Source organism: uncultured Massilia sp. (genome assembly GCF_913773735.1).
Taxonomy (GTDB): Bacteria; Pseudomonadota; Gammaproteobacteria; order Burkholderiales; family Burkholderiaceae_D; genus Telluria.
On the sequence record NZ_CAJYEB010000023.1, the window covers coordinates 108957 to 165854 of the forward strand.

At 68.6% G+C, this 56898-nt stretch carries 52 protein-coding genes and 1 other RNA gene (2 of these 53 running past the window's edge); 32 read left to right on the forward strand and 21 right to left on the reverse strand.

All coding sequences use genetic code 11. From position 1 onward, the window contains the following. The 4 genes from ggt to QZ749_RS10260 form a co-directional block, all read right to left on the reverse strand. Positions 1 to 584 carry the 5' portion of a gamma-glutamyltransferase gene (ggt, locus tag QZ749_RS10245; protein WP_296946180.1) on the reverse strand. Its footprint begins 1180 nt before the window's first position, so the window shows 584 of its 1764 coding nt (coding positions 1-584); it begins with the start codon at positions 582 to 584; its stop codon lies beyond the left edge, outside the window. 37 nt (positions 585 to 621) lie between these two features. Further along, positions 622 to 1029 carry a hypothetical protein gene (locus QZ749_RS10250; RefSeq protein ID WP_296946182.1) on the reverse strand — a complete coding sequence of 136 codons (408 nt, stop codon included), beginning with the start codon at positions 1027 to 1029 and terminating at the stop codon, positions 622 to 624. 130 nt (positions 1030 to 1159) lie between these two features. Beyond that, the gene (locus tag QZ749_RS10255) at positions 1160 to 2650 is read right to left on the reverse strand and encodes an MDR family MFS transporter (RefSeq protein WP_296946186.1); all 1491 of its coding nucleotides are present in this window, start codon (positions 2648 to 2650) and stop codon (positions 1160 to 1162) included. Next, positions 2647 to 3102 (reverse strand): MarR family winged helix-turn-helix transcriptional regulator, encoded by a 456-nt coding sequence (locus QZ749_RS10260; RefSeq protein WP_296946191.1) that lies wholly within the window; start codon positions 3100 to 3102, stop codon positions 2647 to 2649. Before QZ749_RS10260 ends, QZ749_RS10255 begins: the two co-directional genes overlap by 4 nt. A 147-nt stretch (positions 3103 to 3249) precedes the next feature. Between QZ749_RS10260 and QZ749_RS10265 the strand changes: the two genes are divergently transcribed. Next, positions 3250 to 4134, forward strand: a complete 885-nt coding sequence (locus QZ749_RS10265; RefSeq protein WP_296946193.1) for a dienelactone hydrolase family protein — start codon at positions 3250 to 3252, stop codon at positions 4132 to 4134. A 75-nt stretch (positions 4135 to 4209) separates the two neighbouring features. On the opposite strand, the gene rpoH is transcribed toward QZ749_RS10265, so the two are convergent. The 4 genes from rpoH to ftsY form a co-directional block, all read right to left on the reverse strand. Continuing rightward, positions 4210 to 5100, reverse strand: a complete 891-nt coding sequence (gene rpoH, locus QZ749_RS10270; protein WP_296946195.1) for an RNA polymerase sigma factor RpoH — start codon at positions 5098 to 5100, stop codon at positions 4210 to 4212. 502 nt (positions 5101 to 5602) lie between these two features. Beyond that, positions 5603 to 6523 carry a permease-like cell division protein FtsX gene (gene ftsX, locus QZ749_RS10275; RefSeq protein ID WP_296946197.1) on the reverse strand — a complete coding sequence of 307 codons (921 nt, stop codon included), beginning with the start codon at positions 6521 to 6523 and terminating at the stop codon, positions 5603 to 5605. Beyond that, positions 6520 to 7206: a cell division ATP-binding protein FtsE gene (locus QZ749_RS10280; protein WP_296946200.1), complete on the reverse strand. Its 687-nt coding sequence runs from the start codon at positions 7204 to 7206 to the stop codon at positions 6520 to 6522. Before QZ749_RS10280 ends, ftsX begins: the two co-directional genes overlap by 4 nt. 6 nt (positions 7207 to 7212) lie before the next feature. Beyond that, positions 7213 to 8406 carry a signal recognition particle-docking protein FtsY gene (ftsY, locus tag QZ749_RS10285; protein WP_296946202.1) on the reverse strand — a complete coding sequence of 398 codons (1194 nt, stop codon included), beginning with the start codon at positions 8404 to 8406 and terminating at the stop codon, positions 7213 to 7215. A gap of 281 nt (positions 8407 to 8687) precedes the next feature. Between ftsY and QZ749_RS10290 the strand changes: the two genes are divergently transcribed. Continuing rightward, entirely contained in the window at positions 8688 to 8897 is a 210-nt protein-coding gene (locus QZ749_RS10290; protein WP_296946205.1) for a hypothetical protein, read from the forward strand. Positions 8898 to 8935: 38 nt separating this feature from the next. Here QZ749_RS10290 and QZ749_RS10295 read toward each other — a convergent pair whose 3' ends face one another. After that, positions 8936 to 10636: a thiamine pyrophosphate-binding protein gene (locus tag QZ749_RS10295; protein ID WP_296946207.1), complete on the reverse strand. Its 1701-nt coding sequence runs from the start codon at positions 10634 to 10636 to the stop codon at positions 8936 to 8938. 257 nt (positions 10637 to 10893) lie between these two features. Between QZ749_RS10295 and rnpB the strand changes: the two genes are divergently transcribed. Then, an RNA gene (gene rnpB, locus QZ749_RS10300) (RNase P RNA component class A) lies at positions 10894 to 11229 on the forward strand. 242 nt (positions 11230 to 11471) lie between these two features. On the opposite strand, the gene QZ749_RS10305 is transcribed toward rnpB, so the two are convergent. Beyond that, a complete protein-coding gene (locus QZ749_RS10305; RefSeq protein ID WP_296946210.1) occupies positions 11472 to 13067 on the reverse strand; it encodes a methyl-accepting chemotaxis protein in 1596 nt (531 codons plus the stop codon). A gap of 203 nt (positions 13068 to 13270) precedes the next feature. Here QZ749_RS10305 and glpK point away from each other — a divergent pair, with 203 nt between their 5' ends. Together glpK and QZ749_RS10315 are read left to right on the forward strand one after the other, a co-directional pair. Continuing rightward, positions 13271 to 14764 (forward strand): glycerol kinase GlpK, encoded by a 1494-nt coding sequence (gene glpK / locus QZ749_RS10310; protein ID WP_296946213.1) that lies wholly within the window; start codon positions 13271 to 13273, stop codon positions 14762 to 14764. A gap of 79 nt (positions 14765 to 14843) precedes the next feature. Next, positions 14844 to 15347 carry a hypothetical protein gene (locus QZ749_RS10315; RefSeq protein WP_296946215.1) on the forward strand — a complete coding sequence of 168 codons (504 nt, stop codon included), beginning with the start codon at positions 14844 to 14846 and terminating at the stop codon, positions 15345 to 15347. Here the strand turns inward: QZ749_RS10315 and QZ749_RS10320 are convergent. After that, positions 15331 to 16032 (reverse strand): hypothetical protein, encoded by a 702-nt coding sequence (locus QZ749_RS10320; protein ID WP_296946218.1) that lies wholly within the window; start codon positions 16030 to 16032, stop codon positions 15331 to 15333. The two genes, QZ749_RS10315 and QZ749_RS10320, sit on opposite strands and share 17 nt — an antisense overlap. Before the next feature lie 538 nt (positions 16033 to 16570). On the opposite strand from QZ749_RS10320, the gene mraZ reads away from it, so the two are divergent. From mraZ to lpxC, 19 genes are all read left to right on the forward strand, one after another. Further along, positions 16571 to 16999 (forward strand): division/cell wall cluster transcriptional repressor MraZ, encoded by a 429-nt coding sequence (gene mraZ / locus QZ749_RS10325; protein WP_296946222.1) that lies wholly within the window; start codon positions 16571 to 16573, stop codon positions 16997 to 16999. Positions 17000 to 17007: 8 nt separating this feature from the next. After that, positions 17008 to 17964 carry a 16S rRNA (cytosine(1402)-N(4))-methyltransferase RsmH gene (gene rsmH, locus QZ749_RS10330; protein ID WP_296946224.1) on the forward strand — a complete coding sequence of 319 codons (957 nt, stop codon included), beginning with the start codon at positions 17008 to 17010 and terminating at the stop codon, positions 17962 to 17964. Beyond that, positions 17961 to 18233 carry a cell division protein FtsL gene (ftsL, locus tag QZ749_RS10335; RefSeq protein WP_296946227.1) on the forward strand — a complete coding sequence of 91 codons (273 nt, stop codon included), beginning with the start codon at positions 17961 to 17963 and terminating at the stop codon, positions 18231 to 18233. Before rsmH ends, ftsL begins: the two co-directional genes overlap by 4 nt. Further along, positions 18230 to 19999, forward strand: a complete 1770-nt coding sequence (locus tag QZ749_RS10340; RefSeq protein WP_296946229.1) for a penicillin-binding protein 2 — start codon at positions 18230 to 18232, stop codon at positions 19997 to 19999. The genes ftsL and QZ749_RS10340 overlap by 4 nt, the downstream gene beginning before the upstream one ends. After that, positions 19999 to 21537: a UDP-N-acetylmuramoyl-L-alanyl-D-glutamate--2,6-diaminopimelate ligase gene (locus QZ749_RS10345; RefSeq protein ID WP_296946233.1), complete on the forward strand. Its 1539-nt coding sequence runs from the start codon at positions 19999 to 20001 to the stop codon at positions 21535 to 21537. Before QZ749_RS10340 ends, QZ749_RS10345 begins: the two co-directional genes overlap by 1 nt. Further along, complete coding sequence (gene murF / locus QZ749_RS10350; RefSeq protein ID WP_296946236.1) at positions 21537 to 23003, forward strand: UDP-N-acetylmuramoyl-tripeptide--D-alanyl-D-alanine ligase; 1467 nt, start codon at positions 21537 to 21539, stop codon at positions 23001 to 23003. Before QZ749_RS10345 ends, murF begins: the two co-directional genes overlap by 1 nt. A gap of 4 nt (positions 23004 to 23007) precedes the next feature. Then, positions 23008 to 24177, forward strand: a complete 1170-nt coding sequence (gene mraY / locus QZ749_RS10355; RefSeq protein WP_296946238.1) for a phospho-N-acetylmuramoyl-pentapeptide-transferase — start codon at positions 23008 to 23010, stop codon at positions 24175 to 24177. Between the two features lie 16 nt (positions 24178 to 24193). Next, complete coding sequence (gene murD, locus QZ749_RS10360; protein WP_296946240.1) at positions 24194 to 25699, forward strand: UDP-N-acetylmuramoyl-L-alanine--D-glutamate ligase; 1506 nt, start codon at positions 24194 to 24196, stop codon at positions 25697 to 25699. Then, positions 25699 to 26928: a putative lipid II flippase FtsW gene (gene ftsW / locus QZ749_RS10365; RefSeq protein ID WP_296946244.1), complete on the forward strand. Its 1230-nt coding sequence runs from the start codon at positions 25699 to 25701 to the stop codon at positions 26926 to 26928. The genes murD and ftsW overlap by 1 nt, the downstream gene beginning before the upstream one ends. Then, on the forward strand, positions 26925 to 28007 hold the full coding sequence (gene murG / locus QZ749_RS10370; protein WP_296946246.1) for an undecaprenyldiphospho-muramoylpentapeptide beta-N-acetylglucosaminyltransferase: 1083 nt from the start codon (positions 26925 to 26927) through the stop codon (positions 28005 to 28007). The genes ftsW and murG overlap by 4 nt, the downstream gene beginning before the upstream one ends. Further along, on the forward strand, positions 28004 to 29401 hold the full coding sequence (gene murC, locus QZ749_RS10375; protein WP_296946249.1) for a UDP-N-acetylmuramate--L-alanine ligase: 1398 nt from the start codon (positions 28004 to 28006) through the stop codon (positions 29399 to 29401). Before murG ends, murC begins: the two co-directional genes overlap by 4 nt. Then, entirely contained in the window at positions 29398 to 30378 is a 981-nt protein-coding gene (locus tag QZ749_RS10380; RefSeq protein ID WP_296946251.1) for a D-alanine--D-alanine ligase, read from the forward strand. The genes murC and QZ749_RS10380 overlap by 4 nt, the downstream gene beginning before the upstream one ends. A gap of 21 nt (positions 30379 to 30399) precedes the next feature. Then, positions 30400 to 31218: a cell division protein FtsQ/DivIB gene (locus tag QZ749_RS10385; RefSeq protein WP_296946254.1), complete on the forward strand. Its 819-nt coding sequence runs from the start codon at positions 30400 to 30402 to the stop codon at positions 31216 to 31218. A 22-nt stretch (positions 31219 to 31240) separates the two neighbouring features. Then, entirely contained in the window at positions 31241 to 32473 is a 1233-nt protein-coding gene (ftsA, locus tag QZ749_RS10390) for a cell division protein FtsA (RefSeq protein WP_296946256.1), read from the forward strand. A 225-nt stretch (positions 32474 to 32698) separates the two neighbouring features. Further along, the gene (ftsZ, locus tag QZ749_RS10395; RefSeq protein ID WP_296946258.1) at positions 32699 to 33895 is read left to right on the forward strand and encodes a cell division protein FtsZ; all 1197 of its coding nucleotides are present in this window, start codon (positions 32699 to 32701) and stop codon (positions 33893 to 33895) included. A gap of 252 nt (positions 33896 to 34147) precedes the next feature. Then, complete coding sequence (locus QZ749_RS10400) at positions 34148 to 34651, forward strand: peroxiredoxin (RefSeq protein WP_296946260.1); 504 nt, start codon at positions 34148 to 34150, stop codon at positions 34649 to 34651. A 75-nt stretch (positions 34652 to 34726) separates the two neighbouring features. Next, entirely contained in the window at positions 34727 to 35176 is a 450-nt protein-coding gene (locus tag QZ749_RS10405) for a GNAT family N-acetyltransferase (protein WP_296946263.1), read from the forward strand. Positions 35177 to 35217: 41 nt separating this feature from the next. Then, the gene (locus QZ749_RS10410) at positions 35218 to 36060 is read left to right on the forward strand and encodes a DMT family transporter (RefSeq protein ID WP_296947138.1); all 843 of its coding nucleotides are present in this window, start codon (positions 35218 to 35220) and stop codon (positions 36058 to 36060) included. A gap of 71 nt (positions 36061 to 36131) precedes the next feature. After that, positions 36132 to 37067, forward strand: a complete 936-nt coding sequence (lpxC, locus tag QZ749_RS10415; RefSeq protein ID WP_296946266.1) for a UDP-3-O-acyl-N-acetylglucosamine deacetylase — start codon at positions 36132 to 36134, stop codon at positions 37065 to 37067. A 111-nt stretch (positions 37068 to 37178) separates the two neighbouring features. Here lpxC and QZ749_RS10420 read toward each other — a convergent pair whose 3' ends face one another. After that, on the reverse strand, positions 37179 to 37685 hold the full coding sequence (locus QZ749_RS10420) for a DciA family protein (RefSeq protein ID WP_296946267.1): 507 nt from the start codon (positions 37683 to 37685) through the stop codon (positions 37179 to 37181). Positions 37686 to 37922: 237 nt separating this feature from the next. On the opposite strand from QZ749_RS10420, the gene secA reads away from it, so the two are divergent. Then, positions 37923 to 40706: a preprotein translocase subunit SecA gene (gene secA, locus QZ749_RS10425; protein WP_296946270.1), complete on the forward strand. Its 2784-nt coding sequence runs from the start codon at positions 37923 to 37925 to the stop codon at positions 40704 to 40706. A gap of 153 nt (positions 40707 to 40859) precedes the next feature. Here the strand turns inward: secA and QZ749_RS10430 are convergent, their stop codons facing one another. From QZ749_RS10430 to QZ749_RS10440, 3 genes are all read right to left on the reverse strand, one after another. Continuing rightward, the gene (locus QZ749_RS10430) at positions 40860 to 41864 is read right to left on the reverse strand and encodes a MerR family transcriptional regulator (RefSeq protein ID WP_296946272.1); all 1005 of its coding nucleotides are present in this window, start codon (positions 41862 to 41864) and stop codon (positions 40860 to 40862) included. A 155-nt stretch (positions 41865 to 42019) separates the two neighbouring features. Continuing rightward, positions 42020 to 43078, reverse strand: a complete 1059-nt coding sequence (locus tag QZ749_RS10435) for an AI-2E family transporter (RefSeq protein WP_296946275.1) — start codon at positions 43076 to 43078, stop codon at positions 42020 to 42022. 36 nt (positions 43079 to 43114) lie between these two features. Then, a complete protein-coding gene (locus QZ749_RS10440; RefSeq protein ID WP_296946276.1) occupies positions 43115 to 44755 on the reverse strand; it encodes a DUF945 family protein in 1641 nt (546 codons plus the stop codon). 173 nt (positions 44756 to 44928) lie between these two features. On the opposite strand from QZ749_RS10440, the gene argJ reads away from it, so the two are divergent. Genes argJ through QZ749_RS10455 form a run of 3 tightly spaced genes read left to right on the forward strand, consistent with a single transcriptional unit; the run spans position 44929 to position 47505 of the window. Continuing rightward, entirely contained in the window at positions 44929 to 46167 is a 1239-nt protein-coding gene (gene argJ / locus QZ749_RS10445) for a bifunctional glutamate N-acetyltransferase/amino-acid acetyltransferase ArgJ (RefSeq protein WP_296946279.1), read from the forward strand. 8 nt (positions 46168 to 46175) lie between these two features. After that, the gene (locus QZ749_RS10450; RefSeq protein ID WP_296946282.1) at positions 46176 to 47096 is read left to right on the forward strand and encodes an ATP-binding protein; all 921 of its coding nucleotides are present in this window, start codon (positions 46176 to 46178) and stop codon (positions 47094 to 47096) included. After that, a complete protein-coding gene (locus QZ749_RS10455; RefSeq protein ID WP_296946285.1) occupies positions 47089 to 47505 on the forward strand; it encodes an NUDIX domain-containing protein in 417 nt (138 codons plus the stop codon). The genes QZ749_RS10450 and QZ749_RS10455 overlap by 8 nt, the downstream gene beginning before the upstream one ends. 69 nt (positions 47506 to 47574) lie before the next feature. Here QZ749_RS10455 and yacG read toward each other — a convergent pair whose 3' ends face one another. The 4 genes from yacG to QZ749_RS10475 form a co-directional block, all read right to left on the reverse strand. Further along, positions 47575 to 47757, reverse strand: coding sequence for a DNA gyrase inhibitor YacG (gene yacG, locus QZ749_RS10460; RefSeq protein ID WP_296946289.1), 183 nt, complete (start codon positions 47755 to 47757; stop codon positions 47575 to 47577). Between the two features lie 37 nt (positions 47758 to 47794). Further along, positions 47795 to 48550 carry a cell division protein ZapD gene (gene zapD / locus QZ749_RS10465; RefSeq protein WP_296946292.1) on the reverse strand — a complete coding sequence of 252 codons (756 nt, stop codon included), beginning with the start codon at positions 48548 to 48550 and terminating at the stop codon, positions 47795 to 47797. Between the two features lie 91 nt (positions 48551 to 48641). Further along, a complete protein-coding gene (gene coaE / locus QZ749_RS10470) occupies positions 48642 to 49295 on the reverse strand; it encodes a dephospho-CoA kinase (RefSeq protein WP_296946293.1) in 654 nt (217 codons plus the stop codon). Positions 49296 to 49321: 26 nt separating this feature from the next. Further along, entirely contained in the window at positions 49322 to 50194 is an 873-nt protein-coding gene (locus QZ749_RS10475; protein ID WP_296946297.1) for an A24 family peptidase, read from the reverse strand. A 295-nt stretch (positions 50195 to 50489) separates the two neighbouring features. Here QZ749_RS10475 and QZ749_RS10480 point away from each other — a divergent pair, with 295 nt between their 5' ends. From QZ749_RS10480 to QZ749_RS10490, 3 genes are read left to right on the forward strand one after another with little or no spacing between them, the layout of a single operon-like run. Next, complete coding sequence (locus QZ749_RS10480; RefSeq protein WP_296946301.1) at positions 50490 to 51005, forward strand: 2Fe-2S iron-sulfur cluster-binding protein; 516 nt, start codon at positions 50490 to 50492, stop codon at positions 51003 to 51005. Next, positions 51002 to 52021, forward strand: a complete 1020-nt coding sequence (locus tag QZ749_RS10485) for a xanthine dehydrogenase family protein subunit M (protein ID WP_296946303.1) — start codon at positions 51002 to 51004, stop codon at positions 52019 to 52021. Before QZ749_RS10480 ends, QZ749_RS10485 begins: the two co-directional genes overlap by 4 nt. Continuing rightward, entirely contained in the window at positions 52018 to 54339 is a 2322-nt protein-coding gene (locus tag QZ749_RS10490; RefSeq protein WP_296946306.1) for a xanthine dehydrogenase family protein molybdopterin-binding subunit, read from the forward strand. Before QZ749_RS10485 ends, QZ749_RS10490 begins: the two co-directional genes overlap by 4 nt. Before the next feature lie 104 nt (positions 54340 to 54443). On the opposite strand, the gene QZ749_RS10495 is transcribed toward QZ749_RS10490, so the two are convergent. Both QZ749_RS10495 and QZ749_RS10500 read right to left on the reverse strand, forming a co-directional pair. After that, entirely contained in the window at positions 54444 to 55850 is a 1407-nt protein-coding gene (locus tag QZ749_RS10495; protein ID WP_296946307.1) for a hypothetical protein, read from the reverse strand. Beyond that, on the reverse strand, positions 55847 to 56266 hold the full coding sequence (locus tag QZ749_RS10500) for a DUF305 domain-containing protein (protein WP_373896811.1): 420 nt from the start codon (positions 56264 to 56266) through the stop codon (positions 55847 to 55849). Before QZ749_RS10500 ends, QZ749_RS10495 begins: the two co-directional genes overlap by 4 nt. A gap of 154 nt (positions 56267 to 56420) precedes the next feature. On the opposite strand from QZ749_RS10500, the gene QZ749_RS10505 reads away from it, so the two are divergent. Then, positions 56421 to 56898, forward strand: partial view of a heavy metal response regulator transcription factor gene (locus tag QZ749_RS10505; protein ID WP_296946310.1) — the 5' portion only. 194 nt of this gene lie beyond the right edge of the window; 478 of the gene's 672 nt are visible here — the first part of the coding sequence; the start codon lies at positions 56421 to 56423; the stop codon falls past the right edge of the window.

Sequence of the window (56898 nt, forward strand, 5' to 3'; positions counted from 1 at the left end):
TAGAGCCGGCTGGTGGTCGAGAAGAGTTGAAATTTTCTTTCATTTTCGGTCACTAATTTATTAAAAGTTTCACTGACCGGAAAGCCTTTCGTGGCGACGCCGATGGCCGGCGCCAGCACCTGCTTGAACGACATGGTGCCGTAGCGTTCCAGGGCCTCGTGCCAGCCGCGCACGGTGCCCGGCACGCCGACCGCGGCGCCGCTGGCGACGGCCGTGTCGAAGTCGACCGGCCGGCCGTTTTCCTGGAACACGGCCGGGCTGAACGAGGACGGCGCCGTCTCGCGGTGGTCGATGGTGATGACGCGCTTGTCCTTGGCGAGGTAGATCACCATGAAGCCGCCGCCGCCGATGCCGCAGCTGAACGGATCGGTCACGCCCAGCGTCGCGGCGGCGGCGACGGCCGCGTCGATGGCGTTGCCGCCCTTGTTGAGGATCGTCATCGCGGATTCGGACGCCTTCTCGCTGATGGTGGCGACGGCGCCGCCGGTGCCGGTGGCGACCGGGGTCTTGGCGAGCGCGAGCGGCGGCGCGAGGACGATGGACAGGATCAGCCCGCAGGTGAGGGCTCTGGCGGATGTGGTCATGGGGCGGGAGGCGTGGAAGTGGGAATCGGAACGAGGTTCATGGCGTGCGCACCATCAGCGTGACGGGGATGACGTCGCCGGGCCGCGCGTTGCCGGCGGCGCGCGCGGGCGGCAGCGCGGCCGGATCGAGCGCGATGCGGGCGCCGCGCAGCGCACGGGGCGCGGCCGAGGGCTGGTCCGGCCCCAGCGTGATCTCTTCCTGGCCGCCGGGACCGTCGACGAGGAACCGGAAGGCGAGGCGCCCGGCCCAGATGCACTGGACGTTCGGCGGGCAGCGGCTGTCGCTGAAGCTGTCGTAGGTGATCTTGACGTTGCGCGCCAGCGTCGCGCTCTGCTGCGGCCTGAGCGGATAGCTGCCGGGCTGGATCGGCGCGGCGACGCAGGCGGCAAGCAGCGCCGCCGCCAGGCATGCGAACAGGGAGGACAGGTACCGCGGCATTCCCATCGTGACGTCCGGTTATTTGCGTTAAGCCAATAATAACAAAACCGGGGTCAGAGCCGGGGTCAGAGCCGGATTTTTGGAAATTTCCTGAAATCGGGCTCTGACCCCGGCTCTGACCCCGGTTTGATGTGGGTCATTTGGCGGGCGGGGTGGCCGGCGTTGCGGCCAGCGAGACGTGCGGCAGGAACCACAGCACGGCGAGGGCGAGCAGTACGATGGCGGTGCCGGCGCCGAAGACGTTGGCGATGGCGTGGCGGTAGACGGCGCGCAGGGCCGGGTCCAGCACGGCGCCCGTGCCCGCGCTGGCCGCGGCGGCGACGCCGTGGGCGTGCAGCTGGTGCGCCAGGATCGCGCCCGAGCCCGTCACGCCCAGCAGGCCGCCGAGCGAGCGGAAGAAGGTCAGCATCGCCGTGCCCACGCCGCGCCGCGGCAGCGGCAGCGCGTGCTGCACGACGATGGTCATGTTCGGCATCACCAGGCCCAGGCCCGCGCCCAGCATGAAGATCGGCGGCTCGATGTACGGGTAGCCCAGGCCCCGGTCCATCGCCAGCGCCAGCGCGCCGAAGGACAGCACCGCCACCGCCAGGCCCAGCACCTGCGCCTGCTTGTATTTGCTGGTGCGCGCCATGATGCGGCCGTTGACGGTGGAGGCGATGATCATGCCGATCATCATCGGCACCGTCAGCATGCCCGAGTCCGCCGGGCTGCTGCCCATCACGAGCTGGAAGAACAGCGGGAAGAACACGCTGGCGCCCATCAGGCCCATGAAGGTCAGCGCCATCACGATGCTGGCGACGTTGAACACGCGGCTGTGGAACAGGTCCGGCGGCAGCACCGGCTCGGCGGCGCGGCGCAGGTGGAGCACCAGCCAGCCGCCCAGCACCACCGCCAGCGCGGCGCAGGCCTTGATCTGGGGGGCGTCCCACGCCCATTCGGTGCCGCCCAGGGCCAGGACCAGCAGCAGCGCCACGATGGCGCCCGTCAGCAGGACCGAGCCCAGGTAGTCGATGCGGTGCGCGTGCGTCACCACCGGCTTCTTCAGGGAGCGGGCGATCGCCCACAGGGCCAGCGCGCCGATCGGCAGGTTGATGTAGAAGATCCAGTGCCAGGACAGCCAGTCCGTCATCACGCCGCCCAGCACCGGGCCGAGCACGCTGGTGACCGCGAACACGATGGCGATCGAACCCTGGCGCCGCGCGCGTTCGCCCGGCGTCACCAGGTCGGCGATGATGATCTGGGCCAGCGGCATGAAGCCGCCCGAGCCCAGGCCCTGGATTGCGCGGAACACGATCAGCTGCGTCATGTCCTGCGCCAGGCCGCACAGCACGGAGCCGGCCAGGAAGGTGATCAGGGCCGTGAACACCATCGGCCGGCGGCCGTACTGGTCGGCCAGCTTGCCGTACAGCGGCATGGTGGCGGTGGAGGCGAGCACGTAGGCGGTGACGACCCAGGACAGGTGGGCCATGCCGCCCAGGTCGCCGACGATGCGCGGCAGGGCGGTGGCGACGATGCTCTGGTCGAGCGCGCCCAGGCCCAGCACGGCCATCAGCGCGAGGTAGACGGCGCGGATTTCGCTGGCGGAGGCCTGGGCCGGTATGTCCTGCGGTGGCTTGGTGTGGGTCATGGCCGGGCGATCAGGTTGAGCGGTTCGATGGCGGCCGACAGCTGGTCCATCTGCGCCGGGGTGAGGCGGGCGACGCGCTGCGCCAGCCAGTCGAGGCGGTGGGCGCGCAGGGCCTGCACGCGCGCCGTGCCGGCCTCGGTCAGGACCAGCCCGGTACGGCGGCGGTCGGCGGCATCGGGGGCCGCGCGCGCCACCAGGCCGGCGTCTACCAGCGCCTTGACCTGCGCGCTCATGGTCGGGCTGCGCACCTGCTGCATGCGCGCCAGCGCGGCCACGCCGATGCCCGGCCGCTCGCCGATGGCGGCCAGCAGCATGGTCTGCAGCATCGACAGGCCGGTGTCCTGGCGCTCGACGTCGCGGCGCATTTCGCGCACCAAGCGCTTGAAGGCATTGCGCAGGTCTTCCGACAGGGCGAGGGCGCGCGCCGTCGGGGGGGGATCGGGTCGGGTCATCGTCTTTGATATAGGTAGGCTACCTAATCATGTTACGCCGAACGGGACGTGAACGCAAACCCGTTTCCGTTGGCAAACCATCGAATCGCCGCAAGACGCGGTATGCTGGCGCGGCATGGCCCGATCCATCCCTGACGAGGCATACCGATGACACGCTTGCGCGCGGACGACTTCGATCCCGAAGTGCTGCAACTCTTCGACGGCTACGTGCATGGCCGCATCACCCGGCGCGACTTCCTGGCGCGCGCCGGCCGCTACGCCGCCGGCGGCGCCACCGCCGCCACGCTGCTGGCGCAGCTGTCGCCGTCGTTCGCCGCGCCGGTGGTGGCCCCGGGCGACGCCCGGCTCGAGACCGGCTACCGCGAATTCCCGTCGCCGCAGGGCCACGGCAAGCTGCGCGGCTACCTGGCGCGGCCGGCGCGCGCCGCGGGCGCGCTGCCGGCCATCCTGGTCGCGCACGAGAACCGCGGCCTGAATCCGCACATCGAGGACGTGGCGCGCCGCGTGGCGCTGGCCGGTTACGTCGCCTTCGCGCCGGACGCGCTGTTCCCGCTGGGCGGCTATCCCGGCGACGAGGACGAGGCGCGTGCGCTGTTCCTCCGGCTCGACCAGGTCCGCACGCGCGCCGACTTCCTCGCGGCCGCGCACCTGCTCGCCACGCTGCCGCAGGCGACGGGCAAGGTGGGCGTGGTCGGGTTCTGCTGGGGCGGCGGCATCGCCAACTACCTCGCCACGCAATGGCCGGACCTGGGCGCGGCGGTGCCGTTCTACGGCGCCCAGCCGCCGGCGGCCGAAGTCGCCACGATCCGCACGCCGCTGATGATCCACGACGCCGGCCGGGACGAGCGCATCCTGGCCGGCTGGCCGGCCTACGAGGAAGCGCTGAAGGCGCACCGGGTGCCGTACCGGCATGTCACCTATCCCGGCGTCGAGCATGGCTTCCACAACGACACGACGCCGCGCTACGACGAGGCGGCGGCCAGGCTGGCGTGGGAGAGGACGATGGCGTTCTTCAAGGAAAAGCTGGCCTGAGCACAGGGTCGAATTGCTCTGCGAAAAAACAAAAGGCACCCGCAGGTGCCTTTCGATACTGCCGCGACTGTCGACTTACACGTAAGCCGCCAGCGCCGTCTTCATTTTCTTGAGCGCGGCCGATTCGATCTGGCGGATGCGCTCGGCCGACACGCCGAATTCCTCGGCCAGCGTGTGCAGCGTGGCGCCCGAGCCGTCGTCGTTGGCCAGCCAGCGCGCTTCCACGATGCGGCGCGAGCGCGGGTCCAGCTTGCCCAGGGCCGTTTCCAGGCCCTCGGATTGCAGGCGCACCACTTCCTCGGCTTCCAGCACCTTGGTCGGCTCCTGCTGGTCGGACGACAGGTAGGCGATCGGCGAGAACTTGTCGTCTTCGTCGTCGGTCGGCGCTTCCAGCGCGATGTCGCGGCCCGACAGGCGGGTTTCCATCTCGATCACTTCTTCGCGCTTGACGTCGAGCATCTTGGCCAGGGCGTCGACCTGCTGCGGCGACATGGCGTCCAGGCCCTGCTTGTTGCTGCGCAGGTTGAAGAACAGCTTGCGCTGGGCCTTGGTCGTGGCGACCTTGACCAGACGCCAGTTCTTCAGGATGTATTCGTGCATCTCGGCCTTGACCCAGTGCATGGCGTAAGACACCAGGCGCACGCCCTGGTTCGGGTCGAAGCGCTTGACGGCCTTCATCAGGCCGATATTGCCTTCCTGGATCAGGTCGGCGTGCGGCAGGCCGTAGCCCAGGTAGCCGCGTGCGATCGATACGACCAGGCGCAGGTGCGACATCACCAGCTTTTGCGCGGCATCCAGGTCGTTATTGTCCCGCAGCCGCTTTGCCAGCGACACTTCTTCTTCGTGGGTCAGCATCGGCAGACGGTTGACCGCCGAGATATAGGCGTCGATATTGCCGATATTGCCGTTGAAACCGAGTCCCAGAGCACGACTGCCGGCCGGAACCAATGCGGATTGTGCGGACATAGTCAATTCCCTCGTAGTAAGCTGTACTGCATCGTCTCTGCCATTTCCGCTGCCCCGAAGGCACAGCGGTTGGCGATACGGGATGTGGACGGTGCTATCAAATACACTTCCCGCGATAGTCTGTCGTTATATTAGCACTCTCTTGTGGTGAGTGCTAGGCGCCACCATATCCCTGACGACCAGTTTAAGTTTCGTTAAAGTATTGCCCATGGGAATCGAAAAATGCGGTTCGATTCAACTGTAGAGCAGGTGCGAACGTCATGTTTGAGGCAACTCAAAAATGAGGCCCGCAACGATTGATATCTGTTAGAGACAGATTATGGGGAGAGTGTCTCAGGGTCTGTGAGATGGCGCACCTACCTTTGTAGGTGTAAACCCCGCCTGCGCCACCGGATTTGACTGGCACCCAGCGCAAGGGTTCAAAAGGGGATGTGGGGGCGTTTGGAGAAAAATCAATACCCGGGCAGCAAATATCAAGTAGATGCTGCCCGGGCAGGGACGATCATTTCAGCCGCGCCAGGTGCCGCTGCACCGACAGCATCGCCCCCGCCAGCCCGAGGCCGGCGCTGATCGCCAGCAGGGCCGCGACGCCCAGCGGCGGCAGGGCCGCGAGCTGGAATTCCGAGGCGTACAGGCGGGCGAACTCGGCGATCGCCGTGTTCAGCGGGCGCAGCGCCAGCGCCACCGCGCCCAGCGCCACCGCGCCGGCGCACAGGCCCAACAGGGCGCCCGTGTAGTAGAACGGGCGGTGGATGAAGTTGTCGGTCGCGCCGAGCAGCTTCGAGACGGCGATCTCTTCCTTCTGGGTCAGCACCTGCAGGCGGATGGTGTTGAACACCACCGCGATCACCACCACGCCCAGCGTGACCGCCAGCAGCAGCAGCGCCAGGCGCAGCACGCCCAGCAGCGCAGCCAGGCGTTTCACCCAGGCCGAGTCGACCTGCACGCTGTCCACGCCCGGCAGCAGGCGCATCTGTTCGGCGATGGCGTCCACGCGCACCGCGTCGGCGCTGCTGGCGAAGCCCTCCAGCTTCATCACGTAGCTGTCCGGCAGCGGATTGTCGCCCAGCGTCTCGATCACGTCGGCCAGGCCGCTGCGGTCCTTCAGGTTCGCCAGCGCCTGCTCGCGCGGCACGAAGTCCACGCGCGCGCGGCTGCCGTGCAGGATCTGGCGCAGCTGCGGCGCGAGCGCCTCGGCGTCCTCGCGCGGCGTGTCGGCCCTGAGGAACAGGCTGATTTCCGGGTCGACCGACAATTGCTCGGACATGGGCTTGACGTTGTCGAGCAGGGTCACGCCGGCGAAGGGCAGGGCCAGCGCCACCGCCACGACCAGCACGTTGAACAGGAAGCTGCCCGGCGCCTTGCGCACGTGGGCGAGCGCGGCGCCGAGGGCGAAGCGGTGCTGGCGGAACCAGATGTTCATTCGCCACCTCCGCTCGCATCGCGCGCGGCGGCGCCGTGCACCAGGCGGCCATGTTCGAGCCGGATCACGCGCGCGGCGCTGTCCAGGACCTGCTCGTCGTGGGTCGAGATCACGCAGGTCACGCCGACCGCGTGGAAGGCGTGCAGCGCGTCGATGACCCGGTCGGCCGCGGCGCGGTCGAGGTTGGCGGTCGGCTCGTCGGCCAGGATGATCTGCGGGCGGTTGACGATGGCGCGCGCGATCGCCACGCGCTGCTGCTCGCCGCCCGACAGTTCCATCGGATGCGCGCCGGCGCGTTCCAGCAGGCCGACCTTGTCGAGGGCGGCGCGGGCGCGCTGCTCGGCCTGGCCCCTGGGCGCGCCGGTGACGATCAGCGGCAGCATCACGTTGGCCAGGATGTGGCGGTCGTTCAGCAGGCGCTGGTGCTGGAAGATCAGGCCCAGGTTACGGCGCAGGAAGGGCACGCCGGCTTTCTTGAGCTTGCCGATGTCGTGGCCGCTGACGATCACGCGGCCCGACGTCGGGCGCTCGATCGCGGCGACCATTTTCATCAGCGTGGACTTGCCGGCGCCGGACGGCCCGGCCAGGTAGACCAGTTCGCCCCGGGCGATATGCAGGGAAACCTCGCTCAGGGCGGTGGCGTCGGCGGAATACCGCTTGGAGACGGACTGGAACTCGATCATCGAGGCTTATCCCAGCAGCGCTTCGGCGAATTCGTCGGCGCTGAAGGGCTGCAGGTCTTCCAGCTTCTCGCCCACGCCGATGAAGTACACGGGCACCGGGCGGGTGCGCGCGATCGCGGCCAGGATGCCGCCCTTGGCGGTGCCGTCCAGCTTGGTGATCACGAGGCCGGTCAGCGTCAGCGCGTCGTCGAAGGCCTTGACCTGCGCCAGCGCGTTCTGGCCGGTATTGCCGTCGATGACCAGCAGGACTTCGTGCGGCGCGCCGTCCATGCCCTTGCCGATCACGCGCTTGATCTTCTTGAGCTCTTCCATCAGGTGCAGCTGGGTCGGCAGGCGGCCGGCCGTGTCGACCATCACGACGTCGACGCCGCGCGCCTTGCCGGACTGGACCGCGTCGAACGCGACGGCGGCCGGGTCGCCCGACGCCTGCGAGATCACGGTGACGTTGTTGCGCTGGCCCCAGACCATCAATTGCTCGCGCGCGGCGGCGCGGAAGGTGTCGCCGGCGGCCAGCAGCACCGATTGCGCGTGGCGCTGCATGTGCTTGGCCAGCTTGCCGATGGTCGTGGTCTTGCCGGCGCCGTTGACGCCGGCGATCATCATCACCAGCGGCTCGTGGCGGCCCAGTTCCAGCGGCTTTTCCAGCGGACGCAGCATCTCGACCAGCAGGGTCTTCAGCGCGGCCTTGACGGCGGCGGCGTCGAGCAGCTTGTCTTCCTTGACCTTGCGTCGCAGGTTGTCGAGCAGGAATTGCGTGGCGTCCATGCCGGCATCCGACATCAGCAGCGCGGACTCGAGTTCCTCGTACAGGTCTTCGTCGATGCGCGCGCCGACGAACAGCAGGGACAGGTTGTTCGAGGTCTTGGCCAGGCCCGCCTTCAGGCGCTGCATCCAGGACGTCTTTTTCTCCGCCTCGCTGCCCGGACGCTCGGCCGTTTCCGGGAACAATTGTCCTTCATAGGTATTGGCCAGCAACGCGGCCTCTTCGGCGACTTTCGCCGCGACCGGGTCGATGTTGGTGGCGTCGCGCGCCGGCGGCGATGCCGGTTCGGCCGGCGCTGCCGGCGCCGGCGCGATCGCGTCGGGATCGGCGCCGAACAGGCGGCGCAGGAAGCCGGGCTGTTCGGCCTCGGGCGCTGCCTGTTCGGCCACCGCCGGCGTCTCTGCTTCAGGCTTTTTCTTTTTGAAGAAACTAAACATGGTGTCGTCGGGGAGGGTACGGCATGTCCATGCCCGTGGCGGGCATGTCGGAATGGGTCGCGGGTATTCTACCAGAGCAAGGCCGGGTTTCCCCGTGTCGGCCGGCTGCGGAGCGGGGCGTCCGGCACGCGTGTCGGTGCGCTGGCGTGCGTCAACTCAGCCATATTGTGGCTAGAATACCGCTCAGCAGTATTCGGGCGTGCCGGTTTCCTGGCAAATCGCCAGCGGCTGGTATAGATTGTGACCATCCACAATAAGATACCCTCGCAAAGGGGAACATCGTGAGCGTTTCCAACTTCTTCAAGCGCCTCCTGTCCGGAGACCATGCCCTGAGCGGCGCGGCAGCCTCGCTGCGCAACGTCGTCGTCTGGGTCTTCATCGCCCTCGTCGCCGCCTTCCTGACGCACCCGTCGGACGGCCCCGCCAGCGCCTTCGACGCGCCGGTGCCGTGGCCGGCCGAACTCGGGGTGGACGGCAATCTCGGCATGTGAAGCGCGGCGACGTTCCCGCCTGCGCGGGAACGTCGCCGTCAGGGCTGAGTGGCCGCCTGCGCCGCCTTGCGGATCGTCTCCAGCGTCGCATTCGGTGTGATCAGGTTGCCGTCGTAGCGCAGCTCGATCAGCGCCGGCAGCCGCCTGTCGTTCGCGAACGCCAGCGCGCGCGCCAGCGCCGGGCCGAACGCCGCCGTCGTCTCCACCACCTCGCCGTAGCCGCCATAGGCCGTGGCCAGCGCCGCGAAGTCCGGATTGTGCAGGCGGGTGCCGGACACCCGGCCCGGGTAGGCGCGCTCCTGGTGCATGCGGATCGTGCCGAACATGCCGTTGTTGAAGACCAGGAAGATCACGCCGGCGTTGTACTGCACGGCGGTCGCCAGCTCCTGTCCCGTCATCATGAATTCGCCGTCGCCGGCGAACGTGACCACGCTGCGCTGCGGGTGCACGATCTTGGCGGCCACGCCGGCCGGCACGCCGTAGCCCATCGCGCCGCTGGTCGGCGCCAGCTGCGTGCGCATCGCGCCGTAGCGCCAGAAGCGGTGCGCCCAGGTCGCGTAGTTGCCGGCGCCGTTCGTGACGATGGTGTCGCGCGGCAGCGCGGCCTGCAGGTCCTGCACCAGTTGCCACAGGTCGAGCGGGGCGGCGCCGTCCTGGAAGATGGGCGGCCGTTCCTGCCAGGCGGCCAGTTCGGCCTTCGCCTCGGCCACCGTGTGGCGCCAGGCGCCGGCATCGACCGGCGCCATCGCCGCCAGCATCGCGGCCGCCTGCGGGGCGCCGCTCGCGATCATCAGCTCGGCCTGGTAGACGCTGCCCAGTTCCTGCGGGTCCGGATGGATGTGCACCAGGCGCTGCTTCGGCACGGGCGAGTCCAGCAGCGTGTAGCCGCCGGTCGTCATCTCGCCCAGGCGCGGGCCGAAGGCGATCAGGAGGTCGGCCTCGCGCACGCGCGCGGCCAGCTTCGGGTTGATGCCGATGCCGACGTCGCCGGCGTAGTGCGGATGGTCGTTGTCCAGCAGGTCCTGGAAACGGAAGGCGCAGGCGACCGGCAGGGCATTCGCCTCGGCGAAGCGGACCACGTCGGCGCAGGCCTGCTCGGTCCAGGTGCCGCCGCCCAGCAGCAGCAGGGGTTTCTTCGCCTGCGCCAGCATGGCGCGCAACTGGTCGACCTGGGCCGCCGAAGGCGACGCCTGCACCGGCTGGTAGGCGCGCGTGTCGGCGGCGTCGGTGCGCGCCACTAGCATGTCCTCGGGCAGCGCCAGCACCACCGGGCCGGGGCGGCCGCTGGTGGCGACCTGGAAGGCGCGCGCGACGTATTCCGGGATGCGGTCCGCGCGGTCGATCTGCGCGACCCACTTGGCCATCTGGCCGTACATGCGGCGGTAGTCGATTTCCTGGAACGCTTCGCGGTCCATGAAGTCGGTGCCGACCTGGCCGATGAACAGGATCATCGGCGTGGAATCCTGGTAGGCCGTGTGCACGCCGATCGACGCGTTGGTGGCGCCCGGGCCGCGCGTGACGAAGCAGATGCCGGGCTTGCCGGTCAGCTTGCCGTAGGCCTCGGCCATGAACGCCGCGCCTCCCTCCTGGCGGTTGATCACGAAGCGGATGTGCGAATCGTGCAGCGCGTCCAGCACGTCGAGATAGCTTTCGCCGGGCACGCCGAAGGCGGTGTCCACGCCGTGGACCTGGAGCGCGTCGACCAGGACCTGGCCGCCGCTGCGGGAGGGGTGCGTCATGTGTTCATCCTTATCGAAGAGGCATCGGGGCATTCTAGGGGAGGCGCGCCGCGCTGGCTTTTCAAATAACGACACGAAATGTCGAAAATGGAAGACGCGGGGCGGGTAGCGCCGTGTCAGGCATGGCGATGGGCCATCCGCCCATGCCTTCGCCGCCTGCGCCGGCGCGGCCGCAGTCTTGCGCACGCAACGCCGGCGGGCGCCAGGCAGGCATCGATGGCCGGCGCGGGCCCGCCATCGGTTACAATAGCGCCCGTGAAGCAGGCCAGGCAGCCGCTGGTCCACGCCGCAAGGTCGTGGGCGGGAGGAAGGTCCGGACTCCACAGAGCGGGGTGACGGTTAACGGCCGTCCGTCGAAAGCCAGGCGCAAGCCGGGTATAAGGCGAGGAATAGGGCCACAGAGACGAGCGTATTCAGTTACGGTGAAACGCGGTAACCTCCACCTGGAGCAATTCCAAATAGGCACGCGTTGAGGTTGCTCGCGGAGCGTGCGGGTAGGAAGCTTGAGCGCCGGAGTAATTCGGCGCCTAGAGGAATGGCTGTCATAGTGGGCAACCACTACACAGAATCCGGCCTATCGGCCTGCTTTACACTGGATTCGACGGGCACCGGGGACGGTGCCCTCTTCAATGTGCGGCGACGCATGCTTGTGGCGGGCACGTTGCATTCGCGGCCCCCGGCCTCGAATGTCCGCCCTGCGCCCCGATGTCACGCGTTCCGTCGTCCTTCGCTGTGCCGTGCGATGGGCCGCCGTCGCGTATCGCCGCGTGGACGGGAGACCCGTCCACCCTACGATTGGGCGCAGGGCGGGGTACCCCCCGCTTGCGCCACCAGCTTACGCCACCAGCAACGGTTCCTTGCGCCGCCGCACGACGCCCGCCGCGACGTCGTCCTCGTCGAGCTTGAACCGCGCCACCATCGCCTCCAGCTCCTGCGCCTGTTCCTGCATGGCCGCCGCCGCCGCCGTCGCCTGCTCGACCAGTGCCGCGTTCTGCTGCGTCACGCTGTCCATGTCGGCGATCGCGCGGTTGACCTGCTCGATGCCGCTGCTCTGTTCCACGCTGGCCGTGGTGATCTCGCCCATGATGTCGGTCACGCGGTGGATGCTGTCGACCACCTCGGCCATCGTCATGCCGGCCTGCTGCACCAGCCTGCTGCCGGCGTCGACCTTGCCCACCGAATCGCCGATCAGTTCCTTGATTTCCTTGGCCGCGGTGGCGGAACGCTGCGCCAGCGTGCGCACCTCGCCGGCCACGACCGCGAAGCCTCGCCCCTGTTCGCCCGCGCGCGCCGCTTCCACGGCCGCGTTCAGCGCCAGGATATTGGTCTGGAACGCGATGCCGTCGATGACGGCGATGATGTCGACGATCTTGCGCGCCGATGCGTTGATCTGTTCCATCGTGTCGACCACCTGGCCGACCACTTCGCCGCCGCGCACCGCCACCGCCGACGCGCTCGCGGCCAGCTGGTTCGCCTGGCGCGCATTGTCGGCGTTCTGCTTGACGGTGGACGTCAGCTCTTCCATCGATGCCGCCGTTTCTTCCAGGCTGCTGGCCTGCTGTTCGGTGCGCGCCGACAGGTCGAGGTTGCCGGCGGCGATCTCCCCGGAGGCGCCGGCGATCTGGTGGGTGCCGTCGCGCACCTGGCCGACGATGCGCGCCAGGCCCGCGTTCATGGTCTTCAGCGCGGCCAGCAGGCGGCCGGTCTCGTCGCTGCCGGTGACCTCGATGTCGCTGCGCAGGTCGTTGTTGGCGACGCTGCAGGCGATCTGCACGGCGCGGTTCAGCGGCACCACGATCCCGCGCGTCAGCCACCAGGCGCACAGGGCGCCGACGACCAGCACGAGCACGCCGAAGCCGATCAGCACGTCGCGGTTGGCGCGGAACAGCACGTCGATGGCGCCGGCGCGGCGGTCGATCTCGGCGCGCTGCAGTTGCTGGAAGTCGGCCAGGGCGCCCAGGTAGGCCTGGGCGGCCGGCTGGAATTGCGCGGACAGCATCTGCGCCGCCTCGTCCATCCTGCCGTCCTTCTTCAGCGCCGTGATCGCGTCGCGGAACTTCAGGTAGGGCTGGCGCGCCGTGCCGATGCGCGCCAGCGCCGCCTTCTCCTGCTCGCTGTCGACCAGCGCCTCGATGCTCTTCTGCAGCGCGTTGATTTCCTTCGTCGAGGCGGCGACGTCCTCGGCGAAGAAGGCGCCCAGCGAGGGATCGGTGCTCTTCGAGATGGCCGAGGTGCGGCGCACGCTCGTGTGGATCAGGCGGTACCAGTCGGAGACGAAGCGCTCCTTGGCGAGCGGATCCTTCATGACGGCATGGGTGGCGTCCGCCACCGAATGCATCTGGTAGACGCCGACGGCGGTCATCAGGGTCGTGAAGGCCAGCACCAGGCCGAAGCCCAGCGCCAGGCGGGCACCGATGTTCAAATTCTTCATGGAAGTGGTCCGGAGGGGTGTCGATATCGCGGCAATTTTAGCAGTAAGATGATTTCCGCAATGCAATCCGACCCCTGCGCTGTGGCGGATTTGCCATACCAGCCTTTACATTGAGACAGCGACCGCCGCTGCCCGGCCGGACGCGAAACGCGGCACAATGGCCGCATCGGCGCCTGCCGGCGGCCGCATGCGAAGGAGACATCTTGACCAGCTACATCCTCGCCCTGGACCAGGGCACCACCAGTTCGCGCGCCATCCTGTTCGACCGCGCGGGGCAGGTCGTCGCCGGCGCCCAGCAGGAATTCCCCCAGCATTTCCCGCAGCCGGGCTGGGTCGAGCACGACCCGCTCGACATCTGGGACAGCCAGCTCGCCGTCGCGCGCCAGGTGCTGCGCGACGGCGGCGTGGCGGCCGCCGACGTGGCCGCCATCGGCATCGCCAACCAGCGCGAGACGACGGTCGTGTGGGACCGCCGTACCGGCGCGCCGCTGTGCCACGCCATCGTCTGGCAGGACCGCCGCACGGCCGGCCTGTGCGACGCGCTGCGCGAGGCCGGCAAGGCGCCGCTGATCCAGCGCAAGACCGGGCTGGAGCTGGACGCCTATTTTTCCGCCACCAAGCTGCAGTGGCTGCTGACCCAGGTGCCGGGCGCGCGCGTTCGCGCCGAGCGCGGCGAACTCGCGTTCGGCACCGTCGACAGCTGGCTCGTGTACAAGCTGACCGGGCGCCACGTCACCGACCCCGGCAACGCCGCGCGCACGATGCTCTTCAATATCAACAGCCTGCGCTGGGATCCGGAACTGCTGGCGCTGTTCGGGGTGCCGGCGGCGATGCTGCCGGAAGTGGTGCCGAGCGCCGGGACGGTCGGCGTCGCCGCCGAGGAGTGGTTCGGCCGCGCGATCCCGATCGCCGGCATCGCCGGCGACCAGCAGGCCGCGACCTTCGGCCAGGCCTGCCACCGGCGCGGCATGGTCAAGAATACCTACGGCACCGGCTGCTTCATGCTGATGCATGCGGGCGACGCGCCGCCGCAGTCGTACAACCGCCTGCTGGCGACGGTGGGCTGGACCGTCGACGGCCGTACCGACTACCTGCTCGAGGGCAGCGTGTTCATGGGCGGCGCCACCGTGCAGTGGCTGCGCGACGGCCTGGGCATCATCCGGGCCTCGTCCGACGTCGAGGCGCTGGCCCAGTCCGTGCCCGACAGCGGCGGCACGATGCTGGTGCCCGCGTTCACGGGCCTGGGCGCGCCGCACTGGGATGCGTATGCGCGCGGCACCATCGTCGGCATGACGCGCGGGACGACGGCGGCCCATATCGCCCGCGCCGCCATCGAGGCGATCGCCTTCCAGAGCGCGGAACTGCTGGCCGCGATGCAGAAGGACGTCGACTGCGCCGTGCACGAGGTGCGCGCCGACGGCGGCGCCGCGCGCAACGACCTGCTGATGCAGTTCCAGGCCGACCTGCTCGGCCTGCCCGTGATCCGCCCGCAGGTGACCGAGACGACCGCGCTGGGCGCGGCGTATCTGGCCGGCCTGGCGGTCGGCTTCTGGGCCTCGCGCGACGAGATCGGCGCGCAATGGCGCGTCGAGCGCCGCTTCGAGCCGGCCATGCCGCGCGCGCGGCGCGAGGAACTGATGGCGCGCTGGGCGCGCGCGGTGGCCCATGCGCGGGCCTGGGAGGCGCCGGGGCACTGACGCCAGCCGTGTGGGCATGCCGAAGGACGATCGGGCACAATCCGTCAATATTATCAATATATTATTGACTGGAGCCGCCTTGACCTTCCTGAACCGTTTCTTCGGATTCGCCCACGGCGTGATGTCGCTGCTGTTCATCGCCGTCTCGGTCCTGCTGACCTGGCTGGCGATCAAGACCTGCCTGGAGGGCGTCGGCGGCGCGACGTCCGAGAGCGCCAACCAGGCGATCGAGGCGATCGGCCTGCTGGCCATCGCGGTCGTGTCGCTGCAGATCGCCCAGACCATCAACGAGGAAGAGGTGGTGCGCGACGCCCACATCAGCGCGCCGACGCGGGTGCGCCGCTACCTGTCGCGCTTCATGGTCGTCGTCGTCGTCGCGCTGTCGATCGAGGGCCTGGTCGGCATCTTCAAGGCCCTGCACGAGGAACCGGAACTGCTGCCGCACGCGGCCTCGGTGCTGGTCGCGGCGGGCATCCTGATGGCCGGCTGGGGCGTGTTCATCCGCTTCAACAAGGAAGCCGAGGTGCTCGAGCCGGAAGCGATGGAAGAGGCCAAGAGCGAGGACGTCAAGCTGGAGGAGTAGCGGCGGCGGCCGCGCCGGACCGGTGCGCCAGCGCGAACCTGCGCAGCATCCGCTGCTGTTCCTGGTCCATGCAGCGCAGCGGCAGCGGCAGCGGCAGCGCGCCCCGGGCGAACATCAGCAGGTAGCCGCGGCGGTAGCGCCGCACCATCCGCACCTCGTCCCAGGAGCGCACCAGCGTGGCGCCGGCGCCGCCAGCCGTGCCGCAGTGGCTGCGCGCGATGCCGTGCGCGTCGATGCGCACGGCGTACCGCGGCATGCGGTGTCGCTTGTACAGGAACAGCGGCGTGCCCAGCAACAGCACCCAGAACCCGGCCGCGAACGGCAGGCTGCCCAGCGCCACGACGCCCGCCAGCGCCAGCGTCGCGCCGGGCCAGCCCGGTCCTGCCAGCCAGGCCGCCACGGCGGCGGCCATGCCGAGCGCCAGCGGGACCGCGATGGCGCGCCGGCGCCGCGCGGGCGGGGCGCGGCGCAGGACGAACGCCACGTGCTCGCGCAGCATGGACAGGTAGTCCGCCAGGGTGCAGGCCACGTCGAGCCGGATCGCCTGCGCCGGCGGCGGCGCCGCCGCCACGCCGTCCGGCAGGTCCACGGCCAGCGTCGTGTCGAACGCGCGCTGCCGCTGTTGCACGACCTGCATCGCCACTTCCTTGCGCTGGGGCGGGCGCGGATGGGCATTGCCGAACATATTGCCTCCTAATAATAAACAGTGTGCCGCACATGGTGCCGTCCGGTGCCATTGCAATATTCAAAAGCATAAATATCAACACTGTTCAATATCATTCTCTTATTTGTCTTGTCCAACGCACAAAAAGTCACTGACCGATACCGGCCGCTGCCTTGTGTCCGTGCCAGCGATCTCGCATCCGCCCACGATTTCCGCCATACGGCGTCTTATCTTATCCACAGTGCATTACCAATAGTCAACATTTGCGCGCGATCAAACATGAAACACATGTGTGTAGATGAGGTAGCACATGCATTGTTTAGCCTAAGTGCCTAATTTTGCTCAACATTTTTTCTTGAGCTTGCGTCAACTAAGTGCGCTAAGTCATTGGTTTCATTGGCAATTTCCGCGTTTTCCAAACGTGAATTCGCTTGACCACGGACAACGCTTCCTCTAAAGTGGGAAATGGTGGCAAAAAGTGCAGTTTTGTGGGAGACCGATGAGGTTTCCCGGCGCCCAAAAATAATCAGATTGATAACTCTCCAAACTAGGTAAATACGTGTTTCAGGGCGCGTCAGCGATCAATCTCGATGCGAAAGGCCGGATGTCGATACCGGCCAGGCATCGGGACGCCTTGATGCAGCAGTGTGAAGGCCGTATGACGCTCACGAAACACCCGCATGGTTGCCTGTTGTTTTTCCCGCGCCCCGTGTGGGAAGAACATCGCGAACAGATCGCCGCCTGGCCGATGTCGGCGCGGGCGTGGCAGCGCATCTTCCTGGGAAATGCGTGCGATGTCGAGATGGACGGGACGGGCCGCGTGCTCGTGTCGCCCGAATTGCGCAAGGCCGTCGGACTGGAGAAGGAAGTGATGATGCTCGGGATGGGAACCCATTTCGAGATTTGGGACGCCGCCAAGCTGGCAGAAAACGAGGCCGAAGCCGTCGCGGGTGGCATGCCCGATGTCCTTTCCAATTTCTCCTTTTAAGGCCCTGCATGGATCCGATTCAGGTGCCTGATTTGCAGCATCGTACGGTGCTGCTCGATGAAGCAGTCGATGCGCTCTCGCTGGAGGGCGCACGCGCTGCCGGTACGTATATAGATGGCACGTTCGGCCGCGGCGGCCATAGCCGGCTGATCCTGTCGAAGCTGGCGCCCGGGGGGCGCCTGATCGCCTTCGACAAGGACCCGCAGGCGATCGCCACGGCGCAGCAGGTCGGCGACCCGCGCTTTTCGATCGTGCACGACAGTTTCGCGACGATGCGCGACGCGCTGGCGGCGCGGGGCATCGCCCAGGTCGACGGCATCCTGCTCGACCTGGGCATTTCGTCCCCGCAGGTCGACGATGCGCGGCGCGGCTTCAGCTTCCGCAACGACGGTCCCCTGGACATGCGGATGGATACGACCCGGGGCATGTCGGCCGCCGAATGGCTGGCCGAGGTGCCGGAACGACAACTGGAAAAGGTGATTCGCGATTATGGGGAAGAACGGTTTGCTTTTCAGATTGCAAAGGCGATTGTTGCTCGCCGGGCAATCGAGCCAATTTCAAGCACACGACAGCTTGCCGCAATCGTGGCAGACGCGGTCAAAACCCGGGAGAAAGGCAAGGATCCGGCAACCCGCACCTTTCAGGCTATCCGGATTTTCGTCAATCAAGAGCTTGAGGACCTTGAAGCAGGTCTGAGCGCCGCCTTTGCCCTGCTGGCGCCGGGCGCGCGCCTGTCCGTGATCAGCTTCCACTCGCTGGAAGACCGCATGGTCAAGCAGTTCCTGGCGTCCAAGGCCAAGGTCGCGCAACCGGACCGCCGGCTGCCGATCCGCGCCGTCGACCTGCCGCAGCCCTTGATGAAGCTGATCGGCAAGACCAAGCCCTCGGATGCCGAAGTGGGCGCCAACCCGCGTGCCCGCTCGGCCGTGCTGCGCGTGGCCGAACGCCTGGAGACGCCGGCATGAGCGGCAAGCTCAACGTCGTGCTGACGGCGCTGCTGGTCGGCTGCGCGCTGTCGGTCGTCAACGCGCGCTTCCAGGCGCGCCACCTGTTCATCGACCTCGAACGCTCGCAGCAGCAGCAGCGCCAGCTCGAGATCGACTGGACTCAGCTCCAGCTCGACCAGTCCACCCTGGGCAAGAACGAACGCATCGAGCAGATCGCGCGCTCCGAGCTGAACATGGCGCCGCTGAGCCCGGCCCGCACCCAGTACCTGACGGAAGGCGGCAAATGAAGACCGGTACCCAGGGCGCGCGCGTCGCGGCCGGCAAGGGCGTGGCGTTCACCAAGAGCCCCGTGCTGGCCGTGCGCCTGCCGGACTGGCGCTCGCGCGTCGTCCTGTTCGTGTTGTTCGCGGCGTTCGCCGCGCTGGCCTGCCGCGCGCTGTGGCTGCAGGGCGTGTCCGACCAGTTCCTGCAGAAGCAGGGCGCCAGCCGCTACATGCGCACCCAGGAACTGCCGGCCACGCGCGGCAAGATCTTCGACCGCAACGGCACCGTGCTGGCCTCGTCGCTGCCGGTCAAGTCGGTGTCGGCGTTCACCGAGGACATCAAGGGCACGCCGCCGGAAAAGCTGCACGAGCTGGCGACCCTGCTCGACCTGCCCGAGGCCGAGCTGCTGCGCAAGCTGGCCTCGGACCGTAGCTACGTCTACCTGAAGCGCCAGGTCGAGATGGACGTCATCGCCAAGATCGAGAAGCTCGGCATCGACGGCCTCGACATGCGCAAGGAATACAAGCGCTTCTATCCGCAGGGCGAGGTGATGGCGCACATGGTCGGCTTCACCAACGTCGAGGACGTGGGCCAGGAAGCGATGGAACTGGCGCAGCAGAAGAGCCTCGTCGGCCAGCCGGGCAGCCGGCGCGTGATCAAGGACCGCCTCGGCCGCATCGTCGAGGACGTGGGCCTGTCGCGCGAGCCGCACGACGGCAAGGACCTGCACCTGGCGGTCGACAGCAAGCTGCAGTACATCGCCTTCAACAGCATCAAGGAAGCCGTCGAGAAGTTCCACGCCAAGGCCGGCGCCGCCGTGGTGCTCGACGTGCACACGGGCGAGGTGCTGGCGCTGACCAACTGGCCGACCTACAACCCGAACGACCGCTCGCGCCTGACCGGCGAGCAGCTGCGCAACCGCGTCATCACCGATACCTTCGAGCCGGGTTCGACCCTGAAGCCCTTCACCGTGGCGCTGGCGCTGGACAAGGGCCTGATCAAGCCGAGCACCCTGATCGACACCGGCAACGGCCGCTATTTCACCGGCGGCCACCCGATCCGCGATACGCATCCGCACGGCGTCATCGACATCGGCACCATCATCCAGAAGTCGTCCAACATCGGCACGACCAAGGTCTCGGAAATGCTGTCGGCGCAGGAGATGTGGGAGATGTTCACCAAGGTCGGCTTCGGCCAGGCCCCGCGCTTCGGCTTCCCCGGCGCCGCCGCCGGCCGCGTGCGGCCGTACAAGTCGTGGCGCATCGTCGAGAAGGCCAATATGTCGTTCGGCCAGGGCATCTCGATGTCGCTGCTGCAGCTGGCGCACGCCTGGCTGATCTTCGCGCGCGAAGGCGACATCATCCCGCTGTCGTTCCAGAAGACCACCGAGAAGCCGGTCGGCCAGCAGATCATCTCGCCCAAGACGGCGGCCCAGATGCGCACCATGGTCGAATCCGTGGTGGGCCCGGGCGGCACGGCGTCGCTGGCCCAAGTGGCCGGCTACCGCGTGGGCGGCAAGACCGGCACCGCGCAGAAGGTCATCAACGGCCGCTATTCGCAGACGCGCTACGTCGGCAACTTCGTCGGCATCGCGCCGATGTCCAACCCGCGCTTCGTGATCGCCGTGATGATCGACGACCCGAGCGGCCCCCTGCACACCGGCGGCAGCGTGGCGGCGCCGACCTTCGCCAAGCTGGCCGCGAACGCGCTGCGGGCGGACAACATACCGCCCGACTCGACGGTCACCGACATCATCATTCCGGAACATCCTCTCGAGGAGAGCAATTGATGGCTGAGAAGCCGAACGACATCCGCCAGTGGATCGAGGCCGCCGCACCGGGCGGCCGCCTCGTTTCCGACTCGCGCCGCGTGCAGCGGGGCGACGTCTTCCTCGCCTATCCGGGCGCGGCCGCCGACGGCCGCCGCTTCATCGCCGCCGCCGTCGCGAACGGCGCCGCCGCGGTCGTGTACGACGGCGCCGGCTTCGCCTGGGACGACGCGCTGGCGGTGCCGCACCTGGCCGTGGCCGACCTGAAGGCGAACGCCGGCGCGATCGCCCACGCCTTCTACCGGCAGCCGGACGCCGCCATGTTCACGGTGGGCGTGACCGGCACCAACGGCAAGACCTCGTGCGCGCTCTGGACCGCGCAGGCGCTGGCCCGGCTGGGCGGCACCGCGGGCGTGATCGGCACGCTGGGCGTGGGCCTCGTGCGCGGCGCCGACGCCGACGCCGCGCAATTCGACCCCACCGGCTACACCACGCCGGACGCCGTGCTGCTGGCGTCCGAGCTGGACAAGCTGCGCGCGGCCGGCGCCGACGCGCTGGCGATCGAGGTGTCGTCGATCGGCCTGGTGGAAAACCGCACGGCTGGCATGCACTTCGACGTCGCCGTCTTCACCAACCTGACGCGCGACCACCTCGACTACCACGGCGACATGGCCGCCTACGAAGCCGCCAAGCTGCGGCTGTTCGCCTGGCCCGGCCTGAAGACCGCGGTGGTCAACCTGGACGACGCGGCCGGCGTGCGCGTCGCCCGCCATGTGCGCGCCAACTTCCCGCAGGTGGCCGTGACCGGCTACACGCTGCGCTCCGCGGCCGAGGCGCCGGACATCGACGGCGTGGCCGTGCTGCGCGCCTCGCAGCTGCGCAGCCGTCCGGCCGGCACCGAATTCCAGCTCGACTCGCCGTTCGGCAGCGCACTGGCACGCACGCGCCTGGTCGGCCACTTCAATGCCAGCAACGCGCTGGCGGTGCTCGGCGCCCTGCTGGCCAAGGGCGTCGCGCTGCGCGCCGCGCTGGACGCCATCGAGACCCTGCAGCCGGCCCCGGGCCGCATGCAGCAGGTCGGCGGCCAGGACGCGCCGATGGTCGTGATCGACTACGCGCACACGCCGGACGCGCTGGACAAGACGCTCGAGGCGCTGCGCCCGGTGGCGCGCGAGCGCGGCGGCCAGCTGTGGTGCGTGTTCGGCTGCGGCGGCGACCGCGACCCGGGCAAGCGTCCGCAGATGGGCCGCATCGCCCAGGCGGCCGACCACGTGGTGGTTACCAGCGACAATCCGCGCAGCGAAGAGCCGCGCGCGATCATCGACCAGATCGTGGCGGGGATGGACGCCGCGCTGCCTGCGCGCGTGCAGGCGATCGAGGACCGCGCGACGGCGATCCTGGTCGCCGTCAAGAACGCCGGCAAGCCGGACGTGATCCTGCTGGCGGGGAAGGGCCATGAGCCCTACCAGGAAATCAAGGGCCGCAGGATCCCGTTCTCCGACGCCGACCACGCCGCGCTGGCCCTGAGCGCGCGGCTCACGATGATGAGGGCCGGCTGATGCGCGGCACGCTCGCACGACTGGCCCCGGCGATCGCCGGCGCGCGCCTGGCCGGCGCCGGAGCGCCGGACGTCGCCTTCGAGGGCGTCTCGACCGACAGCCGCACGGTGGCGCAGGGCGCCCTGTTCGTCGCGCTGCGCGGCGAGATCTTCGACGCCCACGACTTCCTCGACCAGGTCGCCGCGCGTGGCGTGGCCGCGGTGGTGGCCGAACGCCTGCCGGACGGTTTCCCGCTGCCGGCGCTGCTGGTGCCGGACACGCTGGCCGCGCTGGGCCGCATCGGCAACGCCTGGCGCCGGGACTTCGCCATCCCCGTCATCGGCGTCACCGGCAGCAACGGCAAGACGACGGTCAAGGAAATGATCGCGTCGATCCTGGCGGCGGCCTTCGGCACGGAGGCGCGCCTGGCCACGCAGGGCAACCTGAACAACGAGATCGGCGTGCCGCTGACCGTGATGCGCCTCACCGGAGCGCACCGGGCGGCCGTGGTCGAACTGGGCATGAACCACCCGGGCGAGATCGCGCGCCTGGCGGCCATCGCGCAACCGACCGTGGCGCTGGTGAACAACGCCCAGCGCGAGCACCAGGAATTCATGCACACGGTGGAAGCGGTGGCGCGCGAGAACGGTGCCGTGCTGGCGGCCCTGCCGGCGGACGGCGTGGCCGTGTTCCCGGGCGACGACGCATACACGGACCTGTGGCGCGGATTGGCGGGGGAGCGTGCCGTGCTGACGTTCGGCCTGTCGGATGCCTGCGACGTGCGCGCGACGTACGTGCCGAACAGCTTCGGCAACGACCTGACCGTGAGCGTTTCGTCGTCGCCCCGGCGCAGGCCCGGGCCCAATGTCACCGACGTTGCCGCTGGGGCGAACCAGGATCCCGGCCTGCGCCGGGACGACGGTTTGACGTTCAGCGTCAAGCTGTCCGCCGCCGGCACCCACAACGTGCGCAACGCCCTGGCCGCCGCCGCCTGCGCCCTGGCCGCCGGCATCGAGGTCGACGCCATCGTGCGCGGCCTGGAAGCGTTCGCGCCCGTCAGCGGCCGCTTGCAGCGCAAGCAGGCCGCCTGCGGCGCCACCGTGATCGACGACACCTACAACGCCAACCCGGATTCCGTGCGCGCCGCCATCGACGTGCTGGCGCAGGCCCCGTCGCCGCGCATCCTGGTGCTGGGCGACATGGGCGAGGTCGGCACGCAGGGACCGGAGTTTCACCGGGAAATCGGCGCCTATGCCCGCCACAAGGGCATCGACGCCGTGCTCGCGACCGGCGTGCTGGCACGCCACATGGCCGGATCGGGAGCGCAACACTACGAGCAGTTCGACGAATTATTGGCAGCACTGGATCAAAGACTGGGCAGCAAATCTGACGCAACTGTGTTGGTGAAGGGCTCGCGCTTCATGAAGATGGAGCGCGTGGTCCTGCACCTGACCGCATCAACAAACACTGGCAAGGACGCCCACTAAGACTATGCTGCTTTGGCTCGCACAATACTTCCAGGACTACATCGGTCCGCTCCGCGTTTTCAGCTACATCACCTTCCGGGCGGTGTTCGCGACCATTACCGCGATCACCATCGGCCTGCTGTGCGGCCCGGCCGTGATCCGTAAGCTGACCGACCTGAAGGTCGGCCAGGCCGTGCGCACCTACGGCCCGCAGACCCACCTGCAGAAGCACGGCACCCCGACCATGGGCGGCGTGCTGGTCCTGATTTCCATCGCCGTCTCCACGCTGCTGTGGTGCGACCTGTCGAACCGCCTGATCTGGCCGGTGCTGGTCGTCACGCTCGGCTTCGGCGCGATCGGCTGGGTCGACGACTACCGCAAGGTGGTCTACAAGGACCCGGAAGGCATGCGCTCGGGCGAGAAGTATTTCTGGATGTCGCTGATCGGCATCACCTCCTCGCTGTACCTGGCGTTCTCGGTGTCGGCCGCCACCCCGTGGGAAGTGTGGAAGCTGTTCCTGGCCTGGGTGCAGTCGGGCTTCTCGATGGAGCTGCCGCCCAAGTCCGACCTGATCGTCCCGTTCTTCAAGAGCATCAGCTACCCGCTGGGCGTGTGGGGCTTCATCGCGCTGACCTATTGCGTGATCGTGGGCGCCTCCAACGCCGTCAACTTCACCGACGGCCTGGACGGCCTGGCGATCATGCCGACCGTGATGGTGGGCGGCGCCCTGGGCCTGTTCGCCTACCTGACCGGCAGCGCCACCTATTCGCGCTACCTGTTCATCCCGCACATCCCGGGCGCCGGCGAGCTGCTGATCTTCTGCGGCGCGATGGCGGGCGCGGGCCTGGCCTTCCTGTGGTTCAACGCGCATCCGGCCCAGATGTTCATGGGCGACGTCGGCGCGCTGGCGCTGGGCGGCGCGCTCGGCACCATCGCCGTCATCGTGCGCCAGGAAATCGTCCTGTTCATCATGGGCGGCGTGTTCGTGGCCGAGACCCTGTCCGTGATCATCCAGGTCGCCTGGTTCAAGTACACCAAGAAGCGCTACGGCGCCGGGCGGCGCGTGTTCCTGATGGCGCCGCTGCACCACCATTTCGAACAGAAGGGCTGGAAGGAAACCAAGGTCGTGGTGCGCTTCTGGATCGTGACCATGGTGCTGGTGCTGATCGGCCTGTCCACCCTGAAACTGCGCTGAACGAGGCGACGCGACGATGAACTACGACGGCAAGACCGCACTGGTACTGGGGCTCGGCGAATCGGGCCTGGCGATGGCGCAATGGCTCGCGCGCCGCGGCGCGCGCGTGCGCGTGGCCGACACGCGCGCCGAGCCGGCGCGCCTGCCGGCATTGCGCGCGGCCGTGCCGGACGCGCAGTTCGTCGCCGGCGCGTTCGACGCGGCGCTGCTGGAGGACGCCGAGGGCATCGACTTCGTCGCCGTCAGCCCGGGCCTGGCGCCGCAGCGCGAACTGGCCGCCATCGCGCCGGCCGCCGCCGCGCGCGGCATCCCGCTGTGGGGCGAAATCGAACTGTTCGCCCAGGCGCTGGCCGCGCTGAAGCAGGAGCGCGGCTACGCGCCGAAGGTCATCGCGATCACGGGCACCAACGGCAAGACCACCGTCACCAGCATCACCGGCCTGCTGTGCCGCCGCGCCGGCCTCACGACGCAGGTCGCCGGCAACATCAGCCCGGCCGCGCTGGACGTGCTACGCGAGGTGCTGGACAAGGACGCGCTGCCGCAGGCCTGGGTGCTGGAACTGTCCAGCTTCCAGCTGCATACCACCTCCAGCCTCGACGCGGATGCCGCGACGGTGCTGAACCTGACCCAGGACCACCTGGACTGGCACGGCAGCATGGCCGCCTACGCCGCCGACAAGGCGCGCATCTTCGGCCCGCGCACCGTGCGCGTGCTGAACCGCGACGACGACCTCGTCATGGGCATGGCGGCGCCCGAGGCGCAGGTGGTCACCTTCGGCACCGGCGAGCCGGATGCGCCGGGCAGCTTCGGCCTCGTGAACGAACGCGGCGTGCTGTGGCTGGCGAACGCCAGCCCGGCCGAGGAACCCGAGAAGAAGCGCAAAAAGAATGAGGTGGCCGAACCGGTCGACCTGTTCGTCAACCGCATGATGCCGGCCGACGCGCTGCGCATCCGCGGCCTGCACAACGCGGCCAACGCGCTGGCCGCGCTTGCGCTGTGCCGCGCCGTCGGCCTGCCGCTGGCGCCGCTGCTGCACGGCCTGCGCGACTACGCGGGCGAGCCGCACCGCGTCGAACTGGTGACCAGCATCGACGGCGTCGAGTACTACGACGATTCCAAGGGCACCAACGTCGGCGCCACCGTCGCCGCGCTGGAAGGCCTGGGCAAGACCTTCGGCGAGTCGGACCGCCAGATCCTCCTGATCGCGGGCGGCGACGGCAAGGGCCAGGACTTCGCGCCGCTGGCCGGCCCGTGCTCGCGCTACGTGAAGGCGGTGCTCCTGATCGGCCGCGACGCCGCGGCGATCCGCGCCGCCATCGCGCCGAGCGGCGTGCCGTGCTTCGACCTGGACGACCTGCCGCAGGCGGTGCGGCGCGGCGCCGGCCTGGCGAAATCCGGTGACGTGGTGCTGTTGTCGCCGGCCTGCGCCAGCCTGGACATGTTCACCAACTACGCGCATCGCGCCCAGGTGTTCGTGGACGCCGTGCGCGACATCGCGCTCGAGAAGGGACAGGACCTCTGATGGCCTTCCAGATCCCCTTCAAGTTCGGCAGCGGCGCGGGCGATGCGACCATCGCGACGCGCGCGCGGCCGTCGCGCATGATGGAATACGACCAGCCGCTGGTGTGGGTCGTGCTGCTGCTCATGCTGTTCGGGATGGTGATGGTGTACTCGGCCTCGATCGCGCTGCCGGACTCGCCCAAGTTCGCCTACCTGGCCGGCAAGAACAATTACTTCCTGCTGCGCCAGGCCATGTTCATCGCCGTCTCGCTGGTGGCCGGCCTGTTCGTGTTCCGCATCCCGGTCGCCACCTGGCAGCGCTTCGCGCCGCTGATGTTCGTCGGCACCCTGGTCCTGCTGGCCCTGGTGCTGGTGCCGGGCGTGGGCGTCTCGGTCAACGGCGCGCGCCGCTGGCTGCCGCTGAAGATCATGCAGATGCAGCCGTCCGAGATCATGAAGGTGGTCGCGGTGCTGTACGCGGCCGACTTCACCGTGCGCAAGCAGCAGTACATGCACAAGCTGACCAAGGGCTTCATGCCGATGGCCGCCGCGATGGCGCTGGTCGGCGGCCTGCTGATGCTCGAGCCCGACCTGGGCGCGTTCGGCGTGGTGGTCTGCATCTCGATGGGCATCCTGTTCCTGGGCGGCTTCAACATGATCTGGTTCGGCGGCATCGGCGCCATCCTGGTGCTGGTGTTCTCGACCATCATCGCGCTGTCGCCGTTCCGCCGCGCGCGCATGTTCGCCTACATGAACCCGTGGGAAGAGGGCAATGCGCTGGACAAGGCCTACCAGCTGACGCACTCGCTGATCGCCTTCGGCCGCGGCGAGTTCTTCGGCGTGGGCCTGGGCGGCAGCGTGGAAAAGCTGCACTACCTGCCGGAGGCGCATACCGACTTCATCATGGCCGTGATCGGCGAGGAACTGGGCCTGGCCGGCGTGCTGGTCGTGATCGGCCTGTTCTACTGGCTGGTCAAGCGCGCCTTCGACATCGGCCGCCAGGCGATCGCGCTGGAGCAGCATTTCGCCGGCCTGGCCGCCAAGGGCATCGGCATCTGGCTGGGCGTGCAGGTGTTCATCAACATGGGCGTGAACCTCGGCCTGCTGCCGACCAAGGGCCTGACGCTGCCGCTGATGAGCTACGGCGGCTCGGGCATCCTGTTCAACTGCGTCGGCCTGGCGATCCTGCTGCGCATCGATTACGAGAACCGCGTGCGCATGCGCGGCGGGCGCCAGGGAGCCCCCAAATGAGCAAGAAACTGATGATCATGGCGGCCGGCACCGGCGGCCACATTTTCCCCGGCATCGCGATCGCGCAGGAGATGCGCGCGCGCGGCTGGGACGTCTCGTGGCTGGGCACCGCCCACGGCATGGAAGGCGAGATCGTGCCAAAGCACGGCATCCCGATGGACCGCATCGACTTCGCCGGCATGCGCGGCAAGGGCCTGGGCCACACGGTGCGCGGCGCGTTCAAGCTGCTCGCCAGCTTCGGCGCCGTGCGCCGCTACCTGGCCGCGCGCAAGCCCGACGTGGTGCTGGGCATGGGCGGCTACGTGACGGTGCCGGGGGGCCTGATGGCGCGGTCGCGCGACCTGCCGCTGGCGCTGGTGAACGCCGACGCCGCGCTGCTGTTGTCGAACAAGACCCTGGCGCCGCTGGCCGACCGCGTGCTGTTCGGCTTCCCGGCCGACTTCGGCAAGGCCGCGCACAAGGCGGTCGTCACCGGCAACCCGGTGCGCAAGGAAATCCTCGACATGCTGCCCCCGGGCCGCCGCTTCGCCAACCGCACCGGCCCGCTGAACGTGCTGGTCGTGGGCGGCAGCCTGGGCGCCAGGGTGCTCAACGACAGCGTGCCGGCCGCGCTGGCGCTGATCCCCGAGGGCCTGCGCCCGGTCGTCACGCACCAGTCGGGCAAGAAGAACATCGACGCGCTGCGCGCCGCCTACGCCGGCGCCGGCGTGCAGGCCAACGTGGTCGACTTCATCGACGACATGGCGGCCGAATACGCGAACGCCGACCTGGTGATCTGCCGCGCCGGCGCCATCACGGTGTCGGAGCTGACGGCGGCCGGCGTGGCCAGCGTGCTGGTGCCGTTCGTGGCCAGCACCACCAGCCACCAGCGCGACAACGCGACCTGGATGGACGGGCAGAAGGCGGCGGTGCACCTGCCCCAGGGCGAATTGACCCCGCAGCGGCTGGCCCAGCTGCTGCAGGTAACCAGCCGCGACGACTGCCTGGCGATGGCCGAGGCGGCGCAGGCGGTGGGCAGGCGCGACGCCAACGCGGCGATCGCGAACGTATTGGAAGAACTGGCGACGAAGCGACAATGAAGCATAAAATCAAACACATCCATTTCGTCGGCATCGGCGGCAGCGGCATGAGCGGCATCGCCGAGGTGCTGCTCAACCTCGGCTACAAGGTGTCGGGCTCGGACCTGGCGGCGAACGCGGCCAGCCAGCGCCTGCAGGAACTGGGCGCCAGCGTCAGCATCGGCCATGCGGCCGAGCACATCCTGGGCGCCGACGCCGTCGTGACCTCGACGGCGGTGAACGAGGCGAATCCGGAAGTGGTGGCGGCGCGCGCCGCCAAGATCCCCATCGTGCCGCGCGCGATCATGCTGGGCGAACTGATGCGCCTGAAGCGCGGCATCGCCATCGCCGGCACCCACGGCAAGACCACCACCACCAGCCTGGTGGCGTCGGTGCTGGCCCAGGGCGGCCTGGACCCGACCTTCGTCATCGGCGGGCGCCTGAACAGCGCCGGCGCCAACGCCAAGCTGGGCACCGGCGACTACATCGTGGCCGAGGCCGACGAGTCGGACGCGTCGTTCCTGAACCTGTCGCCGATGATCGAGGTGATCACCAACATCGACGCCGACCACATGGACACCTACGAGCACGACTTCGAGAAGCTCAAGGGCGCGTTCGTCAACTTCACGCACCGCCTGCCGTTCTACGGCCGCGCCATGATGTGCATCGACGACGCCACCGTGCGCGCCATCCTGCCGCAGGTGACCAAGCCGGTGACGACCTACGGCTTCTCGGAAGACGCCGAGGTGCGCGCGCTGAACGCCCACGCCGAGGGCGTCAGGATGCACTTCACCGTGCGCCAGGAAGGCTATCCGGACACCGCCTTCGTGCTGAACCAGCCGGGCATGCACAACGTCCTGAACGCCTGCTCGGCGATCGCGATCGCGCGCGAGATCGGCGTGCCGGACGAAGCCACGGCCCAGGGCCTGGCCGAGTTCCGCGGCGTCGGCCGGCGCTTCACGCGCTGGGGCGAGGTCGACCTGCCGGGCGGCGGCAGCTTCACGCTGGTGGACGACTACGGCCACCACCCGGTCGAGGCCCAGGTGACCGTGGCCGCGGCGCGCGCCGCCTACCCGGGCCGGCGCCTGGTGCTGGCCTTCCAGCCGCACCGCTACACCCGCACGCGCGACCTGTTCGAGGATTTCGTCAAGGTGCTGGGCGCGCCCGACGTGCTGCTGCTGGCCGAGGTGTACGCGGCCGGCGAGAGCCCGATCGTGGCCGCCGACGGCCGCGCCCTGGCGCGCGCGCTGCGCGCCGGCGGCAAGGTCGAGCCGGTCTTCGTCGAATCGATCGCCGACATGCCGGCGACCATCCTCGACATCGCGCGCGACGGCGACGTCGTGCTGACCATGGGCGCGGGCTCGATCGGCGGCGTTCCCCAACAACTGACTTCGCATCAAAAGGTGGCATCGTGAGCACTACTACCCCCTCCGACATCGAGGGCCTGGGCAAGGTCGGCGTCCTGCTGGGCGGCCGTTCCGCCGAGCGCGAGATTTCCCTCATTTCCGGCAACGGCGTGCTGCAGGCGCTGCGCAGCAAGGGCATCGATGCCCATCCGTTCGATCCGGCCGAACGCTCGCTGGCCGAGCTGGCCGCGGAAAAATTCGACCGCGTGTTCATCGCGCTGCACGGCCGCTACGGCGAGGACGGCACCCTGCAGGGCGCGCTCGAGCTGCTCGGCATCCCGTACACCGGCAGCGGCGTGATGGCGTCGTCGGTCGGCATGGACAAGATCGCCACCAAGATCATCTGGCTGGCGCACGGCGTGCCGACGCCGAAGTACGCCACCATCGGCCCGGACACGGACCTGGACGCCGTGGCGGCCGAACTGGGCCTGCCGCTCATCGTCAAGCCGCCGCTCGAAGGCTCCACCATCGGCATCACCAAGGTGACCGAGGCGGCGCAGCTGCGCGCGGCGGTGGACCTGGCGCGCCAGTTCGACAAGGTGGTGCTGGCCGAGCAGTTCATCCAGGGCCGCGAGTTCTCGGTGCCGGTGCTGGGCACGGGCGCGCAGGCGCGCGCGCTGCCGGTCATCGAGATCGTGGCGCCGGAAGGCAACTACGACTACCAGAACAAGTACTTCACGGACGACACCAAGTACCATTGCCCGGCGCCGCTGGACGAGGCGACCACGCGGGCGATCCAGGCCCACGTGGAGAACGCCTACCGCGCGCTCGGCTGCGAAGGCTGGAGCCGCATCGACGTGCTGCTGCGCGCGTCGGACAACGCGCCGTTCCTGCTGGAGGTGAACACCTCGCCGGGCATGACCACGCACTCGCTGGTGCCGATGGCCGCGCGCGCCGAAGGGACCAGCTACGAGGACCTGTGCGTGCAGATCCTGCGTTCGGCCAGCCTGAAGACCGGCCAGGCCAACCCGGCCGCCAGGGCCTGACGGGGAAGCGAAGGAAGAACGATGTGGCAAGACGTGCGAGCCCTGAACGCAACCGCCAGCGCGATCACCGCGCTGACGCTGCTCGCGGGCGTGGCATCCGGCGTGTGGTGGCTGTCGCAGCGCCCGATGTTCACCCTGCGCGCGGTGCGTGTCGAGAGCATGTACGGGCTGGACCTGCAGCACGTGAACGAACTGACGGTGCGCAACGGCGTGCTGGGGAAGATCCGCGGGAACTTCTTCACGACCGACCTGGAGCAGGTGCGCACGACCTTCGAGGCGGTGCCGTGGGTGCGCAAGGCAACCGTGCGCCGCGAATGGCCGAACCAGTTGATCGTGGCCGTCGAGGAGCACGAGGCGCTCGGCACCTGGGGCGAGGACGGACGCCTGCTGTCGGTGAAGGGCGACGTGTTCACCGCCAACCTGGCCGAGGCCGACGACGACCACGAACTGCCTGCGTTCGATGGTCCGGAGGGCAGCGAGAAGGAAGTGCTGGCGCGCTTCGCGGAACTGCGCGGCTGGTTCGCGCCGATCCGCCTGGTGCCGGCGTCGATCAGCCTGTCGAACCGCTACGCCTGGACGGTCAGGCTGGACAACGGCATGAGCGTGGAGCTGGGGCGCGAGAAGGACAAGAACACGCTCAAGGGCCGCGTGCAGCGCCTGGTGAGCATCTACCCCCAGCTGACCGCGCGCCTGCAGGAAGGACGGATCGACACGATCGACATGCGTTATCCGAACGGGCTGGCGCTGTCGTCGGCGGCGCTGAGCGTGCCGGCCGACGCCACCAAGCCGGTCAAGGCGGCAAAGAAAAAAGCAGTCAACAAAACAACAAAACAAACCTAATTCTTAGCAGGCGACAGCAAACATGACCAAAGACGCAAAGAACCTGATCGTCGGCCTCGACATCGGCACCTCGAAGGTGGTGGCGGTGGTGGCCGAGGTGATGGCCGATGGGCGCCACGAAGTGATCGGACTCGGCCAGCACGAGTCCAAGGGCCTGAAGAAAGGCGTCGTCGTGAACATCGAGGCGACCGTCGAGTCGATCCAGCGCGCGCTCGAGGAAGCGGAGCTGATGGCCGACTGCAAGATCCGCAACGTCTACGCGGGCATCGCCGGCAGCCATATCCGCTCGTTCAACTCGAGCGGCATGGTCGCGATCAAGGACAAGGAGGTCACGTCCGCCGACGTGGCGCGCGTGATCGAGACGGCCAAGGCGGTGAACATCGCCACCGACCAGCAGTTGCTGCACACGGTGCCGCAGGAATTCATCGTCGACAACCAGGAGGACGTGCGCGAGCCGATCGGGATGAGCGGCATCCGCCTGGAAGTGCGCGTGCACATTGTTACAGGTGCGGTGTCGGCCGTGCAAAATATTGTAAAGTGCGTGCGCCGTTGCGGTCTCGAGGTCTCGGACCTGATCCTGCAGCCGATGGCGTCGGCCGATTCGGTCCTGACGGGCGACGAGAAAGAGCTGGGCGTGGTACTCATTGACATCGGCGGCGGCACCACCGACATCGCGGTGTTCTCGGACGGCGCGATCCGCCACACCGCCGTGATCCCGATCGCCGGCGACCAGATCACCAGCGACATCGCGATGGCACTGCGCACGCCGACCGGCGAGGCCGAGGAGATCAAGATCCGCTACGGCGTGGCCAAGCAGGTGCTGGCCGATCCGGGCGAGACGCTCGAAGTGCCGGGGCTGGGCGACCGCGGTCCGCGTTCGCTGTCGCGCCAGGCGCTGGCGGCCGTGATCGAGCCGCGCGTCGAGGAACTGTTCGCGATGGCGCACCAGGTCGTGCGCGAATCCGGCTACGAAGGCGTGCTGTCGTCAGGGATCGTGCTGACGGGCGGCTCCTCGATCATGCCGGGCATGATCGAGATGGCCGAGGACATCTTTTTGAAACCGGCGCGCCTGGGCACGCCGGAGTACCGCGGCCAGCTGGCCGACGTGGTGCGCAGTCCGCGCTACGCGACCGTGCTTGGCCTGCTGCTGGAAGCGAAGAAGCAGTACCTGCGTGGCCACATCGTCACGCGCCAGGATGGATCGGTGAAGGCGGTGTGGCAGCGCATGAAGGAGTGGTTCCTGGGGAATTTCTGAAGCGAGACCCCGAAGGACCGGCACAGGCGGCGGCAATTCGCGGCTGGGGTGCATCGATTGCAACGCGTGGCAGGTTTTTCGCGGTTTCGGATACACGTGGTAACGGTTTTTCTTGGTAGCGCATCGTAAATATTTTTAAAATACAGGCGCGTTTCCAATCTCGAGGGCTGACGACGTCGCGTGAGCGCTGGGGCTTGGAAACGGTCTCTGAATTAGGAGTTCATCATGGAGTTCGATATGGTCGATAACGCAGCACTGGGCACGGTCATCAAGGTCGTCGGCGTTGGCGGCGCGGGTGGCAATGCGGTCCAGCATATGATCAACAAGGGCATGTCGGGCGTCGAGTTCATCGCCGCGAACACCGACTCCCAGGCGCTGGCTGCGTCCAGCGCCCACAACATCATCCAGATCGGCGATTCCGGCCTGGGCGCAGGCATGCGCCCGGACGTCGGCCGCCAGCTGGCCGAGCAATCGCGCTCGCGCATCGAGGATGCGCTGCGCGGCGCGCACATGGTCTTCATCGCGGCCGGCATGGGCGGCGGCACCGGCACCGGCGCCGCCCCGATCGTGGCCGAAGTGGCCAAGACCATGGGCGCGCTCACGGTCGCCGTCGTGTCCAAGCCGTTCTCCTACGAAGGCCGCAAGTGCATGGACGTGGCCGAGCTGGGCCTGGAAGAGCTGAGCAAGCACGTCGACTCGCTGATCGTGATCCTGAACGAGAAGCTGGAAGAGATCTACGAGGACGACTCGATGCTGGAGTGGATGAAGCATGCGGACGACGTGCTGAACAACGCCGTCGCCGGTATTGCCGAGATCATCAACGTCCCGGGCCACATCAACGTCGACTTCAACGACGTCAAGACCATCATGAGCGAGCAGGGCAAGGCCATGATGGGCACCGCCACCGCCGCCGGCGTGGACCGCGCACGCATCGCCGCCGAGCAGGCCGTCGCTTCGCCGCTGCTGGACGGCATCGACCTGTCGGGCGCTCGCGGCGTGCTGGTGAACGTGACCGCCTCGCGCGGCCTGAAGGGCAAGGAAATCAAGGAAGTCATGGCCGCCGTGCGCGCCTTCGCCGCCGAGGACGCGGCGATCGCCCAGGGCATCGCCTACGACGACGCGATGGGCGACGAACTGCGCGTGACCGTGGTGGCGACGGGCCTGGGCCGCAACAAGGCCGCCATCTCCCTGGTCCAGCCGCAGCAGGTGCTGCGCACCGGCACCTACAACACGCCGGTGATGGGCGCCTCGACCGTGCCGACCGCCGGCATGGGCATGGGCGCGATCCCGGGCACCGCCGAGGGCCTGAAGCAGCCGGCCGTATGGCGCCGCGAACAGGCATCCGAGCAGGTGCGCGCGATGCAGAACAACGGCGTCGAAACCTACGACATCCCGGCCTTCCTGCGCAAGCAGGCCGACTGAGCTCCCAGCCAACCAAGAAAAAACCAGCCGGCTGACCACCGGCACTCCATGATGCGAGGCCAGCACCGCCCAGGCGGTCCTGGCCTTTCGTTTATCCCACCTCAAACCGGGGTCAGAGCCCGGGTCAGAGCCCGAATTTTGGAAACTAACTCGGTGCAATTGCCAAAAACCGGGCTCTGACCCCGGCTCTGACCCCGGTTTGTTGGGGATCAGGCATACTTGCGGGTTCTGATAACGAGATTGAGGATTTCCATGACCATCCAGATCGGCGACCACCTGCCAGACGGCACCCTGGCCGAATTCATCGAGACCGAGACCGAGGGCTGCGCGCTCGGCCCGAACACCTTCCAGGTCGCGGACCTCGTGCGCGGCAAGACCATCGCCATCCTCGGCCTGCCGGGCGCGTTCACGCCGACCTGCTCGAACCAGCACCTGCCGGGCTACATCCGCCTGGCCGACGCGTTCAAGGCCAAGGGTGTCGACGAGATCTGGTGCGTGTCCGTCAACGACGCCTTCGTGATGGGCGCCTGGGGCCGCGACCAGAAAGCCACCGGCATCGTGCGCATGATGGCCGACGGCAGCGCCACCTTCACCAAGGCCCTCGGCCTGGAATTCGACCTGGTCGCCAAGGGCATGGGCGTGCGCTCCAAGCGCTATTCGATGCTGGTGCAGGACGGCGTGGTCAAGCAGCTGAACGTCGAGACGGCTGGCTTCGACGTCTCGTCGGCCGAGAAGCTGCTCGAGCAACTCGGTTAAACCGGACGCCGTCCACCCGACGGCGCGGCGCGCCTGCCGCGCCGTTTTTCGTCGCCACCGCAGCCAGCCCCGACCATGATCATCAATGCCGAAACCCCGAACCAGCCCGACGTCCTGTCCATGCTCGCGCGCCTGGACGCCTACTGCGCGGCCCTGTACCCGGCCGAGAGCAACCACCTGCTGGACGTCGATGCCCTGATGCGGGACGACGTGCTGTTCCTGGTCGCGCGTGGCGTCGACGGCGCGGCGGTCGGCTGCGCCGCGCTGGTCAACCGCGCCGGCTACGGCGAACTGAAACGCATGTTCGTCGACGAGACCCTGCGCGGCCGCGGCACGGGGCGCCAGCTGCTCGAGCACATCGCCATGTTCGCGCGGATGGCCGGCCTGCAGGTGCTGCGCCTGGAAACCGGCATCCACCAGCCCGAGGCCATCGCCCTGTACGAGCGCTTCGGCTTCGTGCGCATCGCGCCGTTCGGCGACTACCGCCCGGACCCGCTGTCGCTCTTCATGGAGATGCGGCTGTGAAGACGGCGGGCATCAGCGGCAACCTGCGCAGCATCTATGCGATGCTGGCCGCGGTCGTGTTCTTCTCGATGATGGACACGTGCATGAAGCTGCTGTCCCAGCACTATCCGGCGATGCAGGTGGCGGCGCTGCGCTCGCTGTCCTCGCTGCCGCTGGTGTGCGCCTACCTGGCCTGGCGCGGCGCGTACCGCGCGCTCTTCGCCGTGCGCTGGTCGCTGCACCTGCTGCGCGCCGTCATCGGCATCGCCATGCTGGCACTGTTTGCCTACGGCGTGCGCACGCTGTCGCTGGCCGAGGCGTATTCGATCTTCTTCATCGGCCCGATCCTGATCACGGCGCTGTCGGTGTTCGTGCTCAAGGAACGCGTCGACGCGCGCCGCTGGACCGCGATCGCGGTCGGCATGGGCGGCGTGCTGGTGGTGCTGCGTCCGACCGGGGAGGGCGTCATGAGCCTGGCCGGCCTGGCGGTGCTGATGGCGGCCGTGGGCTACGCGGTGTCGGCGGTCAGCGGCCGCGTCCTGGCGCGCACCGACCGCAGCGAGCACATGGTGTTCTGGCTGATGCTCCTGATGTCGCTCGGCGCCGGCGCGCTGGCGGCGCCCGGCTGGGTCGCCGTGCAGGCCCAGCACCTGCCCCTGCTGGCGGCGCTGGCCGTCAGCGGCTTCTTCGCGCAACTGGCGATCACCGAGGCGTTCAACCACGGCGAGGCGTCGGTGGTGGCGCCATTCGAGTACACGGCGCTGGCCTGGGCCGTCGCGATCGACTGGCTATTGTGGAAAACATTGCCCGATGAATATACCCTGGTCGGCGCCGCCATCATCATCGGCAGCGGCCTGTACCTGATACGCCACGAAACCGTGCACGCCGAGGCCGAACATCCGTGAAAACGTGGCGTTTCGGCCGATGAAACGGCGGGCCGCCGGCAAGGCCGAAAGCCCTACGATATAATCGGCCAATGCTCAAACAAAGAACGATCAAACAGCTGGTGCGCACGACGGGTGTCGGCCTGCACTCCGGGACCAAGGTCGAACTGACCCTGCGTCCCGCCGCCGTCGACACGGGCATCGTGTTCCGCCGCGTCGACCTCGATCCCGTGGTCGAATTCCCGTCGAACGCCGACATCGTGGGCGATACCCGCATGGCGTCGGTGCTCACCCGGGACAACGCGCGCGTCTCCACTGTCGAGCACCTGATGTCGGCCTGCGCGGGCCTGGGCATCGACAACCTGTACGTCGACGTCACCGCCGAGGAAATCCCCATCATGGACGGCTCGGCATCGTCCTTCGTGTTCCTGCTGCAGCAGGCCGGCGTGCAGGAGCAGGCCGCGGCCAAGAAGTTCATCCGCGTGCTCGCGCCGGTCGAGGTGCGCCAGGGCAGCGGCGCCAACGAGAAGTGGGCGCGCCTGACCCCCTACGACGGCTTCCGCCTCGACTTCTTCATCGAATTCAACCACCCGGCCGTCGACGGCACCATGCAGCGCGCGGTGGTCGATTTCGGCAAGGTGTCCTACGTCCACGACGTGGCGCGCGCGCGCACCTTCGGCTTCATGCAGGACGTCGAGAGCCTGCGCGGCATGGGCCTGGCGCGCGGCGGCTCGCTGGAAAACGCCATCGTGATGGACGAATACCGCATCCTGAACGCGGACGGCCTGCGCTACGACGACGAATTCGTGCGCCACAAGATCCTCGATGCGATCGGCGACCTGTACCTGGTCGGCGCGCCGCTGCTGGCCAGCTACGAGGCGCACAAGTCGGGCCACGGCCTGAACAACCTGCTGCTGCGCGAGCTGCTGGCCCATCCCGAAGCCTACGAGATCGTCACCTTCGACCAGCTGGAGCGGGCGCCGGTGTCGTACGGCGAGCAGATGGAAAGGGAGTGGGCGCTGACCTGAGCGTCGGCGCCGCCGCCAACGTACCGTCCGCGCAGGCGGGCGCCGATGTTGCCGGCGCGACGCCGTTCCATGTCGCCGGCATTCGATACCGCGCAACCCCGCGCGCAGGCATCACCCCTGCTTCTTGCGCTTTTCCGCCAGGCGCCTGATCGCCGCGATCAGGGGCGCGTTCTGCGCCGTCTCTTCCAGCGTTTCCCCCAGTTCCTCGAACGCATCCACCGCCGTCGCCGGCAGGCGCAGCGACGAGGGTTGCGCCTGTTCGCGCACCGGGACGCTGCTGCCCATGCGGATCTTGATGCGGATGGCCTCGACCTGCCAGCCCTTCTTTTGCAGCGCGGCCTGCAGCTTGGGTACCTGCTGCTTGAGCTTGGCGGCCACGGCGGAGGAGGGGACGGCCAGGCTCAGGACGCTTTCCTGCAGCGACACGACCTCGCAGGCCGTGTACATCGGCGGCAGGATCAGCCGGCAATCGCGTTGCAGGTTGCCCATGCGCATGGCATTGGGCAGCAGGGCGGCCAGCCGGTCGCTGGAGCGCAGGAAGTCGGTGGCCCCGAACGCCGTCTTGCGGTCGCGCGTGCCGTAGATATGGAAGGGCCGTGGTGGGGGAGAGGACTGCATGGCCCGAACATACCATAGCCGTGCGCCACCCCGAAAAGAAATGTGCGGAAAATATGCGGTCGAATGCAATTTGATAACGTTTTTTGACCTCGTGCACTTGTGAACCGTGGCGTGAACCCCAAGTGTGGCCGGATCGCATGATAAAATCGGTGGCTTTTTGCCAAACTCGGTCTTCGATAGGTATCGGTTTGATATCATCCCTGGCTCTTTTCGCGGCGTATTTTTGAAGAACACAGCATGTCATTTCTGACCAAGATTTTCGGCAGCCGTAACCAGCGGCTGATCAAGCAATACCAAAAGAACGTGCGCGCCATCAATGCGCTCGAGCCGCAGATGGAAAAGCTGTCCGATGCCGAACTGCAGGCGAAGACGCCGGAATTCAAGCAGCGCCTGCAAGGCGGTGCCAGCCTGGACGACATCCTGGTCGAAGCGTTCGCCGTCTGCCGCGAAGCCGCCAAGCGCGTGATGAAGATGCGTCACTTCGACGTGCAGCTGATCGGCGGCATGGTCTTGCACTACGGCAAGATCGCCGAGATGGGCACGGGCGAGGGCAAGACGCTGATGGCGACGCTGCCGGTCTACCTGAACGCACTGTCCGGCAAGGGCGTGCACGTGGTGACCGTCAACGACTACCTGGCGCAGCGCGACGCCGAGCAGATGGGCCGCCTGTACGGCTGGCTGGGCCTGTCCACCGGCGTCAACCTGTCGCAGATGGACCACGACACCAAGCAGCAGGCCTACGGTTCCGACATCACCTACGGCACGAACAACGAATACGGCTTCGACTACCTGCGCGACAACATGGTATACGACGTGCGCGAGCGCGTGCAGCGTACCCTGAACTTCGCCGTGGTCGACGAGGTGGACTCGATCCTGATCGACGAGGCGCGCACCCCGCTGATCATTTCCGGCCAGGCCGAGAACCATACCGACCTGTATCACAAGATCAACGAAGTGCCGCCGATGCTGACGCTGCAGATCGGCGAAGAGACGCCGGACGGCAAGGGCAAGATCGAAGTCCCGGGCGACTACACCAAGGACGAGAAGGCGCACACCGTGCTGCTGACCGAGGCCGGCCACGAGAAGGCCGAAGCGATCCTGACGAAGATGGGCCTGCTGCCGGAAGGCGCCTCGCTGTACGACTCGGCCAACATCACGCTGATCCACCACCTGTACGCGGCGCTGCGGGCGCACGTCCTGTACCACAAGGACCAGCACTACGTGGTGCAGAACAACGAAGTGGTGATCGTCGACGAATTCACCGGCCGCCTGATGACGGGCCGCCGCTGGTCGGACGGCCTGCACCAGGCCGTCGAGGCCAAGGAAGGCGTGCGCATCCAGAACGAGAACCAGACGCTGGCCTCGATCACCTTCCAGAACTACTTCCGCATGTACGCCAAGCTGTCGGGCATGACCGGCACGGCGGACACCGAAGCCTACGAATTCCAGGAGATCTACGGCCTCGAGACCGTGGTCATCCCGCCCAACCGCCCGTCGCAGCGCAAGGACCGCCAGGACCAGGTGTACAAGTCGGCCGAGGAAAAATACGGCGCGATGGTCAACGACATCCGCGACTGCTACGAGCGCGGCCAGCCGGTGCTGGTCGGCACCACCTCGATCGAGAACTCGGAGCTGCTGTCGGGCGTCCTCTCGAAGGCGAACCTGCCGCACAACGTGCTGAACGCGAAGCAGCACGCCCGCGAAGCGGAAATCATCGCGCAGGCCGGCCGTCCGAAGGCGATCACCATCGCCACCAACATGGCGGGCCGCGGCACCGACATCGTCCTGGGCGGCAACGTCGAGAAGCAGATCCAGTTCATCGAGGCCGACGCCAACCTGTCCGACGCGCAGAAGGCCGCGCAGGCCGCGACGCTGCGGTCGGAGTGGCAGTCGCTGCACGACCACGTCGTGGCGCAGGGCGGCCTGCACATCATCGGCACCGAACGCCACGAGTCGCGCCGCGTCGACAACCAGCTGCGCGGCCGTTCCGGCCGCCAGGGCGACCCGGGTTCCTCGCGCTTCTACCTGTCGCTCGACGACCCCTTGCTGCGCATCTTCGCCGGCGACCGCGTGCGCGCGATCATGGACCGCCTCAAGATGCCGGAAGGCGAGCCGATCGAGGCGGGCATCGTGACCCGTTCGATCGAGTCGGCGCAGCGCAAGGTCGAGGCCCGCAACTTCGACATCCGCAAGCAGCTGCTCGAGTACGACGACGTCGCCAACGACCAGCGCAAGGTAATTTACACCCAGCGTAACGAACTGCTGGAAGCGGCCGACATGTCCGAGCTGATCGCCTCGTTGCGCACCGGCGTGTTCACCGACCTGGTGCGCACCTACGTGCCGGCCGAGTCGGTCGAGGAACAGTGGGACATCGCGGCGCTGGACAACGTGCTGGCGAACGAATGGATGCTGCCGGTGCCGCTGGCGAAGCTCGTCGAGGAAGACGGCAGCCTGAACGACGACGACATCCTGGAGCGCGTGCTGGCCGCCGCCGAGGAATCGTACGAGGCCAAGGTCGGCATCGTCGGCAAGGACGCCTTCGCCGGCTTCGAGCGCAACGTCATGCTGCAGAACATCGACACGCACTGGCGCGAGCACCTGGCCTCGCTGGACCACCTGCGCCAGGGCATCCACCTGCGCGGCTACGCCCAGAAGAACCCGAAGCAGGAATACAAGCGCGAAGCCTTCGAACTGTTCTCGAACATGCTGGACATGATCAAGAACGAAGTGATCCGCACCATCATGACCGTGCGCATCCAGACCCGCGAGGAAGTCGAGGCGGCCGAAGCCGCGATGCAGGCCGCCGCCGCGCACCTGGAAAACGTCAACTACCAGCACGCCGACTTCAACCCGTCGGCCGCGCCGGAAGAACTGCTGGCGCCGACGGCCGTCACCCCGAACGCCACCGCGGTGTCGGAAGACCCGGCCACCACCTACATGGGCATGAAGGTCGGCCGCAACGATCCTTGCCCTTGCGGCAGCGGCAAGAAGTTCAAGGCTTGCCACGGCAAGCTGGCCTGAACCGGCCTGGCATCATGAAGAAGGGACCCCGCGGGGTCCCTTTTTCATTGTAGGGTGGACGGCTTTGCCGTCCACGCGTCCGGCATGCGCTGCTTTGCCACCTGCGTGTCCGGCACGCGCTGGCTGGACGCGTGGACGGGGGACCCGTCCACCCTACGGCATCGCCTTGCGCAGCCACGCCAGCATCGCCTCGCCGATCCCGGTCCCCATGCGCAGCAGCGGTTCCGTCGCGCTGGCATGGCGGAACGCCTGCACCACCTGCGGATCGTCGCCGACCATGTCGTGGAACAGGTCCAGCCACTCGCGCGCCAGCGCGCGCGCCGGCTGGCCGCAGGCGCCGGGATCGGCCTGCATCGCCGCGCGCACCCGCTCGAACAGCCCGGTCCACTCGTGGCCGCGCGTGGCATGGTGGCGGCGCATGCGCGCGACGACGTCGGGTGCCAGGTAGCCGGCCCATGTCGCGTATTTCAGCTCGCCGATCGCGGCCATGACGAAGCCCATCAGTGCCGGCGACATGCCGAACTGCGCCTCCATCGCCTGCGGCTCGCGCGCCGCCATGGCGTTGATGCGGGCCGCGAAGCCGCGGTTGCCGCTGCCCTGTTCGAAGGCGTCGAGCCAGCGCCGCGCGAAGCCGGCGGCGGCCGGCGCGTCCGGGGCGGTGCCGGCGCCGGCCAGGCGCCCGGCCTCCTCGACCAGCGCGCGCCAGTGCGCCTTCGTCGCCTCGTCGCGGTACAGCGGCAACTGTTCCAGTTCTTCCTTGCTAAAGTATTGTTCGTACACGCTCATCTCCTGCAATGTGGTCAGCCAGGAGGACAGGTCCGGCTGCTCGCCGCGTTCGAGGGTCGCGCGCAGGCGCAGCAGGCCGTCGCGCATGCGCGCCGCCTCCGCCATCCTGCGCTCCAGCGCCGCCAGCTGGCGCTCGACCAGCGCCAGCGGCGCGGCATCCGGGCTGTCCAGGCAAAGACCGATGTCGGCCAGGCCCAGGCCGAACGAACGCAGGGCCTGGATGCGGTGCAGGCGGGCCACGTCGTCGCGGTCGTAGAGCTGGTAGCCGGCGTCGGAACGCGCCGAAGGACGGAGCAGCCCGATGCTGTCGTAGTGGTGCAGCGCGCGTACCGTGAGGCCGGCGGCGGCGGCGAGTTCACCTATTTTCAGCATGGAGCGGCTCCTGGTCTTCAGCGTGACGCCAGCTTCGGGCCTGACGCTGCGTGAGGGTCAAGTACGAATTCGATGGCGGGTGCGTGTCTGCATGCGTCACGCGTGGGCAGCGCATGGGCAGGCGGTTTGCCGGGCGTCGGCGGCGTTGCGGCGGTTCAGGGCGGCGGATGGCGCAGGCGGCGTTCCTCGTGCCACAGCGTGACGAACAGCGTCATCACGACCGGGCCGACGAACAGGCCGACCAGTCCCAGCGTCTCGACGCCGCCGAGGATCCCGACCAGCACCGCCAGGAAGGGCAGCTTGGTGGCGTTGCCGATCATCGAGGGGCGCACGAAGTGGTCGGCCACGAACAAAATCGCCGCGCCCCACGCCGCGACGGCGAGGGCGGCGACGGTGGCGCCGCGCGCCAGCAGCAGGAGGGCGACGGCGCCGAAGGCCAGCGGGGCGCCGAACGGGATGATGGCCAGCACGCCGGTGGCCGCCGCCCACAGCACGGCCGACGGCACCCCGGCGAGCTGGTAGCCGACGCCCAGCAGGACGCCCTCGGCCAGGCCCACCAGCACCAGGCCGTTGACGGTGGCGCGCACGGCCACCGGCACCTTGAGCGCGTACAGCGTCCAGCGCTGCGCGCCGATCAGGTGCGCGCCGATGGCGTTCACCTGGCGCTGCAGCGCCGCGCCGTCCTTGTAGAAGAAGAACAGGCAGAGGAGGGCGAAGGCGAGGTCGATCAGGCGGTGCAGCAGGCCGCTGCCGGCGCGCTTGAGCACCTCGCTGGCCGACTGCAGGTGCGCCACCTGGCCGTCGTGCAGCAGGTGCGCCAGCCCGTGCGGCTGGCCGAGCGTGGCCAGCCACCACTCCTGGACCGCCGCGCCGGCGAACGGGATGTGCGCCACCCAGCCCGGCGGCGGCAGGCCGTCGGTGTTGGCGCCGGCGATGAAGCGGGCCAGCGCCGGCGCCTGGTGCATGGCCTGCACCAGGCCCAGGACCAGCGGGGCGACGAACACCAGCGCCATGAACGCGGTGGACAGTGCCGCGGCCGCGATGGGCCGTCCGCCCAGCGCGCGCAGCACGCGCCCGTACAGCGGCCAGGTCGCGATGCACAGGATCGCGGCCCACAGCAGCGGCAGCAGGAAGCGCTGCGTCACGAACAGGGCGGCCAGCACCAGGGCCAGCGAAAAGCAGGCGCTCAGGACGGCGCGTTGGTTGTCGGTCATCGATGGCTCCGGTATGGCAAACCCTATCTTATCCCGTCAGGGCCGCGGCGTGCCGGGGGCGCGCACCAGGCGCCACGTGGTGGCCAGGTCGAACGGCTTGCCGGCGCGCAGGGCCGGGACGTAGGCGCATTGCGCCAGCGCCGCCAGCGCGGCGCGGTCGTAGTCCGGGAAGGCGCTGGCGCGGGCGACGGTGGGCGCCGCCACCTTGCCGTCCGCCTTCACCACGAACCCGAACACGACGTCGAGCGGCAGGTCGCGCCGCACCACTTCCTCGGGATAGTCGGGCATCGCGCAGCTGCCGTCGATGCGGCGCGCCTGCAGGATCTCCTGGCCGCGCGGCGCCATCGCCACCGGCGGCTGGCCCGGCTGGCCGGGCTGGCCGGGCGCGGGCAGCGGCACCGGCTTGCCGTTGGCGGTCAGCTTCCCGTTGCGCCATTCGACGACGGACAGCAGCACGTCGTCGTCCAGGCGCGCGAAGCCGCCGCCGACCAGCTTGCCGATCACGATGTCGGTCATGCTCTGGCGCAGCTGGGCGAGGGCCTGCGGGTCGTCGGCCTTGCCCTGCTGGGCGGCCTGCTTCGCGGCGACGGTGCCGGCGATCTCGCGCACCAGCGCGACCGGCACGCGGATCTCGAAGCGCGCCACGATCTTGCCGGCCAGCGCCTTCAGGTCGTCGAGGTCGGCCGGCTTGCCGTCCTCGACGGCGACGCGGCCCCGGATGACGGTCCTGGCGCCGCGGTAGGCGGCGCTGATCTCGTCGATCTCCAGCGCGGTGCCGCGCGCCAGCGCCGCCCTGCCGAAGCTGCGCAGCAGCGGCTTCATGGCCTCGGCCTGCTGCGCCGGCGTGCGCTGCGCCAGCGGGTCGCCGCGGCGCATGCCGGCGTCGCCCAGCTCGACCAGGCTGGCCTTGTCGAGGTTGACCATGCGCATGGCGAAGCGCAGGTCGTCGACGCGTTCGCCGGCCACCTCGATGCGCGCGATGCGGGTGTCGTAGCCGATGTCGGCGCTGCGGCCCTTGTCGATGGCCTTGAATCCGCCGGCCAGGCCGGTCAGTGCCAGCAGCGTGCCGTCGGCCTTGTTCCGGATGTCCATGCCGGCCAGGCGCGCCGACATCGTGCCGAACCACAGGCCGTCGGCGCCGCGTTTCTGGCGGCTCTCCAGCGTCAGGCCGCGCGCCGCGATCCGGGTCTGCGCATCCTCGGCCGCCAGCAGGCCCCAGCCGCCGGTGGCGACGGCCGTGGTGCCGGCCGGATTGAACTGGAAGTCCAGCGTGCCCGTGTTCCACTCGTAGGCGTTGCCGTCGGCCGAGCCGTAGCGCAGCGCCGGGATGGTCATGCGCCAGTCGACGCGGCCGGGCGGCGCCGGCAGGCGCGCGAGCGTGTACAGGCGGTCGGTGCCGAACGCGGCGCGCAGCCGTTCGGCCACGGTCGGCGAGGGCGCCTGCGCCGCCAGGCGCGCCATGCGCACCGTGGCCGGCAGCTTGCGGTCCTCGGGCTTTTGCAGCTCGCGCAGCAGCGCCTGGATGGCCAGCATGCCCGGCGAGGGCGCCGCGGGCGCCGCTGCCGCGGGTGACCCTGCCGGCGGCGGCGCGGCCGGCGGCGCCTGGCGTGCGGCGAACGCGGACAGGGCGGCCAGCAGGCTCGCCGCCAGGGAAGTGTGCAGCAGGATCTTTTTCACGAATGGCCCCAGTGTTGTGTTTTTATTTATATGTTTCTGATTATCAACTAGGCGCGACGAAAAGTCATCCACATCCGCGGCCGCCGGCGCACGCCGCGGGCAATCCGCGGACAAGCCGGGGGCGGCTGGCGGTACAATAACGGATTCGTCAATCTTTCCCTCTAGAGAACGCCATGGCCGTCAATTCCCCCCTGCCCGTCGCCGCCGACCTGAAACCCGTCGCCGGCATCGACATCGGTTACGCCGAAGCCGGCATCAAGAAGCCGAACCGCAAGGATGTGCTGGTGATGAAGCTCGCCGAAGGGGCGACCGTCGCCGGCGTGTTCACCAAGAACCGTTTCTGCGCCGCGCCGGTCCAGGTCAGCAAGGCCAACCTCGAGGCGGTGCGCGCCGGCGGCAAGCCGATCCGCGCGCTGGTGGTCAACACCGGCAACGCCAACGCCGGCACCGGCGAGCCGGGCCTGCAGAACGCCCGCGCCACCTGCGCCGAGGCGGCGCGCCTGCTGGGCATCGACGCGCAGCAGGTGTTGCCGTTCTCGACCGGCGTGATCCTGGAGCCGCTGCCGCTGCAGAAGATCGTCGCCGGCCTGCCGGCGGCGGTGCAGAACCTGAAGGCGGACAACTGGTTCAACGCGGCCGAAGCCATCATGACCACCGACACCCAGCCGAAGGCGGCCTCGCTGACCACCACCATCGGCGGCCACGCGGTCACGCTGACCGGCATCAGCAAGGGCGCCGGCATGATCAAGCCGAACATGGCGACCATGCTCGGCTACGTCGCCTTCGACGCCAGGGTCGCCCAGCCGGTGCTGGACGACCTGGTGAAGTACGCGGCCGACCGCTCGTTCAACTGCATCACCATCGACGGCGACACGTCGACCAACGATTCCTTCATGCTGATGGCCACGGGCGCCGGCACGCTCGTGATCGACAAGGCCGAGGGCGCGGACTACGAAGCGCTGCGCGACGCCGTCACCGGCATCTCGACCCACCTGGCGCAGCAGATCATCCGCGACGGCGAAGGCGCGACCAAGTTCATCACCATCGCCGTGGAGCAGGGCCGCGACGTCGAGGAGTGCCGCAAGATCGCCTACGCGATCGCCCACTCGCCGCTGGTCAAGACCGCCTTCTTCGCCTCCGACCCGAACCTGGGCCGCATCCTGGCCGCGATCGGCTACGCCGGCGTCGACGACCTGGACACGACGAAGCTCGACCTGTACCTGGACGACGTCTGGGTCGCCAGGGCGGGCGGCCGCAATCCCGACTACAAGGAAGAGGACGGCCAGCGCGTGATGAAGCAGGCCGAGATCGTGGTGCGCGTGCTGCTGGGCCGCGGCGACGCCGACGCCACCGTCTGGACCTGCGACCTGTCGCACGACTACGTCTCGATCAACGCCGACTACCGCTCCTGAGCGCGCCGATGAACCAGCTGGAAAACTTCCTGCACCGGGCGGAAGCCCTGCTGGCGCGGGTGGAGGCCCTGCTGCCCCCGGCCGCGCCGCGCGAACCCGACTTCAGGCACGGCTACGCGTTCCGCTGGCGCCGCCGCGCGGGCAGCGCGCACGCGAAGTACCTGCAGGCGGTCGGGCACGCGTCGACCATCCGCCTGGACGACCTGCAGCACGTCGGGCCGCAGAAAAGCCAGATCGAGCAGAACACGCGCCAGTTCGTCGACCGCCGTCCGGCCAACAACGTGCTGCTGACCGGCGCGCGCGGCACCGGCAAGTCGTCCCTCATCAAGGCCTGCCTGAACCAGTTCGCGCCGCAGGGCCTGCGCCTGATCGAGGTCGACAAGGCCGACCTGGCCGACCTGCCGGACATCGTCGACCTGGTCGCCGGCCGGCCCGAGCGCTTCGTGATCTTTTGCGACGACCTCAGCTTCGAGGAGGGCGAGGCCGGCTACAAGGCGCTGAAGGTGGCGCTGGACGGCAGCATCGCGGCGCAGTCGGACAACGTGCTGATCTACGCCACCTCGAACCGGCGCCACCTGATGCCGGAAAAGATGTCGGACAATGCCGGCTACCGGCACGACGAGGACGGCGACCTGCACCCGGGCGAGACGGTGGAGGAAAGGATTTCGCTGTCGGAGCGCTTCGGCCTGTGGCTGTCGTTCTACCCGTTCAAGCAGGACGACTACCTCGACATCGTCGGCCACTGGCTGGCCAGCTTCGGCTGCACGCCGCAGCAGGTCGCGGCGGCGCGCGGCGACGCGCTGCGCTGGGCGCTGGGCCGCGGCTCGCGCTCCGGCCGCGTGGCCTGGCAGTTCGCCAAAGACTACGCGGGCAAGCTGCCGGCGCAGGGACCGGCGCAACAACCCGAAGGGGAGCGGCCCGATGCCTGAGGCGGCCAAGAAACCGGTCGACGTCGCCGTCGGCGTGCTGATGCGCCCGAACGGCGACGTGCTGCTGGGCCAGCGCCCGGACGGCAAGCCGTATGCGGGCTACTGGGAATTCCCGGGCGGCAAGGTAGAGCCGGGCGAGGAGATCTTCCGCGCGCTGCAGCGCGAGTTCGTCGAGGAACTGGGCGTGAAGGTGCTGAGCGCCGAGCCCTGGTGCTGCGTCGAGCACGTGTACGAGCACGCGCACGTGCGCCTGTACTTCTACATCAGCCGGGAATGGGAAGGCGAGCCGCAGGGCCTGGAGGGACAGGCGTTCGCGTGGCAGGGGGCGTATGCGGTCAGTCCGCTGCTGCCGGCCACGATTCCCCTGCTGGGGTGGCTGGACCAGGTGCGCTACGACCAACCTGTTTGACCGTAGCGCGACGTTGCGGTGGGCACGGGGTGCCCACCGGACGTTCGCGTCGCCGACGGCGACGCCGGGCTACTCCTTCGACAGCTGGTCGTCGTCCCCATCCTGCGGCGTGCCGCCCGGGATGGTGTACTTTTCTTCGGCCCAGGCGCCCAGGTCGATTTTCTTGCAGCGTTCGGAGCAGAACGGGCGGAAGGCGTTCGCCTCCGTCCATTCGACCTTCTTGCCGCAGGTGGGGCAGGATACGACGGTCATGATGTGTCTTTTAAAACCTTGTTTCTAAAATCGTGCATCAGAAATTGCACAGGGTGAGCTCGAACGGCACGTCGTCTTCCAGCGGCTTCGGCTTGAGGTCCCCGCCCTGGGTGGTGAAGCGCACCCACAGCATGTACTTGTTGGCGGAAATCTCTGGGATCGCGCTGCTGGTGTCGTCCAGCGACAGGCGCAGCATCTGGTAGACCTTTCCCTGCAGCATTTGCTGGTAGCTGCCGGCGTTCGCCACCATCCGTACCGGCGAGCCGGAATCGCGCAGCAGGCGCAGCACCAGCGACAGCGCGTCGCACACGGGCGCCAGCGGGGTGAACCAGCCCATGATGTCGGCATGGCGCTGCTCGCTCGAGCGGCGCTGCCAGGCGTAGTAGGACGGCAGGTCGAACTTGCAGGCGCCGCCCGGCATGACGGTGCGGCCGCGGATGCTCATCAGCCATTCGTTGTCGCGCACGTTCTGGCCGGTCTTGCCCTGGGCGCCGGCGAGGGCGCCGCTGACGGCATCGAGTTCGCCGAGCACGGCGTCGAGCGCCTCGGTGGCCACTGCGGGATTGCTGCGGTAGGCCATCAGGGTCTGCTTCTGGCGTTCCAGTTCCTGCAGCAGGTCGGATTTGAGGTCGGCGCGGCCCGCCACTTCCAGCATGTCGAAGATCGTCGAGAGCGCGACGTGGTGCTGCAGGGGGTGTTCCTGCCCGACAAAGAATTTGAACTTCTGGTACAGGTCCTCCAGCCGCAACAACGTGCGTATCCGCTCGTTGAAGGGGTATTCATAGACGATCAAAATGACATTCCTTTGAATGTGGGTATCCATCGCCGCGATGGAATACCAGGCTGGCGAGCAACCCCATGATTCTGAACCATGATGCAAAAAATTACAAACGCTCGTTCTGCGCGGCGGCCAGTTTTTCGGCCTCGTCCAGGTAGCGCGCGTGCAGGTGCGCGACCTGCGGCGCCAGCGTGTCCAGGCCGTCGTCGTTGAGGATCACGTCGTCGGCTTCCTGCAGGCGGCGGGCGCGGCTGACCTGGGCGGCCATGATGGCGCGCACCTGGGCTTCCGGCAGGCCGTTCCTGGTCATCACGCGCGCCACCTGGACTTCCTCGGGGCAGTCGATCGCCAGGATGCGCGCGACGCGTTCGCGCCAGCCGCCCGATTCGATCAAGAGCGGCACGACGAAGATGGTGTAGGGGCCGGTGGCGACCAGGGCGGCGGCGGCCGTCGCCGCGCGGATGCGCGGATGCAGGATGGCTTCGAGGCGGGCGCGCGCGCCGGGATCGGAAAAGACCAGCGCGCGCATCCGGGCGCGGTCGAGCGCGCCTTCCGGCGTCGCGAATGCCGGGCCGAACTCGGCCAGCAGGGCGGGCATGGCCGCGCCGTGCGGGGCGGTGAGGGCGTGGGCGAGCGCGTCGGTGTCGATGACCGTGGCGCCGCGCGCGGCGAACATGTCGGCCACGGTGGTCTTGCCGCAGCCGATCCCGCCCGTGAGTCCTACCGAGAACCGTGAAACCGTCGCGCCCTGCGTCTCCATGCCATCCCTTCGGCCCGACCCGCGCCTCAGGGCAGGAGGAAGCCCTGGGCGTAGCGGGTGAGCGGTAATCCGTACAGGAGAGCGATCATACCAGCGCCGGCCAGGTAGGGGCCGAACGGGATCTTGTAGTCGCGCGAGCGGCCGGCGAACACGATCAGGCAGATGCCGACGACGGCGCCCACCGCCGAGGACAGGATGATGATGGTGGGCAGCATCGCCCAGCCCATCCAGGCGCCCAGCGCGGCCAGCAGCTTGAAGTCGCCGTAGCCCATGCCCTCCTTGCCGGTGACGAGCTTGAACAGCCAGTACACCGACCACAGGGCCAGGTAGCCGGCCATCGCGCCGATCACGGCGTCGCGCAGCGGGACGAAAGTGCCGTTCAGGTTGACCAGCAGGCCCAGCCACAGCAGCGGATAGGTGAGGTCGTCCGGCAATTCCTTGACGTCGTAGTCGATCAGCGTCATGGCGATCAGCAGCCAGGCGAACACCATCGATGCCAGGCCGGCCCAGCCGCTGCCGAACGTCCAGACCACGAGGGCCGTCAGGCCGGCGGTGACGAGTTCGACGATCGGGTAGCGCGCCGAGATCGGCGCCTTGCAGGCGCTGCACCTGCCGCGCAGGACCAGCCAGCTGACGACCGGGATGTTTTCCAGCGCCGTGATGCCGTGGCCGCAGTGCGGGCAGCGCGAGCGCGGCGTCATCAGGTTGAACTTTTCCTTGTGCGGCCATTCCTTGCCGTCCCGCTCCGCCAGGTAATTGTCGATCTCGCGCTGGGTCATGATCGGCAGACGGTGCACGACCACGTTCAGGAAACTGCCGATGAGCAGGCCGAGCAGGGCGGCGACGAGGGTGACCGCCAGGGTGGCGGGGGCGGCGAACAACAGGGTATCCAGGGGCATGGGACGGCGCGCGAAAAAGTGATTCTTGGAATCAACCATTGTAGGCGGAATCGCGACGCTTGCGGCGAAATCGCGGCGTCCCCGCCACAGCCACGCGGCTTGCGCGCGCTTGATCGCGGATGACAGGAATAGGCAAGACATCGAGAAGGACATGCATGTCCTTCCATTTGCGGAAAAGTTAATCTAATTTGCTCATTGATGCATCGGCGATAAAGAAATTCTATTTGGAAAGATTTTTCGTAAAGAAATTTCTCCTCCAGTGCAAGAACAACCCGTTATCGAAAGGATGTCCGTCATGCCCATGACCATCACCATCAACGGCACGGAAAGGCCCTTGCCGGCCGATCCGCGCGTGTCCCTGCTGGACCTGTTGCGCGAGCACCTGCACCTGTCCGGCGCCAAGAAAGGTTGCAACCAGGGCGCCTGCGGCGCCTGCACCGTGCTGGTCGACGGCCAGCGCATCCTGTCCTGCCTGGCCCTGGCCGTACAGTACGAAGGCCGCTCGGTCGTCTCGGTCGAGGGCCTGGGGGCCGACGGCCACCTGCATCCGCTGCAGCAGGCCTTCGTCGAGCACGACGGCTTCCAGTGCGGCTACTGCACGCCGGGCCAGATCTGTTCGGCCATCGGGATGGAGGCGGAACTGCGGCGCGGCGTGCCCAGCTACGTCACCGAGGACGTCGCCGGCGACGCCATCGCACTGACCCACGACGAACTGCGCGAACGCATGAGCGGCAACCTGTGCCGCTGCGGCGCCTACAACGGCATCGTCGAGGCCATCGTCGAACACCACCGGGCGAAGGAGGCGCGATGACGCCGTTCACCTATGCGCGCGCCGCCGACGCGGCCGACGCCGTGCGCCGCGCCGCCCAGCCCGAGGCGGCCTACCTGGGCGGCGGCACCAACCTGGTCGACCTGCTGCGCGAGACCGTGGCACGGCCGGCCGCGCTGGTCGACGTCAGCGGCCTGTCCGCCGCGATCGAGGAGCGTCCCGACGGCGGCATCCTGGTCGGCGCGGCGGCCACGAACACGGCGCTGGCCGAGCACCACGCGGTGCGCACCCGCTTCCCGCTGCTGTCGCGCGCGATCGTCGCCGGGGCGTCGGCCCAGATCCGCAACATGGCGACGGTGGGCGGCAACATCCTGCAGCGCACCCGCTGCAGCTACTTCTACGACGAGGACGGCGCGCGCTGCAACAAGCGTTCGCCGGGCCAGGGCTGCGACGCCATCGACGGCTTCAACCGCATGCATGCGATCCTGGGCGCGTCCGAGGCCTGCGTCGCCACCCACCCGTCCGACATGTGCGTGGCGCTGGCCGCGCTCGACGCCGTGGTGCACCTGCAGGGCGCGCACGGCACGCGCGCGCTGGCCCTGAACGACCTGCACCGCCTGCCGGAAGACCATCCGGAACGGGAGACCCTGCTCGAACCGGGAGAACTCATCACCGCCGTCGAGCTGCCGGCGCTGGCGTTCGGCGCGCGCTCCACGTATCGCAAGGTGCGTGACCGCTCCAGCTACGCGTTCGCGCTGGTGTCGGTGGCGGCCGCCATCGACGTCCAGGACGGCGTGATCAAGGACGTGCGCCTGGCCCTGGGCGGCGTGGCGCATAAACCCTGGCGCGCCTGGCGCGCCGAGGCCGCGCTGCGCGGCCGCCAGGCGAGCGAGGACCTGTTCCGCGCCGCCGCCGACATCGAACTGGCCGACGCCCGGCCGCTGCGCGACAACGCCTTCAAGGTCGCGCTGGCCCGCAACGCCATCGCCGCCACGCTGGCCGGCCTGGCCGCCCAACCCGCATCCATGCCGACCCACGGCAACGGAGGACAATCATGAGCATTCGTGACACCGCGCAGAAAGCGGCCCAGGCCGTGATGAAGAAGGCGGTCGAGGCGGCGCCGGACGCGTGGCTGCCGGGCGGCCATCCCGATCCGCTGATCGAGCAGCGCGACGGCATCGTCGGCACGCCGGTGTCGCGCCTGGACGGCTCGCTCAAGGTCATGGGCCAGGCGCGCTTCGCCGCCGAGGTGCGCATGGACCGCCTGGCCTATGCCGCGCTGCTGTACAGCACCGTGCCCAAGGGCCGCATCGCCACGCTCGACACCAGCCGCGCCGACAGCGCGCCGGGCGTCGTGCTGGTGATGACCCACAAGAACGCGCCGAAGATGAAGCCGATGCCGCTGTTCATGACGGCGCCCAAGGCCGGCGGCGGCGATGCGCTGCCGATCTTCCAGGACGACGGCGTGCACTGGAACGGCCAGCCGGTCGCCCTGGTGCTGGCCGAGACCCAGGAACAGGCCGACCACGCCACGTCGCTGATCCGCGTGACCTACCTCACCGAGACGGCCGTCACCTCGCTGGACGCGGCGCGCGCCAGGGGCACGGAGACGGCCAGCTTCCAGGGCGAGCCCCTGGAGGTGGTGATCGGCGACGCCGAGGCCGCGCTGGCGCAAGCGAGCGTGCACGTGGACGCCATCTACCGCACGCCGCGCCAGAACCACAACCCGATCGAGCTGCACGCCGCCACCGTGGCCTGGAACGGCGACGAGCTGACGATCCACGACGCCACCCAGGCGGTGGCGCACACGGCCTGGTCGCTGGCCCAGGTGTTCGGCATCCGCGAAGACCAGGTCCACGTCAGCTCGCCGTTCGTCGGCGGCGGCTTCGGCAGCAAGGCGCTGTGGCAGCACCAGGTGCTGGCCGCCGCCGCCGCGCGCCTGGCCGGGCGGCCGGTGCGCATGATGCTCTCGCGCGAGGGCGTCTACCGCGTCGTCGGCGGGCGCTCGCTGACCGAGCAGCGGGTGGCGATCGGGGCCCGTTCCGACGGCACGTTCGAGGCGCTGATCCACACGGGCCTGTCGGTGATGACCGAGCATAACGCCATGCCCGAACCCTTCATCATGCCGGCCAAGTGCGTGTACGGCGCCGGCAGCTTCAAGCTGGCCGTCGAGACGACGACGATGGATGCGCTGTCGAACACCTTCATGCGCGCGCCGGGCGAGGCGGTCGGCACCTTCGCGCTGGAATGCGCGGTCGACGAGCTGGCCGAAAAGCTCGGCATGGACCCGGTCGCGCTGCGCCTGCGCAACGAGCCGGAGAAGGATCCGGTGGAAGGCACGCCGTTCTCGTCGCGCCATCTGGTCGAGGCCTACCGCGACGGCGCCGAGCGCTTCGGCTGGAGCGCGCGCCAGGCCGCGCCGGGCCAGCGCCGCGACGGCGAGTGGCTGGTCGGCCTGGGCTGCGCCACCGCCACCTATCCCTACTACCGCATGCCGGGCGGCGCCGCGCGCATCCGGCTGACGCGCGACGGCAGCGCCCACGTCGAGGTGGCGGCGCACGAGATGGGCATGGGCACGTCGACCACGCACGCGATGATCGCGGCGCAGCGCCTCGGCCTGCCGCTGGAGCGGGTCAGCGTGGCCTACGGCGATTCGGCCTTCCCCGGCGTGGTGCTGGCCGGCGGCTCGCAGCAGACGGCGTCGGTGGGCCATGCGGTCAGGGCGGCCTACGAGGAACTGGTCAAGCAATTGCTGAAGCTGGCGCCCAAGGGGTCGCCGCTGGCCGGCCTGGCGCCGGAAGACGTGTGCTCGCGCGACGGCGGCCTGTGCAAGGTCGACGATCCGCAGCGCTGCCTGAGCTACGCCGAGCTGCTGGCCGCGGGCGGCAAGACCGAGCTGGCGGTCGAGGCCAGCGCGCCGCCGCCGCTCGAGACCCAGCACTGGTCGATGCATTCCTTCGGCGCGATCTTCTGCGAGGCGCGCGTCAACGCCGTCACCGGCGAGCCGCGCGTGACGCGCCTGCTGGGCTCCTTCGACTGCGGCCGCATCATCAACCCGAAGACGGCGGCGAGCCAGTTCCGCGGCGGGATGATCATGGGGATGGGGCTGGCGCTGATGGAAGAGACCCGGTTCGACGAGCGCAGCGGCCGCATCATGAACCCGAGCCTGTCCGAGTACCACGTGCCGGTGCACCTGGACGTGCCGCGCATCGACGTCATGTGGACCGACATCGCCGATCCGCACGCGCCGATGGGCGCGCGGGGCATCGGGGAAATCGGCATCACCGGGACGGGGGCGGCGATCGCGAACGCGATCTACAACGCCTGCGGGAAGCGGGTGAGGGAGTTGCCGATTACGCTCGACAAGTTGATATAGGCAAAAGCACGTCTCCCCGGCGCAGGCCGGGGTCCAATCTTTCATGCGCTGCGATCACGCTCGCAACATTGGGCCCCGGCCTGCGCCGGGGCGACGGGGGGTATTCAATTGGACAACACCGCCGCCCCCGCATCCGGCGCCGCCGTGCCTTCCATCACCAGCAGCCGCTGCGCCTCCGGCTGCGCCTGCGCCGACCCGGCTTGGGCGAAGCTGCGCGCCGGTCCGATCATGGTGCCGTTGGCCATGCCCTTGGCGTCGGTGCGCAGCGCGCCGGCCTGCTGGCCGCCCAGGTACACGGCGTACTGCGTGTCCGGCTTGAGCTTGAACACCGAGACCTCCAGCGCGTCGACCACGCCCAGCTGGCGCGCCACGACGAAGCCGCGCGCCGCGTTCGCATCCCCTCCCGCCCGCGGCTTGAGCGGCACGTTGACCGAGTCCTGGTTCACGCGCGGCACCAGGTTGGCGGCGCTGCCCGGCGCGGCCACCTTGGACAGGTAGACCAGCGCCTGCGGCGCCTGGCCGCCGCCCATCGTCGCCACGACCTTGTTCGTGGCCGGGTCGATCACCTGCACGCCGTCGCCGTTCTCCAGGCCCACGTAGACGCGGCTGCTGTCGTCCGCCGTCCAGATCCCGTGCGGCAGGGCGCCGGTCGGGATGCTCGCCACCAGCTTCGCCTCCTTGCCGGTCGTGTAGACCTTGACCAGGTTCTCGCCGCCCACCGTCACGTAGGCCAGCACCTGGCCGCCCACCCTGGCGAAGGCCAGGTGGTTGGTGATGAAGCCGGTGTCGATCACGCCGGTCACTTCCAGCGTGCGCGTGTCGATGCGCGTGACCTTGCCGACGTCCTTGTGCGTCATCCACATCTCGTGGAACTCCGGCGTGAACTGCAGGAAGGGGGAGAACGGGCTGACCACCGGGATGCTCTTGATCACCTTGCGGGTCTTGACGTCGATGACGTCGACCTGCGGCGTGAAGCTCGACACGGCGAAGGCCAGCTTGCCGTCCGGCGTGAACTGGACCATGCCGGGACCGACGGCCGTCTTGATGCGCCCGGTTTCCTTGAAGGTGGCCGGGTCGATCACGGAAATGTAGTCCTCGCCGCGCACGACGACCCAGGCTTCCTTGCCGTCGGCCGTGAAGAAGCCTTCGTGCGGCGAACGGCCGACATAGGTCTTGCCCTTGACCTTGTTGGTGGCGGTGTCGATGAACGTCGCGGAATTGGAACCGTTGGAGATCACCAGCAGCGTCTTGTGGTCGGGCGAGAAGCCCAGGCCGTGCACGTTGATCTCGCCGCGGTACAGCGGGGACAGCACGTCGGGCCGCGCATTGCCGAGGCGGATCTGGCCCAGCAGCTTGTTGGTGGACGGATCGAACACCGACACCGTATTGGTGTTCTGGTCGGCCGTGTAGACGCGGTCCGCGGCCGAGGGCAGGGCCAGCGCGCCCTGGGCGGCGCCGAGGATGCCGGCGGCGGCCAGCAGGCGTAGTCCGGCGATCTTGGTCAGCTTCATTTGTTCTCCTTGTGGTCGGGGTGACGCGCCAGCCAGGCGCGCATCACGTTGATTTCGTTCTGCTGCTCGGCGATGATGCCCAGCGCCAGGTTGCGCAGTTCGGGGTCCTGCGTGTTCAGCAGCACGGCCCTGGCCATGTCGACCGCGCCCTGGTGGTGCGGCAGCATCATGGTCACGAAGTCGTGGCCGGGCTGGCCGTTCATCGGGGCGGCCGCCATGTCGCGGTCCATGATGGCCATGGCCTCGTCCATCAGCTGGCCGAATGGCCGGTCGCTGCTGGCGACGAAGGTCTTCGGCACGGCGGCGGCATGGGCTGCCGGTGCCTGCATGTGGTGGTGCATGTCCTGCGCCCGGGCGGCCGGGGCCAGGGGGGCGGCAAGGCAGAGCGCCAGCAGGGCGGTGCGCAACGGCGTCATGGTGGTGTCCTCGGCGGTGTGGGGATGCGGCCAGTCTAGGCGGGCGGCACTGACGCCATGGTGACGCGCGGATGACAATCCGGTGACAAACGCCTGTCCGGAATGTCATCCCCACGGCCGGCGGATTGCGTCACAATGCGGGCAGGAGAACACCATGCACATTCTGATCGTCGAAGACGAGCCCAAGACGGGCGACTACCTGCACAAGGGCCTGCGCGAATCCGGCTTCACGGCCGACCTGGCGCGCACGGGGCCGGACGGCCTGCACCTGGCCCTGGAAAACGAGTACGACCTGGTCGTGCTCGACGTGATGCTGCCGAAGCTGGACGGCTGGACCGTCCTGCAGAAGCTGCGCGAGCGCAAGCAGACGCCGGTGCTGTTCCTCACCGCGCGCGACGAGATCCCCGACCGCGTGCGCGGGCTGGAACTGGGCGCGGACGACTACCTGGTCAAGCCCTTCGCCTTCGCCGAGCTGCTGGCGCGCATCCGCACCCTGCTGCGCCGCGCGCCGGCGCGCGAGCCGGACGTGCTGAAGGTGGCGGACCTCGAGATCGACGTGCTGCGCCACCGCGTCAGCCGCGCCGGCGCCCGCATCGAGCTCACGCCCAAGGAATACGCGCTGCTGCAGCTGC

Coding starts and splice junctions, on each gene's coding strand:
- QZ749_RS10250 (WP_296946182.1), bottom strand. CDS start 1,029: ATGGGAATGCCGCGGTACCTGTCCTCCCTGTTCGCATGCCTGGCGGCG.
- QZ749_RS10255 (WP_296946186.1), bottom strand. CDS start 2,650: ATGACCCACACCAAGCCACCGCAGGACATACCGGCCCAGGCCTCCGCC.
- QZ749_RS10260 (WP_296946191.1), bottom strand. CDS start 3,102: ATGACCCGACCCGATCCCCCCCCGACGGCGCGCGCCCTCGCCCTGTCG.
- QZ749_RS10265 (WP_296946193.1), top strand. CDS start 3,250: ATGACACGCTTGCGCGCGGACGACTTCGATCCCGAAGTGCTGCAACTC.
- rpoH (WP_296946195.1), bottom strand. CDS start 5,100: ATGTCCGCACAATCCGCATTGGTTCCGGCCGGCAGTCGTGCTCTGGGA.
- ftsX (WP_296946197.1), bottom strand. CDS start 6,523: ATGAACATCTGGTTCCGCCAGCACCGCTTCGCCCTCGGCGCCGCGCTC.
- QZ749_RS10280 (WP_296946200.1), bottom strand. CDS start 7,206: ATGATCGAGTTCCAGTCCGTCTCCAAGCGGTATTCCGCCGACGCCACC.
- ftsY (WP_296946202.1), bottom strand. CDS start 8,406: ATGTTTAGTTTCTTCAAAAAGAAAAAGCCTGAAGCAGAGACGCCGGCG.
- QZ749_RS10295 (WP_296946207.1), bottom strand. CDS start 10,636: ATGACGCACCCCTCCCGCAGCGGCGGCCAGGTCCTGGTCGACGCGCTC.
- QZ749_RS10305 (WP_296946210.1), bottom strand. CDS start 13,067: ATGAAGAATTTGAACATCGGTGCCCGCCTGGCGCTGGGCTTCGGCCTG.
- QZ749_RS10320 (WP_296946218.1), bottom strand. CDS start 16,032: ATGTTCGGCAATGCCCATCCGCGCCCGCCCCAGCGCAAGGAAGTGGCG.
- rsmH (WP_296946224.1), top strand. CDS start 17,008: ATGGATCCGATTCAGGTGCCTGATTTGCAGCATCGTACGGTGCTGCTC.
- ftsL (WP_296946227.1), top strand. CDS start 17,961: ATGAGCGGCAAGCTCAACGTCGTGCTGACGGCGCTGCTGGTCGGCTGC.
- QZ749_RS10340 (WP_296946229.1), top strand. CDS start 18,230: ATGAAGACCGGTACCCAGGGCGCGCGCGTCGCGGCCGGCAAGGGCGTG.
- QZ749_RS10345 (WP_296946233.1), top strand. CDS start 19,999: ATGGCTGAGAAGCCGAACGACATCCGCCAGTGGATCGAGGCCGCCGCA.
- murF (WP_296946236.1), top strand. CDS start 21,537: ATGCGCGGCACGCTCGCACGACTGGCCCCGGCGATCGCCGGCGCGCGC.
- mraY (WP_296946238.1), top strand. CDS start 23,008: ATGCTGCTTTGGCTCGCACAATACTTCCAGGACTACATCGGTCCGCTC.
- murD (WP_296946240.1), top strand. CDS start 24,194: ATGAACTACGACGGCAAGACCGCACTGGTACTGGGGCTCGGCGAATCG.
- ftsW (WP_296946244.1), top strand. CDS start 25,699: ATGGCCTTCCAGATCCCCTTCAAGTTCGGCAGCGGCGCGGGCGATGCG.
- murG (WP_296946246.1), top strand. CDS start 26,925: ATGAGCAAGAAACTGATGATCATGGCGGCCGGCACCGGCGGCCACATT.
- murC (WP_296946249.1), top strand. CDS start 28,004: ATGAAGCATAAAATCAAACACATCCATTTCGTCGGCATCGGCGGCAGC.
- QZ749_RS10385 (WP_296946254.1), top strand. CDS start 30,400: ATGTGGCAAGACGTGCGAGCCCTGAACGCAACCGCCAGCGCGATCACC.
- ftsA (WP_296946256.1), top strand. CDS start 31,241: ATGACCAAAGACGCAAAGAACCTGATCGTCGGCCTCGACATCGGCACC.
- ftsZ (WP_296946258.1), top strand. CDS start 32,699: ATGGAGTTCGATATGGTCGATAACGCAGCACTGGGCACGGTCATCAAG.
- QZ749_RS10400 (WP_296946260.1), top strand. CDS start 34,148: ATGACCATCCAGATCGGCGACCACCTGCCAGACGGCACCCTGGCCGAA.
- QZ749_RS10405 (WP_296946263.1), top strand. CDS start 34,727: ATGATCATCAATGCCGAAACCCCGAACCAGCCCGACGTCCTGTCCATG.
- QZ749_RS10410 (WP_296947138.1), top strand. CDS start 35,218: ATGCTGGCCGCGGTCGTGTTCTTCTCGATGATGGACACGTGCATGAAG.
- lpxC (WP_296946266.1), top strand. CDS start 36,132: ATGCTCAAACAAAGAACGATCAAACAGCTGGTGCGCACGACGGGTGTC.
- QZ749_RS10420 (WP_296946267.1), bottom strand. CDS start 37,685: ATGCAGTCCTCTCCCCCACCACGGCCCTTCCATATCTACGGCACGCGC.
- secA (WP_296946270.1), top strand. CDS start 37,923: ATGTCATTTCTGACCAAGATTTTCGGCAGCCGTAACCAGCGGCTGATC.
- QZ749_RS10430 (WP_296946272.1), bottom strand. CDS start 41,864: ATGCTGAAAATAGGTGAACTCGCCGCCGCCGCCGGCCTCACGGTACGC.
- QZ749_RS10435 (WP_296946275.1), bottom strand. CDS start 43,078: ATGACCGACAACCAACGCGCCGTCCTGAGCGCCTGCTTTTCGCTGGCC.
- argJ (WP_296946279.1), top strand. CDS start 44,929: ATGGCCGTCAATTCCCCCCTGCCCGTCGCCGCCGACCTGAAACCCGTC.
- QZ749_RS10450 (WP_296946282.1), top strand. CDS start 46,176: ATGAACCAGCTGGAAAACTTCCTGCACCGGGCGGAAGCCCTGCTGGCG.
- QZ749_RS10455 (WP_296946285.1), top strand. CDS start 47,089: ATGCCTGAGGCGGCCAAGAAACCGGTCGACGTCGCCGTCGGCGTGCTG.
- yacG (WP_296946289.1), bottom strand. CDS start 47,757: ATGACCGTCGTATCCTGCCCCACCTGCGGCAAGAAGGTCGAATGGACG.
- coaE (WP_296946293.1), bottom strand. CDS start 49,295: ATGGAGACGCAGGGCGCGACGGTTTCACGGTTCTCGGTAGGACTCACG.
- QZ749_RS10475 (WP_296946297.1), bottom strand. CDS start 50,194: ATGCCCCTGGATACCCTGTTGTTCGCCGCCCCCGCCACCCTGGCGGTC.
- QZ749_RS10480 (WP_296946301.1), top strand. CDS start 50,490: ATGCCCATGACCATCACCATCAACGGCACGGAAAGGCCCTTGCCGGCC.
- QZ749_RS10485 (WP_296946303.1), top strand. CDS start 51,002: ATGACGCCGTTCACCTATGCGCGCGCCGCCGACGCGGCCGACGCCGTG.
- QZ749_RS10490 (WP_296946306.1), top strand. CDS start 52,018: ATGAGCATTCGTGACACCGCGCAGAAAGCGGCCCAGGCCGTGATGAAG.
- QZ749_RS10495 (WP_296946307.1), bottom strand. CDS start 55,850: ATGAAGCTGACCAAGATCGCCGGACTACGCCTGCTGGCCGCCGCCGGC.
- QZ749_RS10500 (WP_373896811.1), bottom strand. CDS start 56,266: ATGACGCCGTTGCGCACCGCCCTGCTGGCGCTCTGCCTTGCCGCCCCC.